The organism is Thioalkalivibrio sp. ALJ16, assembly GCF_000377345.1.
Lineage (GTDB): Bacteria > Pseudomonadota > Gammaproteobacteria > Ectothiorhodospirales > Ectothiorhodospiraceae > Thioalkalivibrio.
Genome location: NZ_KB898051.1, coordinates 1 through 56,209, shown reverse-complemented (window position 1 = coordinate 56,209; position 56,209 = coordinate 1). Strand labels below are relative to the sequence as shown.

General features: G+C 68.0%; 55 protein-coding genes (1 of these 55 cut by a window edge). 33 read left to right on the top strand and 22 right to left on the bottom strand.

Translation table 11 applies throughout. The annotated features are described in order from the left end of the window. The 4 genes from D000_RS0111360 to D000_RS0111345 form a co-directional block, all read left to right on the top strand. A protein-coding gene (locus D000_RS0111360) for an inositol monophosphatase family protein (protein WP_018873647.1) crosses the window boundary here: on the top strand, positions 1-794 show its 3' portion. 37 nt of this gene lie to the left of the window's left edge; the window shows 794 of its 831 coding nt (coding positions 38-831); its start codon lies off the left edge, out of view; the stop codon is at positions 792-794. After that, positions 794-2,194, top strand: a complete 1,401-nt coding sequence (locus tag D000_RS0111355) for an adenylate/guanylate cyclase domain-containing protein (RefSeq protein ID WP_018873646.1) — start codon at positions 794-796, stop codon at positions 2,192-2,194. The genes D000_RS0111360 and D000_RS0111355 overlap by 1 nt, the downstream gene beginning before the upstream one ends. Next, complete coding sequence (locus D000_RS0111350; RefSeq protein ID WP_018873645.1) at positions 2,191-3,336, top strand: hypothetical protein; 1,146 nt, start codon at positions 2,191-2,193, stop codon at positions 3,334-3,336. The genes D000_RS0111355 and D000_RS0111350 overlap by 4 nt, the downstream gene beginning before the upstream one ends. Positions 3,337-3,439: 103 nt before the next feature. Continuing rightward, positions 3,440-4,654 (top strand): TraB/GumN family protein, encoded by a 1,215-nt coding sequence (locus D000_RS0111345; protein WP_018873644.1) that lies wholly within the window; start codon positions 3,440-3,442, stop codon positions 4,652-4,654. Positions 4,655-4,861: 207 nt separating this feature from the next. Here D000_RS0111345 and D000_RS0111340 read toward each other — a convergent pair whose 3' ends face one another. Genes D000_RS0111340 through D000_RS0111325 form a run of 4 tightly spaced genes read right to left on the bottom strand, consistent with a single transcriptional unit; the run spans position 4,862 to position 7,931 of the window. Continuing rightward, positions 4,862-5,860: a zinc-binding dehydrogenase gene (locus tag D000_RS0111340; RefSeq protein ID WP_018873643.1), complete on the bottom strand. Its 999-nt coding sequence runs from the start codon at positions 5,858-5,860 to the stop codon at positions 4,862-4,864. A gap of 55 nt (positions 5,861-5,915) precedes the next feature. After that, complete coding sequence (locus tag D000_RS0111335; protein WP_051074977.1) at positions 5,916-6,413, bottom strand: Slp family lipoprotein; 498 nt, start codon at positions 6,411-6,413, stop codon at positions 5,916-5,918. Beyond that, positions 6,413-6,991 (bottom strand): Slp family lipoprotein, encoded by a 579-nt coding sequence (locus tag D000_RS0111330; RefSeq protein ID WP_051074979.1) that lies wholly within the window; start codon positions 6,989-6,991, stop codon positions 6,413-6,415. Before D000_RS0111330 ends, D000_RS0111335 begins: the two co-directional genes overlap by 1 nt. Positions 6,992-7,040: 49 nt before the next feature. Beyond that, the gene (locus D000_RS0111325; protein ID WP_018873640.1) at positions 7,041-7,931 is read right to left on the bottom strand and encodes an HDOD domain-containing protein; all 891 of its coding nucleotides are present in this window, start codon (positions 7,929-7,931) and stop codon (positions 7,041-7,043) included. A 195-nt stretch (positions 7,932-8,126) separates the two neighbouring features. Here D000_RS0111325 and D000_RS0111320 point away from each other — a divergent pair, with 195 nt between their 5' ends. Beyond that, positions 8,127-8,921 carry a dienelactone hydrolase family protein gene (locus D000_RS0111320; protein ID WP_018873639.1) on the top strand — a complete coding sequence of 265 codons (795 nt, stop codon included), beginning with the start codon at positions 8,127-8,129 and terminating at the stop codon, positions 8,919-8,921. A gap of 69 nt (positions 8,922-8,990) precedes the next feature. On the opposite strand, the gene D000_RS0111315 is transcribed toward D000_RS0111320, so the two are convergent. The 5 genes from D000_RS0111315 to metH all read right to left on the bottom strand — a co-directional run bounded on the left by D000_RS0111315 (position 8,991) and on the right by metH (position 16,809). Further along, complete coding sequence (locus D000_RS0111315) at positions 8,991-10,370, bottom strand: response regulator (RefSeq protein WP_018873638.1); 1,380 nt, start codon at positions 10,368-10,370, stop codon at positions 8,991-8,993. 175 nt (positions 10,371-10,545) lie between these two features. Continuing rightward, positions 10,546-12,099 carry a bifunctional GNAT family N-acetyltransferase/carbon-nitrogen hydrolase family protein gene (locus D000_RS0111310; protein ID WP_018873637.1) on the bottom strand — a complete coding sequence of 518 codons (1,554 nt, stop codon included), beginning with the start codon at positions 12,097-12,099 and terminating at the stop codon, positions 10,546-10,548. 57 nt (positions 12,100-12,156) lie between these two features. Then, on the bottom strand, positions 12,157-12,480 hold the full coding sequence (locus D000_RS0111305) for a hypothetical protein (protein WP_018873636.1): 324 nt from the start codon (positions 12,478-12,480) through the stop codon (positions 12,157-12,159). After that, positions 12,477-12,869 carry a PH domain-containing protein gene (locus D000_RS0111300; RefSeq protein ID WP_018873635.1) on the bottom strand — a complete coding sequence of 131 codons (393 nt, stop codon included), beginning with the start codon at positions 12,867-12,869 and terminating at the stop codon, positions 12,477-12,479. The genes D000_RS0111305 and D000_RS0111300 overlap by 4 nt, the downstream gene beginning before the upstream one ends. Positions 12,870-13,017: 148 nt before the next feature. Further along, on the bottom strand, positions 13,018-16,809 hold the full coding sequence (metH, locus tag D000_RS0111295) for a methionine synthase (RefSeq protein WP_018873634.1): 3,792 nt from the start codon (positions 16,807-16,809) through the stop codon (positions 13,018-13,020). Positions 16,810-16,960: 151 nt separating this feature from the next. On the opposite strand from metH, the gene D000_RS0111290 reads away from it, so the two are divergent. Further along, positions 16,961-17,701, top strand: a complete 741-nt coding sequence (locus D000_RS0111290; protein WP_018873633.1) for an arginyltransferase — start codon at positions 16,961-16,963, stop codon at positions 17,699-17,701. A 27-nt stretch (positions 17,702-17,728) separates the two neighbouring features. Here the strand turns inward: D000_RS0111290 and D000_RS0111285 are convergent, their stop codons facing one another. Together D000_RS0111285 and D000_RS0111280 are read right to left on the bottom strand one after the other, a co-directional pair. Continuing rightward, positions 17,729-18,577, bottom strand: coding sequence for a methyltransferase domain-containing protein (locus tag D000_RS0111285; protein ID WP_018873632.1), 849 nt, complete (start codon positions 18,575-18,577; stop codon positions 17,729-17,731). Then, complete coding sequence (locus D000_RS0111280) at positions 18,574-19,392, bottom strand: class I SAM-dependent methyltransferase (RefSeq protein ID WP_018873631.1); 819 nt, start codon at positions 19,390-19,392, stop codon at positions 18,574-18,576. Before D000_RS0111280 ends, D000_RS0111285 begins: the two co-directional genes overlap by 4 nt. A gap of 477 nt (positions 19,393-19,869) precedes the next feature. Here D000_RS0111280 and purH point away from each other — a divergent pair, with 477 nt between their 5' ends. From purH to D000_RS0111265, 3 genes are read left to right on the top strand one after another with little or no spacing between them, the layout of a single operon-like run. Next, on the top strand, positions 19,870-21,435 hold the full coding sequence (purH, locus tag D000_RS0111275; protein WP_018873630.1) for a bifunctional phosphoribosylaminoimidazolecarboxamide formyltransferase/IMP cyclohydrolase: 1,566 nt from the start codon (positions 19,870-19,872) through the stop codon (positions 21,433-21,435). A gap of 13 nt (positions 21,436-21,448) precedes the next feature. After that, positions 21,449-22,738, top strand: a complete 1,290-nt coding sequence (gene purD / locus D000_RS0111270) for a phosphoribosylamine--glycine ligase (RefSeq protein ID WP_018873629.1) — start codon at positions 21,449-21,451, stop codon at positions 22,736-22,738. Positions 22,739-22,780: 42 nt separating this feature from the next. Beyond that, entirely contained in the window at positions 22,781-25,267 is a 2,487-nt protein-coding gene (locus D000_RS0111265) for a glycogen/starch/alpha-glucan phosphorylase (RefSeq protein ID WP_018873628.1), read from the top strand. Between the two features lie 19 nt (positions 25,268-25,286). On the opposite strand, the gene cysQ is transcribed toward D000_RS0111265, so the two are convergent. From cysQ to D000_RS0111250, 3 genes are all read right to left on the bottom strand, one after another. Beyond that, positions 25,287-26,120 (bottom strand): 3'(2'),5'-bisphosphate nucleotidase CysQ, encoded by an 834-nt coding sequence (gene cysQ, locus D000_RS0111260; protein WP_018873627.1) that lies wholly within the window; start codon positions 26,118-26,120, stop codon positions 25,287-25,289. A gap of 45 nt (positions 26,121-26,165) precedes the next feature. Further along, positions 26,166-26,711: an ADP compounds hydrolase NudE gene (nudE, locus tag D000_RS0111255; protein WP_026279947.1), complete on the bottom strand. Its 546-nt coding sequence runs from the start codon at positions 26,709-26,711 to the stop codon at positions 26,166-26,168. Between the two features lie 105 nt (positions 26,712-26,816). Next, the gene (locus D000_RS0111250; RefSeq protein ID WP_018873625.1) at positions 26,817-27,524 is read right to left on the bottom strand and encodes a hypothetical protein; all 708 of its coding nucleotides are present in this window, start codon (positions 27,522-27,524) and stop codon (positions 26,817-26,819) included. Positions 27,525-27,565: 41 nt separating this feature from the next. Between D000_RS0111250 and D000_RS0111245 the strand changes: the two genes are divergently transcribed. Further along, a complete protein-coding gene (locus D000_RS0111245; protein WP_018873624.1) occupies positions 27,566-28,297 on the top strand; it encodes an HAD family hydrolase in 732 nt (243 codons plus the stop codon). Here the strand turns inward: D000_RS0111245 and D000_RS0111240 are convergent. After that, positions 28,290-28,523 carry a hypothetical protein gene (locus tag D000_RS0111240; protein WP_018873623.1) on the bottom strand — a complete coding sequence of 78 codons (234 nt, stop codon included), beginning with the start codon at positions 28,521-28,523 and terminating at the stop codon, positions 28,290-28,292. The two genes, D000_RS0111245 and D000_RS0111240, sit on opposite strands and share 8 nt — an antisense overlap. Further along, positions 28,520-29,161 (bottom strand): 7-cyano-7-deazaguanine synthase, encoded by a 642-nt coding sequence (locus D000_RS0111235; RefSeq protein ID WP_018873622.1) that lies wholly within the window; start codon positions 29,159-29,161, stop codon positions 28,520-28,522. The genes D000_RS0111240 and D000_RS0111235 overlap by 4 nt, the downstream gene beginning before the upstream one ends. 53 nt (positions 29,162-29,214) lie before the next feature. Here D000_RS0111235 and D000_RS0111230 point away from each other — a divergent pair, with 53 nt between their 5' ends. Then, on the top strand, positions 29,215-29,688 hold the full coding sequence (locus tag D000_RS0111230; RefSeq protein WP_018873621.1) for a TerB family tellurite resistance protein: 474 nt from the start codon (positions 29,215-29,217) through the stop codon (positions 29,686-29,688). 15 nt (positions 29,689-29,703) lie between these two features. Then, positions 29,704-30,366 carry a sulfite exporter TauE/SafE family protein gene (locus D000_RS0111225; protein WP_026279945.1) on the top strand — a complete coding sequence of 221 codons (663 nt, stop codon included), beginning with the start codon at positions 29,704-29,706 and terminating at the stop codon, positions 30,364-30,366. A 49-nt stretch (positions 30,367-30,415) separates the two neighbouring features. On the opposite strand, the gene D000_RS0111220 is transcribed toward D000_RS0111225, so the two are convergent. The 4 genes from D000_RS0111220 to ppsA form a co-directional block, all read right to left on the bottom strand. After that, a complete protein-coding gene (locus D000_RS0111220) occupies positions 30,416-30,868 on the bottom strand; it encodes a DUF4426 domain-containing protein (protein ID WP_026279944.1) in 453 nt (150 codons plus the stop codon). A gap of 136 nt (positions 30,869-31,004) precedes the next feature. Continuing rightward, positions 31,005-31,568: a YggT family protein gene (locus tag D000_RS0111215; RefSeq protein WP_018873618.1), complete on the bottom strand. Its 564-nt coding sequence runs from the start codon at positions 31,566-31,568 to the stop codon at positions 31,005-31,007. A 189-nt stretch (positions 31,569-31,757) separates the two neighbouring features. Then, positions 31,758-32,579 carry a pyruvate, water dikinase regulatory protein gene (locus D000_RS0111210; protein WP_026279943.1) on the bottom strand — a complete coding sequence of 274 codons (822 nt, stop codon included), beginning with the start codon at positions 32,577-32,579 and terminating at the stop codon, positions 31,758-31,760. Next, positions 32,572-34,944, bottom strand: coding sequence for a phosphoenolpyruvate synthase (ppsA, locus tag D000_RS0111205; RefSeq protein WP_026279942.1), 2,373 nt, complete (start codon positions 34,942-34,944; stop codon positions 32,572-32,574). Before ppsA ends, D000_RS0111210 begins: the two co-directional genes overlap by 8 nt. A 160-nt stretch (positions 34,945-35,104) precedes the next feature. Here ppsA and D000_RS0111200 point away from each other — a divergent pair, with 160 nt between their 5' ends. From D000_RS0111200 to D000_RS0111145, 12 genes are all read left to right on the top strand, one after another. Next, complete coding sequence (locus D000_RS0111200) at positions 35,105-35,599, top strand: ATP-dependent zinc protease (RefSeq protein WP_026279941.1); 495 nt, start codon at positions 35,105-35,107, stop codon at positions 35,597-35,599. Then, positions 35,596-37,131, top strand: a complete 1,536-nt coding sequence (locus D000_RS0111195) for an inactive transglutaminase family protein (RefSeq protein WP_018873614.1) — start codon at positions 35,596-35,598, stop codon at positions 37,129-37,131. The genes D000_RS0111200 and D000_RS0111195 overlap by 4 nt, the downstream gene beginning before the upstream one ends. Beyond that, positions 37,131-38,156 carry an alpha-L-glutamate ligase-like protein gene (locus D000_RS0111190; RefSeq protein ID WP_018873613.1) on the top strand — a complete coding sequence of 342 codons (1,026 nt, stop codon included), beginning with the start codon at positions 37,131-37,133 and terminating at the stop codon, positions 38,154-38,156. The genes D000_RS0111195 and D000_RS0111190 overlap by 1 nt, the downstream gene beginning before the upstream one ends. A 117-nt stretch (positions 38,157-38,273) precedes the next feature. Further along, positions 38,274-38,753 carry a Fur family transcriptional regulator gene (locus D000_RS0111185; protein WP_018873612.1) on the top strand — a complete coding sequence of 160 codons (480 nt, stop codon included), beginning with the start codon at positions 38,274-38,276 and terminating at the stop codon, positions 38,751-38,753. A 37-nt stretch (positions 38,754-38,790) separates the two neighbouring features. Next, positions 38,791-39,297: a DNA-deoxyinosine glycosylase gene (locus D000_RS0111180; RefSeq protein WP_018873611.1), complete on the top strand. Its 507-nt coding sequence runs from the start codon at positions 38,791-38,793 to the stop codon at positions 39,295-39,297. A gap of 143 nt (positions 39,298-39,440) precedes the next feature. Further along, a complete protein-coding gene (locus D000_RS0111175; protein WP_018873610.1) occupies positions 39,441-40,748 on the top strand; it encodes a TonB-dependent receptor in 1,308 nt (435 codons plus the stop codon). Between the two features lie 104 nt (positions 40,749-40,852). After that, the gene (locus D000_RS0111170; RefSeq protein ID WP_018873609.1) at positions 40,853-41,779 is read left to right on the top strand and encodes a metal ABC transporter substrate-binding protein; all 927 of its coding nucleotides are present in this window, start codon (positions 40,853-40,855) and stop codon (positions 41,777-41,779) included. 20 nt (positions 41,780-41,799) lie between these two features. Further along, on the top strand, positions 41,800-42,393 hold the full coding sequence (locus D000_RS0111165) for an ABC transporter ATP-binding protein (RefSeq protein WP_018873608.1): 594 nt from the start codon (positions 41,800-41,802) through the stop codon (positions 42,391-42,393). Further along, a complete protein-coding gene (locus D000_RS0111160) occupies positions 42,383-43,159 on the top strand; it encodes a metal ABC transporter permease (protein WP_018873607.1) in 777 nt (258 codons plus the stop codon). The genes D000_RS0111165 and D000_RS0111160 overlap by 11 nt, the downstream gene beginning before the upstream one ends. Before the next feature lie 59 nt (positions 43,160-43,218). Continuing rightward, positions 43,219-44,187, top strand: coding sequence for a YafY family protein (locus tag D000_RS0111155; RefSeq protein WP_018873606.1), 969 nt, complete (start codon positions 43,219-43,221; stop codon positions 44,185-44,187). Then, positions 44,187-44,708, top strand: a complete 522-nt coding sequence (locus tag D000_RS0111150; RefSeq protein ID WP_018873605.1) for an MOSC domain-containing protein — start codon at positions 44,187-44,189, stop codon at positions 44,706-44,708. The genes D000_RS0111155 and D000_RS0111150 overlap by 1 nt, the downstream gene beginning before the upstream one ends. Before the next feature lie 70 nt (positions 44,709-44,778). Beyond that, a complete protein-coding gene (locus tag D000_RS0111145; RefSeq protein WP_018873604.1) occupies positions 44,779-45,198 on the top strand; it encodes an HIRAN domain-containing protein in 420 nt (139 codons plus the stop codon). Between the two features lie 78 nt (positions 45,199-45,276). Here the strand turns inward: D000_RS0111145 and D000_RS0111140 are convergent, their stop codons facing one another. Beyond that, on the bottom strand, positions 45,277-45,567 hold the full coding sequence (locus D000_RS0111140) for a hypothetical protein (RefSeq protein ID WP_018873603.1): 291 nt from the start codon (positions 45,565-45,567) through the stop codon (positions 45,277-45,279). Positions 45,568-45,729: 162 nt separating this feature from the next. Then, positions 45,730-47,097 carry an NAD-dependent succinate-semialdehyde dehydrogenase gene (locus tag D000_RS0111135; RefSeq protein ID WP_018873602.1) on the bottom strand — a complete coding sequence of 456 codons (1,368 nt, stop codon included), beginning with the start codon at positions 47,095-47,097 and terminating at the stop codon, positions 45,730-45,732. A 104-nt stretch (positions 47,098-47,201) separates the two neighbouring features. On the opposite strand from D000_RS0111135, the gene D000_RS0111130 reads away from it, so the two are divergent. The 9 genes from D000_RS0111130 (at position 47,202) to D000_RS0111090 (ending at position 55,936) form a co-directional block, all read left to right on the top strand. Further along, positions 47,202-48,173, top strand: coding sequence for a complex I NDUFA9 subunit family protein (locus D000_RS0111130; protein WP_018873601.1), 972 nt, complete (start codon positions 47,202-47,204; stop codon positions 48,171-48,173). Between the two features lie 25 nt (positions 48,174-48,198). Next, the gene (locus tag D000_RS0111125; protein ID WP_018873600.1) at positions 48,199-49,431 is read left to right on the top strand and encodes a multifunctional CCA addition/repair protein; all 1,233 of its coding nucleotides are present in this window, start codon (positions 48,199-48,201) and stop codon (positions 49,429-49,431) included. A 215-nt stretch (positions 49,432-49,646) separates the two neighbouring features. Then, positions 49,647-50,303, top strand: coding sequence for a protein-L-isoaspartate O-methyltransferase (locus tag D000_RS0111120; RefSeq protein ID WP_018873599.1), 657 nt, complete (start codon positions 49,647-49,649; stop codon positions 50,301-50,303). Positions 50,304-50,429: 126 nt separating this feature from the next. Beyond that, on the top strand, positions 50,430-51,755 hold the full coding sequence (locus D000_RS0111115) for a TolC family outer membrane protein (RefSeq protein WP_018873598.1): 1,326 nt from the start codon (positions 50,430-50,432) through the stop codon (positions 51,753-51,755). Next, complete coding sequence (locus tag D000_RS0111110; RefSeq protein WP_018873597.1) at positions 51,755-52,327, top strand: isochorismatase family protein; 573 nt, start codon at positions 51,755-51,757, stop codon at positions 52,325-52,327. The genes D000_RS0111115 and D000_RS0111110 overlap by 1 nt, the downstream gene beginning before the upstream one ends. Before the next feature lie 24 nt (positions 52,328-52,351). Then, positions 52,352-52,498 (top strand): hypothetical protein, encoded by a 147-nt coding sequence (locus D000_RS14310; RefSeq protein ID WP_018873596.1) that lies wholly within the window; start codon positions 52,352-52,354, stop codon positions 52,496-52,498. Positions 52,499-52,508: 10 nt separating this feature from the next. Beyond that, complete coding sequence (locus D000_RS0111100; RefSeq protein ID WP_018873595.1) at positions 52,509-53,360, top strand: hypothetical protein; 852 nt, start codon at positions 52,509-52,511, stop codon at positions 53,358-53,360. Next, positions 53,360-54,430 carry a homoserine O-succinyltransferase gene (locus D000_RS0111095; protein ID WP_018873594.1) on the top strand — a complete coding sequence of 357 codons (1,071 nt, stop codon included), beginning with the start codon at positions 53,360-53,362 and terminating at the stop codon, positions 54,428-54,430. Before D000_RS0111100 ends, D000_RS0111095 begins: the two co-directional genes overlap by 1 nt. A 165-nt stretch (positions 54,431-54,595) precedes the next feature. Continuing rightward, on the top strand, positions 54,596-55,936 hold the full coding sequence (locus D000_RS0111090; protein WP_018873593.1) for an MFS transporter: 1,341 nt from the start codon (positions 54,596-54,598) through the stop codon (positions 55,934-55,936). Positions 55,937-56,209 lie beyond the last annotated feature (273 nt).

The window sequence follows — 56,209 nt, the reverse complement described above, 5'->3', positions numbered from 1 at the left end:
AGGGCCTGCGCGAGATCGGCCGGCAGGAACTGCTGCCCCGCTTCGAGGCCAACATCGCCGTGGACTACAAGGCCGATGGCAGCGTGATCACCCAGGCCGACCACGCGGTGGATGCGCGGGTGCGCCAACTGCTGCCCGAGCACGGCCAGCACGAACCGATCCTGAGCGAGGAACAGGCCCGGGGCGAGCAGGCGCGGGTCCTGGAGACGGCCCCGGCGTTCTGGCTGGTGGACCCGCTGGACGGGACCTCCAACTTCGCCGGCGGCATGCCGTTCTTTGCCATCTCCATCGCGCGCATCGAGGGCGACCAGGTCACGCACGGGGCCACCTACGACCCCGTACGTGACGAGCTCTTCACCGCCACCACGGCGAGCGCACTGGAGCTCAACGGGGCCCCGGCCGCCGCGCGCCGCCGCCCGCCAGTCACGGAACTGGGGCACGCGATCGCACTGGTGGACTACAAGCGCCTGCGCGCGCCGCTGGCACAACAGCTGGCCAGCGCCGCCCCGTTCCGGTCGCAGCGTAACCTCGGGGCCTGCGCGCTGGAGTGGGCCTGGCTGGCCGCCGGCCGCGCCGATCTCTACCTGCACGGCGGCCAGGCCCCGTGGGACAGTGCCGCCGGCGGCCTGCTGCTGGCGCAGGCCGGGGGCGCAATGTGCAGCCTCGACGGCGGGCCGGTGTTCGCGCGCTCCCTGGCCAAGCGCTCCGCCGTCGCGGCCCGTTCCGCAGCCCTACTCGCGGACTGGCGGCAGTGGCTGGCACCGTGGCTCGAACCCGCAGGGACGGCCCGGTGATGCGCCGCCGCCAGCCCGGCCGCGGCACCCGCCTGAACCGGGCCGGTGCCGATTTCACGCCCCGCTATCTCCCGATCGCGTGGAAGATCGTCGCCGCGATCGCCGGGCTGACCCTGGCCGGCATCGTCACCCTGTCCGCCGTGGTCCTGAACCAGGTCAGCAACGTGCTGGACAACCAGATCCGCGCCCAGGCCGAGAGCACCATCGCGCCGGTGGCGCGTACATCGGCCGAACTGATGCTGGCCGAGGACTACCTGACCCTGGAGACCCTGCTGAACTCGCTGGTGGAGGAGGGCCGGGTCGAATCCATCGCCGCCTATGCGATCGACCGCGGGCAGGTCGCCAGCGCCGGGACACCCCCGGAGCAGTCCCTCACGGACGGCGTGTGGCCGCTGGCCCCCACCGTCGAGCCCTACCTGCGCAACGTGCGCTTCCAGGATGTGCAGGTGGGCTACATCGAGGCGTACATCGACACCTCGCCCATGCAGGAACTGATCCGCAACACCCTCAATGCCGGGATTGCCACCGCCATCGGGGTCTTCCTGCTGAGTCTGGTGCTCGCCATCGACATCAGCAAGCGCCTGGTGCGCCCGTTGGAACGCCTGGCGGAGAGCATGCGCGCCCGCATCCAGCCGACCGATGACCAGGGCAACCCGCTGCCGATGGTGCGCCAGGACGAGATCGCCCAGCTCACCGATGCCTTCAACGACATGGCCCGCGACCTGCTGCGCAAGGACCAGGTCGAGGCCGCCCTGCGCCGCTACGTATCGGATGCCATCGCCCAGGACATCCTGGAAAACCTGGACCGGGTGGAACTGGGGGGGCGCGCGGTGGAGGGCTCGGTGCTGTTCGCCGACATCCAGGGCTACACCGCCCTGTCGGAGCGCTGCACCCCGGAGGCGCTGGGGCGGATGCTCAACGAATTCTTCGGCCCGATGTCGGAGTGCATCGCCCGTCACGGCGGCATGGTGGACAAGTACATGGGCGACTGTACCATGGCGGTTTTCGGGCTCGGGACCGAGCCGGGCGCGCACCGCTTGTCTGCCGTGCAGACGGGCCTCGCCTTGCTCGAGACCGTGGCCGCGATCAACGCCGAACGCGAGCGCCGCGGCGAGCCGCGGGTGGAGTTCCGCATCGGCCTCAACGCCGGCGAGATGCTGGCCGGCAACATGGGGGCCGAGGACCGCATGCAATTCACCGTGGTCGGTGACACCGTCAACCTCGCCGCCCGCCTGGTCACCGTCGCGCCACCGGGGGGACTGGTCACCACCCGCGCATTCATGGAGCACGAACAGGTGAAAGGGCACTTCCGCACCGAGGACTGGGGCACCCACGAGCTCCACGGCGTCAGCGAGGCCGTACCGGCGATCCGCGTACTGACGGCCTCGGATCGCGTATGAGTACCCGGTTGGTCCGGCGGCTGCGCCGCGCGCGCCGCGGCCCGGGCCCCCTGCTCGCGGCACTGATGCTGGCCGTGCTGCTTCAGGGCTGTGCGTTCCTCGATCCGCTGGTCACGCCGGAGCTGCGCATCGAACGCGCAGTTGCCGACGGTGACTACCGGCGCGCACTCGACCTGATCGACCAGCACGATCCCGAACCCCGAGCGGAGTGGGACGAACGCCGCGAGGCCATCGCGGCACAGGCGGATGCGGCCGCCGAGGACGCCATGCGCCAGGCCCGCGCGGCATCGGCCGAGGGCGCGGTGGCACAGGCCCTGGAGATCCTCGAACAGGCCGAACGGCAGCTTCCGGCCGACCGCGAGCGGCGCCAGTTCATCGAGCAGCTCGAACGCCAGCGGCTGGTCGGCCTGCGCACCCTGGAGCAGCGCCACGACATCCTCGAGGCCCAGGCGCTGGTCCAGCAACTGCGGCTGCTGGAGGTCATGCGCCCACTGGTGCGCCGCAGCGAACAGCTCCCGGATGACCCCGACCGACTCGCCGCCCGCAGCGAGCCCCTGGCCCGCTCCATGGACCACTATGCCGAGCGCGCCGAGGGCGAGGAACGCCTGCAGCTGCTGCGGCTGGCCCAGGGCCTGAACGCCAGCCCGGAGCGCGCAGAGCGCATCGCGGCGCTGGAACGCGAACTGCGTGCAACCGAATCCTCCGTGATCGAAGACGAGGTCCCGCGGTCCACGGTGAACGCCCGGCTGCGCCAGGCCCTGGAGGCCGACGACCTGATGGCGGCGGCGCGCTGGTGCCGCAGCGAGATCATCCCCGATGCCGACGCCTCCGGGCCCGACCAGGCGGCCCTGCGCGCACACCGCGTGCTGTGCGAGGAATGGCGCGAGCGGCGCGACACCCGCGTCGAGCACCTGCTCGAGGAAGGCCGCCATCACTACTCGGCCGGGCGCATCGAGGAGGCCCAGGAACACTGGGCGGAGGGGCTCGAGCTGGCCCCCGACCATGCCGGGCTGATTGCCGCCCACGAGCGCGCCCTGCGCGTGATCGAGCGCCTGGAAAGCCTGCGTGTGCCGGAGCCACTGCCGGAGGAGCAGGAGGGTCCGCCGCCGGATGTCCCACAGGCCGGACCGGACGCCCCGTGACCGGCCCCGGCCGGAGCCCGGCACCCGGGAGTACCCGGCGCTGCGGGGCCCGCCCATTCGCCGTAGAATGGCGCCGCCGCTCCGGAGCAAGAGCCCACCGCAGATGAATCCAGCCGTACAGGAACTGATTGCCGACGAACCCCACCGCGTCCTGCAACTGGGCGACACGGAGGTCGTGGTGCTGGGCACCGCCCACGTGTCCCGTGCCAGTGCCGAGAAGGTGCGCGCCCTGGTGGACACCGGCGCCTTCGATACCGTGGCCATCGAGCTGTGCGAAAGCCGCCAGCGCGCGATGCTCGACCCGGACGCGATCGGCCGCATGGACCTGTTCAGCGTGATGCGCCAGGGGCAGGCCCCGATGATCGCCGCGAGCCTCGCGCTGGGTGCCTATCAGCAGCGCCTGGCCGACCAGTACGGGATCGAGCCGGGCGCGGAGATGCGCGCGGCGATGGACGTCGCGCTGGATCGCGGCCTGCCGCTGGCACTGATCGACCGCGACCTCGGCCTGACGCTGCGCCGGACCTATCGCGCCGTGCCCTGGTGGCAACGCATGGGGCTGATCGGCGGGCTGTTCGGCTCGGTCCTGTCGCGCGAGAAGATCGACGAATCGGAGATCGAACGGCTGAAGGAAGGCGACATGCTGGAGTCCACCTTCAGCGAGTTCGCCGAACAGTCGGAGGACCTCTACCGCACGCTGATCCACGAGCGCGACCAGTACATGGCCGCCCACCTGCGGCGTCTGGCCGAGTCCGGCCAGCACCGCCGCATCCTCGCCGTGGTCGGCGCCGGACACCTGTCCGGGATCGCGACCCAGGCCGAGGACGAGCTGACCCCGCCCGATGCCATCCTCGACTCCCTCGACCAGCCGCCACCGAAGGCGCGCTGGCCGAAGATCCTGCCGTGGGTCATCGTCGGCGTGATCCTGACCGGCTTCGTGATCGGCTTCCTGCGCAATCCGGACATCGGCCTGCAGATGGTGATGGACTGGGTCATGATCAATGGCGGCCTGGCCGCCATTGGCGCGATCATCGCGCTGGCGCACCCGCTGACCGTGGTCACGGCGGCGCTGGCCGCGCCGCTGACCTCTCTGAACCCGACCATCGGCGTGGGCTTCGTCGCGGCCGCGGCCGAGCTGTTCCTGCGCAAGCCGCGCGTGGACGACTTTGCCCGCCTGCGCCAGGACACCACGACCCCGCGGGGCTGGTGGCGCAACCGGGTCTCGCGCGTACTGCTGGTCTTCATCCTGACAACGCTCGGCTCCGCAGCCGGCACCTATATCGGTGGTGCCCGCGTCTTCAGCCATCTCTTCGGCGCCTAACAAGTCCCTTGGTGTCACCACGGGAAAAAGCGCATCACAGGAAGACGGGAAGTTTGGAAGGGGGCTAATTGGGGAGCTTTCGTAGCACCCCAACGAACAACCGAGCCTCCAACGTGGGATCAGCCCCAAGCAACCATGAAACCTTCCGATCTTCCAGTCTTCCTGTAAACCGCCCTTGACCTTGTTCGTGGCGGCGTGACTACAGGCTTACTCGGGGATGCGCAGGACGAGCTTGCCGCTGCGGCCGCCGGCCTCGATGCGGCGGTGGGCCTCGGCGGCCTCCGCCAGTGGCAGGCTGTCCTCGACGTTAACCTGCAGGCGGCCACTGGCCAGGCGCGCAAGACCTTCGGCCACCAGCGTGGCCTGATGTCTCAGGCGCCGGCGGTCGCCTTCCAGCATCGGGGTCAGCATCAGCTCCAGGCTGATGCTCGGGTTGCGCAGGCGTGCCGGGTTCCAGTCGGTATCCGCCGGGGGCGCGAGCAGGGTCACCAGGTCCCCGCCATAGGCCACCTGGGTCAGCCCCTCGCGAAAGACATCGCCACCGACGGTGTCGAGCACGATGTCGAAACCACGACCGTCGGTGTAGGCCCGGATCGACGCCTCGGCATCGGGCCGGGTCAGGTCGACCACGTCGCCGCCAAGCCCGGTCACCAGGCGCCGCGCCTCCTCGCGCCGGACCAGCCCCAGGACCCGGGCCCCGGCCGCGCGCGCGATCTGCACGGCCATCTGCCCCACCCCGCCGGCGGCGGCGTGCACCAGCACGCTCTGGCCGCGCTGCAGCTCGGCCCGCTCGAACAGGGACTCCCAGGCGGTCAGCCAGGTCAGCGGGAGGGCCGCCGCCTGCAGGTCAGTCACCGCGGCCGGCACCGGAACCACGGCGGCTTCGGGCACGACCACCTGTTCCGCATAGGTGCCGGGGTCGGCCCCGACCCCGCCAAAACAGAACGCCACCCGCTGCCCGGGACGCGCATGATGCACGTCACTGCCACAGGCCTCGATCACGCCCACGCCATCGCAACCGGGCGTGTTGCGCGGCGCGCCGGGGACGATCATCCCGCCTGTGCGCACCTTGGTGTCCACCGGGTTGACGCCCGCGGCCAGCATTCGGATGCGGACCTGGTCGGCAGCCACCAGAGGCGGCTCGGGTACTTCCTCCAGGCGCAGGACATCGGGATCACCGGGTTGGTCAAACACGACTGCTCGCATGGCAACTCCAGGGTTTCGGGAAACGTGCGTGCGAGCCGGGGAACGACGCCCCGCCTCAGAGACCGATGCCGATACCGATCCCAAAGCGCACACCACCGGAGGAACGCGGCGGCTCCGGCAGCGGCCACAGGTGCACGGAGCGGGCCTCCAGCACCGGGAAGCTGTAGTCGGACTGGCCAATCTGGCCCTCCTCGACGCCGCTGACCGTACCCACCGCGGTGATCCGGCGACCGCTACTGTAGTCGACCGGATCGGCAAACCCCTCTACGCGCAGGCGGAAGCGGCCGGTGGTGGACTGCCGGGTCTGGGGCTCCTGCCGGCTGAGGGGGTAGCCGACGACCTCGATCACGGTCGCATCGGCGCGATTGTCGACCCGTGCGATCACCCCGCCCCACACCTGCTCGTCGGCCGGCAGCCGGTCCGCCGTCACCGCCCGCGGCTCGACCTGACCGGCCGAATCGGCCGGGGCCTCGAGCGGACCCGTTGCACAGGCCGCGAGCACGAACGGGAGCAGGACCCCCAGCAACGGAATCAGGACACGGGATCGTTTCATCAGTACCACGGATAGGGGTAGTAACGTCCGTACGGGCCAAACCGCGGACCCCACGGGCTGTAGAACGGATCGTAAAACGGGTCATAGAACGGGTCGCGCAGGTGGCGCTCCGCCGGCGGCGGTCGCCGCGGCCAGAGGTGCACGGCATCGGCCTGCAGCGTCACGAAGGTGTAGGCGTAGTCCCCGATGCTGCCGTCCTCTGTGCCCTGGATCGTGCCGCGTACCGTGACCTCGCGCCCTTCCTTGTAGATCTGCGGATCCAGGAAGCCGGGACTGATCACCCGGAACCGTCCCGGCGAGCGATCCGACTCCCGCGGCCGGCCTTCGCGGTCGAGCTCGCGCGCGACCACCTCCAGCCGAGTGCCCCCGGAGGTGTTCTCGATATCCGCGATCACCCCGCCCCAGACCACGGTTTCGCCACGGGCCGCCTCGGGGTCCGCCAGCACCTGCTCGCGATCCGGCGCCGCGTCGGGCAGCGGTGCCAGGTCGGCCGGGACACCGGCGCAACCCGCCAGCAGCCATAGCAGGCCGACGGCGAGCAGCCCGCGCAGGGCAATGGTGAACAGGCGTGGCTTCATGAAGGCTACGACCACCGGAACCCGCCGCGGTTCGACGCTCGCCTCATGCCTACGGCGCCCGGTCATGCGCGGGGTCGCAGAAGTCCTGCACCGCCAGCACTTCGTGCTGCGCCTCCTCGACCGCCGACAGCAGGACCTCGGGCGCCATGTGCAGGGCATCCCAGACGGCCGGGTCCACCGGCGGGGCATCGGCCCAGTCGCGCGAGTCGATTTCGGCCAGGTGGGCCCCGGTATTGGCGAGGTGAACCAGCATGACCGCGGTGCGGTTGCGCTCGGGGGCCACCATGGGCTGATGGTGACCCGTCAGGCAGTCGACCAGCAGTTCCGGCAGCCCCCAGTGCTCGGCGAGCGCACCCCCCAGTTGTGCGTGATCGAACCCCAGCTGGGCTCGCTCCGCGCCCTGCGGACTCAGGCCGTCGCCGGTATCCAGGCTGGAGAGAAAGGCCCGGTGCGCGGACTCCGGCGACTGCGAAAACAGCAGCAGCTTGCCGAGGTCGTGCAGCAGACCAGCCAGAAAGATGCCGCTGGCCTGACGCGGCAGCACCCGCATGGCCAGCTGGCGTGCGATCACGGCGCAGTAGGCGGAATGCCGCCAGAACACCTCCAGCGGCAGGCGCTCCTGGTCGGGGATGGAGGCCGTGGCGCGGGTAATCGCACTGGCCACGACCAGGCGCTGCAGGGCATCCCGGCCGAGCATGGTGATCGCCCGGTCCACCGAATCCACGGTGCGGGCCGGGGCATACGCGGGGCTGTTCGCGATCCGCAGGACGAGGGCGACCAGCCCCGGGTCCCGACCCAGGCTCGCGGCGATCTGGGTGGCCGTGGCTTTATCGTCCTCCAGCAGGCGCGCAACCTCGAACACGACCTGAGGCATGGCCAGGAGCTTGTCGGCCGACTGGACCCGGGCCTCGAGTGAATCTGCGGCGGGGTTTTCGGACATTGATCGATCCTCTTGCCCGAGGCGGGCCAGGCTGGCGCCACCTCACTTGTCCTGCGTCGGGCTGGCCCGTGGCTCGCCCGTTCGCGCATTCCTACTGTAGCCGCTGGCCACGATGATGTAACCCGGCGCACCCGAGAACCCGGCTGCGGCGGGTATGTCAAACTCGCGTTGTCACAACCACCCAGGAGGTGTTCGATGTCTGCAAGACCCGCTTTTGCCCCGCTCGCCGTGCTGCTGGCGAGCCTGCTTCCCGGGCTGGCCCTGGCCGGCATTCAGACCGAAGAGGTCACCTACGAACACGACGGCGCAGAACTGACTGGCTATCTCGCCTACCCCGAGGCCGGCGGGCCCCACCCCGCGGTGCTCGTGATCCACGAGTGGTGGGGGCACAACGACTATGCCCGCGACCGTGCCGAGCAGCTCGCCCGCGAGGGCTACGCGGCGTTTGCGCTGGACATGTATGGCAGCGGGAAACTGGCGGGCCACCCGTCCACCGCGGGCGACTTTGCTGGCGAGATCCGTGCCAATCGTGACCTGATGCTGGGCCGCTTTCAGGCCGCCTACGACTGGCTGAGGGCACATGATGCCAGTGTCGACGCGGCACCGTCTGCGGTCGGGTACTGCTTTGGCGGGACCGTGGCCCTGGAGGCGGCCCGCGCCGGGATGGACCTCACCGTCGCGGCCAGCTTCCACGGCGCACTGGGCACCGACCACCCGGCCGAGGCCGACCAGGTCACCGCAGAGCTGCTGTCATTCACCGGCACCGCGGACCCCATGATCCCGCCGGAACAGATCGCCGGGTTCCAGGAAGAGATGCAGGCCGCGGGGGTTCGCTACACCGTGGTGGAGTTCTCCGACGTCCTGCACAGCTTCACCAATCCCGGTGCCGACGCCATCGCCGAGGAGTTCAACATGCCGGTAGGCTATGACGCCCGCGCCGACCACGACTCCTGGCAGCACCTGCTGAGTGTGCTGCGCGACCGCCACTAGGAACAGGGACCAATGCCGGGGCCGCGGGCGCCACAACCGGCCCCCGCGGCCCCGCGCGCTAGTGTTGCGTCAGAATCCGCGCAGGTAGATCGCGACCGCCAGGGCCGCGATCACTGCCAGCACGCCGACAAACACCAGCCGGAACCAGCGCCGCCGCCGCAGCGGCAGCATCGTCCCGCCCGGGGTGCCAACCGCGCCGGCCTGCAGGCGGTCTTCCGGCTGGGCACTGACCGATCCGCCGCTGTCCGGGGCGGGTTCAGGCTCCGCGGCAGCCGTCGTGCTGTGCCCGGTCAGGGCATGTTCCAGGTCGCGGATGCGCCCGCGCAGGTCCTGGTTGCGCTGCTGCGCCTCTTCCAGTTCGCGTTCACGCGTGACCAGGCGCTGACTGATCTCGGCGGCCGAGTCCTGGCTCTCGGTACAACGGCGCTCGGCCTCCGCCTGGGCCTTTTCGGCGGCGGCCGCACGTTCGTTCTGCTGATTGCGCTCGCGGCGCAGGCGGTCGGCCTCGGCCCGCGCCTCTTTCAGCTCCTGCTGCACCGCCTCGCGCTGGCGTTCCATGTCCACGAGGTCGTGGTCCAGGCGCACGTTCTCGCCCTCGAGTTCGCGCAGGCGGGTGCGCAGCTGGTCGAGCTCCGCGTCGGGGGACGCGTCCGTCTCGGCCGCTGCAGCCGCCGCCTCCAGCTCGTCGACGCGGGCGCGCAGCATGACCACCTCGGCCTCGCGGTCGGCGGCCTGCTCGCCGGCGGTCGCCAGCTCCGCGGCTCGGGCCTGCGCCGCGGCCAGTTCGGTTTCGGCCGCCTGCAGCCGCTCCTGCAGCTGCTCGATCTCGCGCTCGCGCTCCTCGGTGCGCTGGAACGCGGCCGTGGACTCATCACGGGCCTCGCCCAAGGCCGTACGCAGGCGCTCCAGTTCCTTCTGTGCCTCGCGTTCGTTGGAAGACTGCTGGCGCAGCATCAGTTCCCGGCGCAGACGCTCCACTTCGTCGCGCAGCGCCTGGGATTCGGCGGAATCGGCGCCGCTGGCCACGATGGCCGGCTCCGGTTCGGGCGGGGGCGGCAGCAGCTCGGCGACGACCTCGCGCACACGGGTGGGGACAAACGGTTTCATCAGGACCGCACTGGCCCCCAGCGAACGCCATTCGTCGGTCGCGGCCTCGTCGCTCTCCTGGCCGGTCACGATGACCACCGGGAGATCGGTCGGCACATCGTCCAGCCCGTCGCGCACACGCAGCAGGAGATCCTGCCCGTCGATGCCGGGCATGGAGAGGTCCGTCAGGATCAAGCCGATGTCGGGGTATTGCTGCAACAGCTCCAGGGCCTGCTCGCCGTCGGAGGCCTCGTAGACGGTGTTCTGGCCCTGCAGGATGCGCTGCAGCGCAACCCGGATGACCTTGGAGTCATCCACCACGAGGATCGCGCTGCGTTGCGGGTCCGATATCTGATTGCTCATGCTTCCCCCTGGCGGACACCCACCCGCCTGGGCAACGGGTTGGCCATCGACCGCACGAACCATCGCGCGGATTTCATCCTTGTTCCTGCAAGACTACGGGGCCTTGCCCACGGATGCCAGAGGGGCGCGGGTCAACCGGATGGGGTTCACGCTTTTGTGACCTGCGACCGCGGGACTACACCGGCTTGGATTTCCACTTGACCGAATACAGGTCGCGGCGGCGATCACGCAGGTTGCGCACGGAACCGTGGCTGCGCAGTTCCTTCAGGTTGTCGAGGTCGAGATCGACGATCAGGGTCATCTCGGTGTTCGGGGTCGCCTCGGCCGCCACCGCATCGTGCGGGAAGGCGAAGTCAGACGGGGTGAACACCGCAGCCTGAGAATACTGCATGTCCATGTTCTCGACCTTGGGCAGGTTACCCACCGAGCCGGACATCACCACGTAGCACTCGTTCTCGATGGCCCGCGCCTGGGCACAGCGCCGCACCCGCAGGTAGGCGTTCTTGGTATCGGTCCAGTAGGGGACGAACAGGATCTGCAGTCCATGGTCCGCCATCACCCGGGGCAGTTCGGGGAACTCCACGTCGTAGCAGATCAGGATCCCGATCTTGCCGAAGTCGGTATCGAAGACATGCACCTCATCGCCGCCCTGCAGACCCCAGTAGGAGACCTCGTCCGGCGTCACATGGATCTTGTACTGGCGATCCCAGGTGCCGTCGCGGCGGCACAGGTAGGAGACATTGCGCAGCACGTCGTCGGTATATTCGGGCATTGAGCCCGCCACGATGTTGATGTTGTAGGCCAGCGCCAGGCGCACCATCTCCTCGCGCACCGCATCGGTGTACTCGGCGAGACGGCGCACGGCCTCGGCCGGGTAGTCCTGGTTGAACGCCCCCATCAGCGGGCCGTTGAAGAACTCCGGAAACAGCACGCAATCGGAGCGGTAGCCGGAAACGGCGTCCACGAAGTACTCGACCTGCTGGAACAGGGCGTCCAGGTCCACGGTCGGGCGCATCTGCCACTGAACCACGCCGATGCGTACGTCCGAGCGGCTGCCACCAATCAGCTTTTCCTTCTCCTCGTAGTAGATGTTGAGCCACTCGATCAGGGTGGCGTAGGCCCCGGACTTCTCGTCGTCCGGCAGGTAGTTGGTGATGATCTTGCGGACGTGGAAGTCGTTGGCGAGCTGGAAGGTCAGGATCGGATCGGTGATCTCGTGATTCTTCACCCGACGCACGTACTGCTGCGGGGTCAGCTCGTCGCGGTACTGTTCGTAGCCGGGGATGCGCCCGCCGGCGACGATCGCCCGCAGGTTCAGCTTCTCGCACAGCTCCTTGCGGGCGTCGTACAGGCGCCGCCCCAGACGCAGGCCGCGGTAGTCCGGGTGCACGAAGACGTCCACGCCGTACAGGGTGTCGCCATCCGGGTCGTGCGTGGTCAGGAAGCCGTTGCCGGTGATCTGCCAGTAGTTGTGCTGGTCGCCAAAGCGCTTGTACTCGACGATCAGGCTGATGGCCGCGGCCACTACCTTGCCGTTGTCCTCGATGCAGATCTGGCCCTCGGGGAAGCGCATCACCTGCGAGCGGAACTGCGCCTCGCTCCAGGCGCCGTCCAGGTCGTGATAGACCCGCTCCATAATCTCGCGGATATCCTCGTAGTCCTCAATCCGTGTCGGGCGCAGGGTCAGATGGTGCTGGGGATTCGCGTCGTTGTCCGCGTCGGTCGTCACGGTCAGGGCTCCGGGGGTTGAGAGGGAAACGCAGGATGCACGGTGCGCTGGCCTGGATCAAAAGACCCAGGCCAGCAGCAGCCAGAAAAAGACGAAGAACAGGAAGAATCCAGGGATCATGAACTGCAGCTCCCCGAGCAGACCCTCGCCGGCGGCCAGCGCGAACACGATGGACACCAGCACCGACACGATGAGCGCGACCAGGGCCGCGTTCTTCAGCCCCATGCCATCGTCGAAGGTGACCGCCACCCAGTCGGACAGCCCCGGCAGGGAGACTGCGGCGGCCAGCACCAGGAGCGCGACCAGCAGGGCCACTAGCGCCGAGGTGCCGAGCAGGACCCGCAGCGCCAGGCGGCTGTCGCGGTGGTCCGCGTCACTCATGCCACGGCCTCGCGACGCGCGCGTACATACTCGCGCACGCGGTTCGGATCGGGGATGCCGGCAACCCTGAATTCCGGGTTGTCGCCGGTGGTGTACACCGCAATACGGCCGACCCGGAAGATGCGATCGAAGAAGCTCTGGTCCACCTTCACCGTGCGGATCTGGGCGATATCCAGATCCACATGCGATTTCGACAGCAGGCCGCGTTCCAGATGCACCTGGTCGGCATCGATACGCAGACGCATCGAGCGCGTCTGCAGGTACCACCAGAGCAGGATGAGGATGCCCAGGCCGAAGGCCGGGATCAGCAGCAGGCTCAGGAGGAAGCCAAACGGGTGATTGCGGAACATCGCCGGTCGGGCATCGATCGCGGGTTCACGGGCGGACATGCACGAGCTCCGGTTGCGGGCGGACCTGAACAGTTTGGCGCGGCCACCCAGACAAAGCGAGCCCCGCACCTGGGATTCCCTGATGCGGGGCTCGCAGTTCGCCGGGCCCACGCGCTCGCACGGGTCGGCCCGGAGACGGGACCGGGGGTTACGCGGTCCGGGCCTCGCGCTCGGCGCGGGCTTCCGCCTTGGCCTCGTCGCTGTCGTCGTAGCCGATGTTCGGCGCGAGCCAGCGCTCAGCCTCCTCGAACGACATGCCCTTGCGCTTCGCGTAGTCCTCGACCTGGTCGCGGTTGACCTTGCCGAGACCGAAGTAGCGCGACTCGGGATGCGCGAAGTACCAACCGGACACGGCCGAGACCGGCAGCATCGCGTAGCTCTCGGTGAGCGTCATGTCCGCGTGCTCTTCGGGCTGCAGAAGCTCCCAGAGCGTGCCCTTCTCGGTGTGCTCGGGGCAGGCCGGGTAGCCCGGGGCCGGACGAATGCCCTGGTACTTCTCATCGATCAGGTCCTCGTTCGGCAGCGCCTCGTCCGGGACATAGCCCCAGTAGTGCTTGCGTACGTACTGGTGCATGCACTCGGCAAAGGCCTCGGCCAGACGGTCCGCCAGGCTCTTCACGAGGATCGCGTGGTAGTCGTCGTTGGCCTTCTCGTATTCCTCGGCCTTGGCGTCGACGTCGCCCCCGGCGCTGACCGCAAACGCACCCAGGTAGTCCGGACCGCCGGCCTCCTTCGGCATCAGGAAGTCGGCCAGCGAGTGGCTCGGCTGCCCGCGGCGCTTCTCGGTCTGCTGACGCAGGTGGTGCAGCTTCTTCAGCACCTTGGAGCGGCTCTCGTCGGTGTAGACCTCGATGTCGTCATCATTGACGGTGTTCGCCGGGAAGAAGCCGACCACGCCGCGGCAGGTAACCCACTTCTCCTCGATCATGCGATCGAGCATCTCCTGGGCATCCTTGAACAGCTTGCGCGCCTCTTCGCCCACGACCTCGTCCTCGAGGATGCGCGGGTAGGCCGCGTGCAGCTGCCAGGAGTGGAAGAACGGCGTCCAGTCGATGAAGTTCCGGACCTCGTTCAGGTCGAAGTCATCGAAGCGCAGCAGCACGGAGCCGTCGCCATGCGGGTGCAGCACGGTCGGCTCGCCCGGCAGCTTGTCGGTCTCCAGCGCCTTCGGCCGGGTCGGGGTATAGCTCGACCAGTCGATCTGCGGCTTGTTGGACCGCGCCTTCTCCAGGGTGACCCACTGGGTCTTCTTCTTGCGTCCGGCGTTCTGCACGCGCAGCTTTTCGTACTCCTCGCGGATCTCGGCGGCGTACTTCTCGCGCAGTTCGGGGCTGATCAGGCTCTGGGCCACGCCCACCGCACGCGAGGCGTCCTTCACCCAGACCACCGGGCCGGAGTAGTTCGGCTCGATCTTGACGGCGGTGTGGGCGCGCGAGGTGGTCGCGCCCCCGATCATCAGCGGCGTGGTCATGCCTTCGCGCTCGAGATCGGCGGCGAAGTTGGCCATCTCCTCCAGCGACGGGGTGATCAGGCCGGACAGCCCGATGACGTCGACGTCATGCTCCTTGGCGGCCTTCAAGATGTCCGCGCCCGGCACCATCACCCCGATGTCGATCACCTCGAAGTTGTTGCACTGCAGCACGACGCCGACGATGTTCTTGCCGATGTCGTGGACGTCGCCCTTCACCGTGGCCATCAGGATCTTGCCGTTGTTCTCGGTGCCGGTCTTCTCGGCCTCGATGTACGGGATCAGGTGGGCCACGGCCTTCTTCATCACGCGGGCGGACTTGACCACCTGCGGCAGGAACATCTTGCCCTCGCCGAACAGGTCGCCGACCACGTTCATGCCGTCCATCAGCGGACCCTCGATCACCTGGATCGGGCGGTCGTACTGCTGACGCGCCTCTTCGGTGTCCTCGACCACATAGGTGTCGATGCCCTTGACCAGCGAGTGCTCGAGGCGCTTGGTGACGTCCCATTCGCGCCACTCGAGGTTTTCTTCCTTCTTGCCGCCGCCCTGGCCCTTGTACTCCTCGGACAGGTCAAGCAGCCGCTCCGTCGCGTCATCGCGACGGTTCAGGACCACGTCCTCGACCGCTTCCTTCAGCTTCTCGTCGATGTCGTCGTAGACCGCCAGCTGGCCGGCGTTCACGATCCCCATGTCCATGCCCGCCTTGATGGCGTGGTACAGGAACACCGCGTGGATCGCCTCGCGCACCGGCTCGTTACCGCGGAAGGAGAACGACACGTTGGACACGCCGCCGGAGACCAGCGCGTGCGGCAGGTCGTTCTTGATGCGGCGGGTGGCCTCGATGAAGTCCACGCCGTAGTTGTTGTGTTCCTCGATACCGGTCGCGACCGCGAAGATGTTCGGGTCGAAGATGATGTCCTCGGCCGGGAAGCCGACCTTCTCGGTCAGCAGCTTGTAGGCACGGGTGCAGATCTCGACACGGCGGTCCTCGTTGTCGGCCTGGCCGTCCTCGTCGAAGGCCATGACCACGATCGCGGCGCCGTAGCGGCGACACAGTTCGGCCTGCTTGATGAAGTTCTCCTCGCCCTCCTTCATGGAGATCGAGTTGACCACCGGCTTGCCCTGCACGCACTTCAGGCCGGCCTCGATGATCTCGAACTTGGAGGAGTCGATCATCACCGGCACACGGGCGATGTCCGGCTCGCCGGCCAGCAGGTTGAGGAAGCGGACCATCGCGTCCTGCGACTCCAGCATGCCCTCGTCCATGTTGACGTCGATGATCTGGGCGCCGCCCTCGACCTGGTTGAGCGCGACTTCCAGCGCGACGTCGTATTCCTCGTTCTGGATCAGACGCAGGAACTTGCGCGAGCCGGTCACGTTGGTGCGCTCGCCGACGTTCACGAACAGCGAGTCGCCGGTGATGTTGCACGGCTCGAGGCCCGACAGGCGGCAGGCCGGGGCAATCTCCGGCACCTTGCGCGGGGCGTGCTTCTCGACCGCCTCGCGCATCGCGCGGATGTGCTCCGGCAGCGTGCCGCAGCAGCCGCCGATGATGTTCAGCATGCCCTGCTCGGCCCAGGGGCCGACGTCCTCGGCCATCTGCTCCGGGGATTCGTCGTAGTCACCGAACTCGTTCGGCAGACCGGCGTTCGGGTGCGCAGAGACGTGGGTGTCGGCGATGCGCGACAGCTCTTCCACGTACTGGCGCATCTCTTTCGCGCCCAGCGCGCAGTTCAGGCCGATGGAGACCGGGTTCGCGTGACGCACCGAGTTCCAGAAGGCCTCGGTGGTCTGGCCGGACAGGGTACGGCCGGAGGCGTCGGTGATGGTGCCGGAGATCATGATCGGGAGTTCCTTCCCGAGCTCGTCTTCCAGCGTCTTCACCGCAAAGATCGCCGCCTTGGCGTTCAGGGTATCGAAGACCGTCTCGATCAGCAGGATATCCACCCCGCCCTCGACCAGGGCCTCGGCGGCCTCCTTGTAGGACTCGACCAGGGTGTCGAAATCGACATTACGCGCACCCGGGTCGTTCACGTCCGGCGAGATCGACGCGGTGCGGTTGGTCGGGCCAAGGATGCCGGCGACGTAACGCGGCTTGTCCGGGGTCTTCTCGGTCCAGGCGTCGGCGGCCTTGCGCGCGAGCTTCGCGGATTCGCGGTTCAACTCGGGGACCAGGTCCTCCATGTGGTAGTCCGCCATCGCGATGCGGGTACCGTTGAAAGTGTTGGCCTCGATGATGTCGGCACCGGCCTCGAGATAGTCGTTGTGGATCTGCTCGATGATGTCCGGGCGGGTCAGCGACAGCAGGTCGTTGTTGCCCTTCAGGTCGGACTCCCAGTCCTTGAAGCGCTCGCCGCGATAGTCGGCCTCCTCAAGCTTGTACAGCTGGATGGTGGTCCCCATACCGCCGTCCAGGATCAGGATGCGCTCTTTCAGCGCCTTCTCGATGTCGTTTCGCGTTGCCGTCATGTGCGGTACACCATTGTGTTGAATGGATTCATGGTCATCGCCAGGCATCCGGGCCCGGCGGGGAACCCGCCTCCAGGGCGCGTTCCGGATTGTGCTGTACGGGCGCGGACACCCGGTTTGCGGAGCGCGCGAGCCGTGTCACGATAGCGGCATGCAGGAACACCCGCTCCGCTGGTTCATCACCGCCCCGCAGGCCTGTCCTTATCTGGACGACCGCGAGATGCAGAGCCTGCTGGTCGATCCCGCGGTCAGCCTCGGCGGGCACCGCTACGGCCAGCTCCTGGGCGAGGGCTTTCGCCGCAGCGGGCAGTATGTCTACCGACATCATTGCCCGAACTGCACCGCCTGCGTACCCGTCCGCATCCCGGTTCGGGTCTTTCGGCCGAACCGCAGCCAGCGCCGCTGCCTGACACTCAATCACGACGTCACGGTCACGTTGACCCGACCACCGGACCAGGCCGGGCCCGGTCCGGCCGCGGATCTCGACGAGCACATGCCGCTGTTCTCGCGCTACCTGTCCAGTCGCCACGCAGGCGGCGGCATGGAACAGATGGGGCGCGAGGATTACGCGGGGATGCTTTCCCACCGCAACGGCCCGGTCGACCTGATCGAGTTCCGTCACACCGACCGGCTCATAGCGGTGGCGATCACCGACCGCACGCCGCAGGGGCTGTCGGCGATGTACAGCTTCTTCGACCCGGACCAGCCCCGCCGCGGCCTGGGCACCCTCGCGGTCCTGACCCAGATCGCGCATGCGCGCCGTCTGGGCCTGCCCTATGTCTACCTCGGCTACTGGATCGACCAGGCGCCGAAGATGGAGTACAAGACCCGGTTCCAGCCCCTCGAGGGGCGCGTGGACGGGGCCTGGGAACGGCTGGCGGCCAGCCGGTAACCGCCGCCAGCCGCTTCCCCGACCGGCCTATTCAGCCGGCTTGCGGAAGCGGAAGATGCCCCAGGTCAGATATCCGGAGTTGCCGCCGTCGACCCAGTGCTGCAGACCCTGCTTCATGCGGTCGATGTAGTCCTGGGAGATGTAGCCACGCAGCTCTTCTTCGCGCGACTCCAGCTCCTGCTTCACGCGGCCGTAATGCGTCGCGATCTGGTTGGAGTGCTCCTCGAAGGAAACCTCGTAGAGCCCCGCTTCCTTGGCCGCCTCGCGATACAGCGAGGGGCTGGCCAGCGAGTCGAGGTGGATGCGGGCCAGGATCGGATCGAGCACGCCATCCGGGCAGTTGTCGGTCTGCATCGGATCGGTAAAGATCAGCCAGCCACCCGGCTTCAGCACGCGCGCGGCCTCCTTGATCACTTCCTTCTTCTTGTCGTTCTGGCTGTGCAGGAACGAGTCCTCGGACCAGACGACATCGTAGGAGGCATCCGGCTCGTCGACTTTCTCGAAGGAGCCGTCGACCACGGTGATCTTGTGATCGAGATGACGCGCCTTGTTGATCTCGCGATCCCGCTCGTTCTCCCTCTCGGAGAGGTTGAGCGCGGTCACGTCACAGCCGTAGTTCTCGACCAGGTAGCGGGCCACGCCGCCGTACCCGGCGCCCATGTCGAGCACGCGCCATTCCGGCTGCGGCTCGCCGAGCAGGTCGGACATGTGCGCGACGGTGCGCCGGCTGGCGTCACCGATCGGCTCGCCCTGGTACTCGTACATGCCGATGTGCAGGTCTTCGCCACCCCACACCAGCTTGTAGAAGGTATCGGCGTCTTCGCTGTTGTAGTAGTCGCGCGCCGTCTCGACGACGTCGGAATACTGGTTGCTCATCGGTTCTCGTCCTCGATGTAACGCTTGTCGGCGACGTGAATAAAGAAGTCCGGATCCGTCTCGCGATAGGTCTCCTGGAAGTCACCGTAGGTCTCGATCTTCTGGAAGCCGACCTCGCGCATCAGGCGACGCACATAGGCCTTGCGCAGCGGGAACATGTTCAGAAAGTACTCGGAGCCATCCGGGAAGCGGTACTGGAAGCGGGCCAGACCCTCATCCACATGCGCCGGCTGCACCTGAACGTCGTCGCCGCAGTAGTAGTACGTATGCTTGGACGAGTAGCCGTGGTCCATAATGGTGTCGTAGTTGCGCTGGTCGAGGATCAGCACACCATCGTGGTTCAGGGCGGAGTAGAACTCGGCCAGGGCCTTGCGGCGGTCGTGTTCGTTGAACAGGTGGGTAAAGGAGTTACCCAGGCAGACCACCGCGTCGTAGCGGCCGTAGATGTCGCGGTTCAGCATGCGCCAGTCGGCCTGCACGGTGCGCAGGATGTGACCCCGCTTGCGACCGTTCTCGAACGCCTTGGCCAACATCTCCGGGCTGCCGTCGGCCGTGACCACGTCGAAGCCCGCCTCGCGCAGCTGCACGGAATGGAAGCCGGTACCGGCCGCCACATCCAGCACTCGCTTGGCACCGCGCTTCTTCAGTTCTTCGATGAAGAAGGTGCCTTCGCTCTTGGCGCGGTTGTCCCAGTCGATCAGGTCATCCCACTTGTCGACGAAACCGGTGGTGTACTCGTTGCGATAGTTCTCGGTATCGCGACGCTCGGTCGGCTTCTCGCCGAAATCCTGATCGTTCTTGATGTTCGCGGACATGCTGATTCCTCTTGGCTTTTTGCTGCTGTCGTAAGCGTGAACGGACGGCCCGGGGCCGATCCGTCGGCACAACACCGCGCAAACGCAGAGAACCGCGACCCCCGCATATCCCGGCGGTCTCGCCATTCGCCCGATCCGCCCAGGCCAGGCCTGGTGTTCGGGAAGCAATGCAACGGGCGCGTTGTAATAGCGCCCGGCACCGGCATGGCCGGTTCATCCTGTACATCCGGAGGGTCATTCGTTACCCGGATGCCGAGCCGTGGTCTGGCGGGCCCATCCCGCCTGGCTCGGGGATCGTTTACGGCGCCTCGCGCTGCGTCTGAACGCGGGCGTTGTGTCCGAAATCGTTTCTATACCCTGAAGGTTTTGCGCAAAAATTACAAGCTGAGGCCAGGTGCGCCGGCCCGGGCTCGGGCCGGGCCACCGGCCACGAACGTTCGATATAATGATCGTTTTGACGCGATTTCGAGGCCCCGCATGACCCCCAGCCGACCCCTTCAGCGCGCCCTTTTGTCGGTCTCCGAGAAGACCGGTGTCGTGGAGCTTGCCCGCGCCCTGCACGAACACGGCGTGGAACTCCTTTCCACCGGCGGGACCGCCCGCCTGCTGGCCGAAAACAACCTTCCGGTTATCGAGGTTTCCGCGCACACGGGCTTCCCCGAGATCATGGATGGAAGGGTCAAAACCCTGCATCCGCGCATCCATGGGGGGCTTCTGGGGCGGCGCGACATCGACGCCGACGTGATGGCCGAGCAGGACATCCCGCCGATCGACCTGCTGGTGGTGAACCTCTACCCGTTCGAGGCCACGGTCGCGCGCCCGGGCTGCAGCCTGGAGGAGGCCATCGAGAACATCGACATCGGCGGACCGGCTATGCTGCGCGCCGCGGCCAAGAACTACCGGGACGTGGCCGTGGCCACCAGCCCGGACCAGTACAGCGAGCTGCTGGCCGCGATCGGCGAGGCCGGCGAGGTGCCGCAGTCCCTGCGCTTTCGTCTGGCGGTCGCGGCGTTCGACCACGTGGCGCGCTACGACGCCGCCATCAGCAATTACCTGTCGGCGCTCACCGAGGATGGCGAGGCCGAGCCGTTCCCCGGCCAGCTGAACGCGACCTTCCAGCGTGTCGAGTCCCTGCGCTACGGCGAGAACCCGCACCAGCGCGCGGCGTTCTATCGCGACCCGCAACCGGCACCGGGGAGTCTGGCCAGCTATCGCCAGCACCAGGGCAAGGCCCTGTCCTACAACAACCTGGCGGATGCCGACGCCGCCTGGGAATGCGTGCGCCAGTTCGAGCAGAACGCCTGCGTGATCGTGAAACACGCCAATCCCTGTGGCGTGGCTGCGGCCCCAACCCAGCTGATGGCCTACGAACGCGCCTTTCAGACCGACCCCACCTCGGCCTTCGGCGGCATCATCGCCTTCAACCGGCCGCTGGACGGCGACACCGCACACGCGATCGTCAGCCGCCAGTTCGTGGAGGTCGTGATCGCCCCGGAGATCACGGCGGGGGCGCTGCGCGCCCTGGCCGCCAAGAAGAACGTGCGCGTACTGGAGATCCCGCCCGCGGGAAGCGCGCCGGGCCTCGACTACAAGCGCATCGGCGGGGGGCTGCTGGTGCAGGATGCCGACCGCGGCTCGCTGGCCGATGTCGAGCTGAAGACGGTCACCGCACGCGCGCCTTCGGAACAGGAACTCAAGGACCTCCGCTTCGCCTGGCAGGTGGCGAAGTACGTGAAATCAAACGCGATCGTCTATGCGCGTGACGAACAGACCATCGGGGTGGGTGCGGGCCAGATGAGCCGCGTGTACTCCGCGCGCATCGCCGGCATCAAGGCGGCCGACGAGGGCCTGCAGGTGGCCGGCTCGGTCATGGCCTCGGATGCCTTCTTCCCGTTCCGGGACGGCATCGATGCGGCCGCCGAGGCCGGCATCACCGCCGTGATCCAGCCCGGCGGCTCGATGCGCGACGACGAGGTGATCACCGCCGCCGACGAACACGGAATCGCCATGCTGTTCACCGGCATGCGCCACTTCCGCCATTGATTCGGGACCCATCATGAACGTACTCGTTATCGGCAACGGCGGACGCGAACACGCCCTGGCCTGGAAGCTCGCCCAGTCCCCGCGTGTCCAGCGCGTGCTGGTCGCCCCCGGCAATGCCGGCACCGCGCGTACCGCGAAGTGCGAAAACGTCGAGATCGGCGTCACCGACATCGACGGCCTGCTGGCCCTGGCCCAACGCGAGGACGTCGCGTTCACCGTGGTCGGCCCGGAGGCGCCGCTGGTCGCCGGCGTGGTAGACGCCTTCCGCACCGCCGGACGGCGCTGCTTCGGCCCGACGGCGAAGGCCGCACAGCTCGAGGGCTCCAAGAGCTTCGCGAAGGACTTCATGCAGCGCCACGGCATCCCCACCGCCGCCTACGGCAGCTTCGAGGACGAGGCCGCCGCGCTGGATTTCATCAAGGCCCACGGGGCCCCGATCGTGGTCAAGGCCGACGGCCTGGCCGCGGGCAAGGGCGTGATCCTGGCTCAGACCGAAGACGAGGCCTGCGCCGCGGTGCGCGACATGCTGGCCGGCAATGCCTTTGGCGAGGCCGGGCATCGCGTGGTGATCGAGGAGTTCCTGCGCGGCGAGGAGGCGAGCTTCATCTGCATGGTAGACGGCGAGCATGTCTTGCCGCTGGCCTCCTCGCAGGACCACAAGGCCCGCGATGACGGCGACCAGGGCCCGAACACCGGCGGCATGGGCGCCTACTCGCCGGCCCCGGTGGTCACGGATGCGCTGCATGCGCGCATCCTGCGCGAGGTCATCGAGCCGACCGTGCGCGGCATGGCCGCCGACGGCGAACGCTACACCGGCTTCCTGTATGCCGGCGTGATGATCGACGCCGAGGGCAACCCGAAGGTGCTGGAGTTCAACTGTCGCTTCGGCGATCCGGAGACCCAGCCGATCCTGAGCCGCCTGGAGTCGGACCTGACCGAGCTGGTCGAGGCCGCGCTGGACGACCGCCTGGACCAGATCGAGGCCCGCTGGGATGCGCGCGTGGCCCTGGGCGTGGTACTGGCCGCCGGCGGCTACCCGGGCGCCTATCGCAAGGGCGACGTGATCACCGGCCTCGAGACGGTGGAGCGTGACCCCCAGGCGCATGTCTTCCATGCCGGTACCGCGACCCGCGAAGACGGCGCGGTGGTGACCGCGGGCGGCCGCGTGCTGTGTGTTGTGGGCCTCGGCCGCGACGTGAAATCGGCGCAAAAAAAGGCCTACGAGGCCGTGCAACAGATTCACTTCGACGATATATACTGCAGGTCAGATATCGGCTATCGCGCCGTCGCCCGCGAGGGGTAAACCCTCGGCGGCGGCCCCTACCATACCCCTGGAGACCGCCTGATGGCCGCCCCCGAAGTCACGCAACTGCCCAACCTCCCCAACGACGTGGAGGGCCTGCGGCAATCCATCCGTGATGCCATGGTCCGCGTGGTCGGCGAGGATCCGAAACAGGCCACCCAGCGCGACTGGCTGGAGGCCCTCTCGTTCGCGATCCGCGAACGCATGGTGGAGCGGCGACTGCTGACCCGCCGCCAGTTCGCCGAGGAAGACGTCAAGCGCGTCTATTACCTGTCGATGGAGTACCTGATCGGGCGCATGCTCGAGGCAAACCTGCGCAACATGGGCATCCTCGACGAGGCCCGCCAGGCGCTCGCCGATCTCGGTCAGGATCTCGATACCATCCTCGATCTCGAGGACGACGCGGCACTGGGTAACGGCGGCCTCGGCCGCCTTGCCGCCTGCATCCTGGAATCCCTGGCGACCCAGGGCTACCCCGGGTACGGCTACGGCATCCGCTACGAGTTCGGCATGTTCCGCCAGCAGTTCGAGCCCTACCACCAGGTGGAACACCCGGACAACTGGCTGCGCTATGGCAACCCCTGGGAGTTCCCGCGCTCGGACCGCAAGTACCCGATCCATTTCTACGGCTACGTGGTCGAGCACCATCATCCCGGTGGCGAGGCCCGCTACACCTGGGAAGACGGCGAGGAAGTCATGGCCATGGCCTACGACTATCCGACCGCGGGCTATGGGCGGCGCAATGTGAACAACCTGCGCCTGTGGGCCGCCAAAGCGACCCGTGACTTTGACCTGCGCTACTTCAACGAGGGCGACTACATCCGGGCGGTGGCGGACAAGGCCGAGTCCGAGACCATCTCCATGGTGCTGTACCCCAACGACGCCACGGCGATCGGCAAGGAGCTGCGCCTGAAGCAGGAGTACTTCTTCGTCTCCGCGTCGCTGCAGGACATCATGGAGCGGCACCTGGCCCTGGGCTACGACCTCGACGCCCTGCCCGACAAGGTCGCGATCCAGTTGAACGACACCCACCCGGCGATCGCGGTCGCCGAGCTGATGCGCCTGCTGATCGACCACCACGAGGTGAGCTGGGAACGCGCCTGGGACCTGACCCGGCGCACCTTCGCCTATACCAACCACACCCTGATGCCCGAGGCCCTGGAAACCTGGCCTGTGGAGCTGATGGAGCAGGTGCTGCCACGCCACATGGGGATCATCTACCAGATCAACCATGCCTTTCTCGAGGAGGTGCGCCACCGTTACCCCGGCGACAACGACCGCCTGGCTCGGCTGTCGATCATCGACGAGGCCAACGGCCGCCGCGTGCGCATGGCACACCTGGCCGTGGTCGGCTCTCACCACATCAATGGCGTGGCGGCACTGCATACCCAGCTGCTGCAGGAAACCCTGTTCGAGGATTTCTACACCCTGTGGCCGGAACGTTTCATCAATGTCACCAACGGTGTGACCCCGCGCCTGTGGATGATTCAGTCCAACCCGGCCCTCACCGCCCTGCTGGGCCAGCACATCGGCGATGACTGGCAGTACAACCTGGACGGCCTGCGCGCCCTCGAGCCCTACGCCCACGATGCCGGGGTGCAGCAGGCCTTTATGGACGTGAAGCGCGCCAACAAGCAGCGCCTGGCCGACCTGGTGCGCGAACGCACCGGCGTGGAACTGAACCCGGACGTCCTGTTCGACGTGCAGATCAAGCGCATCCACGAATACAAGCGCCAGCTGCTGAAGCTCCTGCACGTGGTGGATCTCTATCGCCGCATCCGCGCCGGCGAGGACGTCCCGCCGCGCGTGGTGCTGTTCGGCGGCAAGGCCGCGCCGGGCTATGCCCGCGCCAAGGCGATCATCCAGGTGATCAACGAAGTGGCCGACATCGTCAACCACGACCCGGCCATTGGGGATCGCCTGAAGTGCGTGTTCTTCCCGAACTACGAGGTCAGCTCCGCCAGCATCATCATCCCCGCCGCCGATATCTCCGAGCAGATCTCCACCGCCGGCTTCGAGGCCTCCGGCACCGGCAACATGAAACTGGCCCTGAACGGGGCGCTGACCGTTGGCACCCTGGATGGCGCCAACATCGAGATCCGCGACGCCGTGGGCGAGGACGCGATCTTCATCTTCGGCATGACCACCGACGAGGTCGTCGAGCACCGCCGCCACGGCCCGAGCCCCGAGGCCATCCTGGCTGGGCAGCCGGGGCTGAACGCGGCGGTCGAGATGATCGAGTCCGGATTCTTCACCTGCAACGACCCGGGGACGCATGCCGATCTCGGTCGCTACCTGCGCCAGGAGGATCCGTTCTTCGTCATCGCCGACTACGCGGCCTACGCCGAGGCCTGCGAACGCGCAGACACCCTGTACGCCGACCGCAGCGCCTGGGCCGAGGCCGCGATCCTGAACGTCGCGCGCATGGGCTACTTCTCGATCGACCGCACAGTGCGTGACTACGCCGGCAATATCTGGGATATCACGCCGGAGCCGGTCGCGCCGTCGCGCACCAACGGCGCCGCCTGAGCGCGCGCCTGCCGGGGCCTCAGGCCTGCGGCAGGCCCAGCCGGCGCAGCCAGCCGGCGGGGTTGCCGGCGCACACCAGAAATTCGGGGTTGAGCAGGCTCTCGCGCGCGTTGTAGCGCAGCTCCTGGCCGTGCAGGTCGGTTACCCGGCCGCCGGCAGCGCGCACCACCGCATGCGCGGCGGCGGTATCCCATTCGCTGGTCGGACCGAGACGGGGGTAGATATCAGCCGCCCCCTCGGCTACCAGACACAGCTTCAGCGAACTCCCCATGCTCACCAGCTCGTGCGGCCCCAGCCGTTCCAGCGCAACCTTCAGACGCTCGGCCCCGAACGAACGGCTACCCGCCACCAGCGGGTGCTCCGTTCCGATCCGCTCCCGGGCGACCGCGATCTCCCGCGCGGGCTGACCGGCATCCCGGCGCAGCGCCACGCCGTCACGGTGGCCCGCGTACAGGCGCCCGAGCACCGGACACCAGACCACCCCCAGGACCGGTTCGTGATCGTGAATCAGTGCCACGTTGACGGTGAATTCGCCGCTGCGCTTGACGAACTCGCGGGTACCGTCGAGGGGATCAATCAGCCAGTAGGTGCGCCACTGGCGGCGGCGTTCGAAGGGCACCCCCTGGCCCTCCTCGGACAGAACCGGCCAGTCTGGATCGATGTCCGCCAGTCCCTGACTGAGGATGCGGTGAGCGGCGAGATCGGCCTCGGTCAAAGGCGAGTGATCGGCCTTCTCGGTCACCGTAAAGCGTGTCTCGTAGAGCTCGAGAATGGCGTGGCCAGCCTGGTCGGCCAGGGTGGATACCTCGTGCATCAGGGCGGTGAGGGCCGCGTCCTTCGGCGGAGCATGCATGGGGAACTCCCGTTTTCCCGGACCGTCAGCTTGGCAGGGTTGAGCTCAGACGTCGAGGTAGTCGCGCACCATGTACAGGGCCGCAATGGAGCGCGCCTCGGTGAGATCGTCGCGGGCCACCAGCTCGGTCAGGCGATCCAGCGACCACGGCACTACTTCGATCGCCTCGGGCTCGTCGCCCTCCGCAGCCTCCGGGTAGAGGTCCTCGGCCAGCACCAGGTGGGTCTGATGCGCCATGTAACCCGGTGCCACGGTCAGCGCGCCGAGATGGGTCAGGCGGTGACCGCCATGCCCGACCTCTTCCATGATCTCGCGGTTGGCGGCGGCCAGGATGTCCTCGCCCGCCTCGATACGTCCTTTCGGCAGGCCCAGCTCGTAGCGATGGGTACCCGCGGCATATTCGCGGATCAGCAGCACGGTCCGGTCCGCCTGCACCGGCGCGATGATTACCGCTCCGTGCCCGCGACTGACCAGGCGCTCGAAGCAGGTGCGCGTCCCGTTGCTGAACTCGAGGTCCAGTTCCTCCACCTCGAACAGACGGCTGCTGGCCACCGTTCGCCGCCCCTGGACATCCGGCTTGTTACGACTCATGTCTGCACCCCCCGGGGACACACCGATCGATACAACCGCGCGACGCACCGGGTCGCGGAAAGTCTGGAGTGGCCGTCTCGAGTGTGAACATGGATCAGCGCTTCCCTACTGGCTGTTGCGCAGGCGAATCCGGGTACGCAGCTCGCCCTCGAACAGGGTATCGAACATCAGGCCGTGATCGGAGGTGGCGACTCGAAAGCCTTCCTGCTCCGCCGGCTCGGTATCCTCCAGCCGCAGGTCGAGATCGCCCCAGCTCACCGCCATGGTGACCCGCATCGGAAAGTACCCGTCGAGAAAGCGGCGCACGAACGGTCCGTTGTCCAGCCGATAGACACCATTGCCCTCGGACTCGACCAGCTTCATGCGGGCGGTCACGCAGACCTCGGCGTCGCGCTCCACCCCGCGCAGATCCACGCGGTCGCCGTCCACCACCAGCGCGGAGTCGATGTTGCGGGTGGATTCGATCTGGAGATCATCGATGGTCTGCTCGTTGTACACGATGACCATGCGCCGGATCGCGGCCACGTCATTGTGGCACTGGCGCAGGTCGGCCCAGCCGTCCTCCAGCGAGGAGGCCGTCAGCCGGATCTGGTTCTGGTGGTGATGCGGGGTACGCTCTGGCTCCTGCAGCAGGAAGGTCAGCTCCGGGCTGGTTGTCTGGGCATCCTCGGGGGAGACGGTCGCCGCCTCGCCCCACAGGCGGTCATCTTCCAGCGGGTCGTAGTCGGGATCGCCCGGCTCTGGGCCCTGTGCCGCCAGCGGCAAGACCCAGAGCGCCAGCAGCAGGGGAAGAAACCGTGGTTGCGTTACCATGGGCGCCATCGTATTCACCCTCTCTCGTGTTGCGCTCTGCTGTGGACCTGCAAAACCCCGAAAAAAATCCGCGCGGCCGCCCGGGCACGCCCGCGGTCGACTGGGCCGGGATCGACACCGTGCTGTTCGACATGGACGGCACGCTGCTGGACCTGCACTTCGACAACCGCTTCTGGCGCGAGCTGATCCCGGAAGAATACATCCGTTGCCAGCCGGACGACCCGGAATGCGCCCGGCGCCGGCTCGAAGACGAGATGCAGCGGGTACGCGGCAAGCTGGAATGGTATTGCGTGGATCACTGGACCCGCTTTACCGGCCTCGACATCCTCGGCCTCAAGCGCGAGCTGGCTCACCACATCGCCATCAAGCCCCACGCCCGCGACCTGCTGGACCTGCTACAGCGTTCCGGGCGCCGCCGCGTGCTGGTGACCAACGCGCATCCGAAGGTCTACGCCTTCAAGCACCGACTCACCCGCATTGGCGATCACCTGGACACCATCGTCTCTGCACACGATCTGGATTGCGCCAAGGAGGAAGGGGCATTCTGGGAGCGGCTGCAACGCGTCGCCCCGTACGACCCGGCGCGCACCCTGCTGGTCGACGACAACCTGCTGGCCCTGGCCAGTGCGGCCGCGGCCGGGCTGGGCGCGCTGCGCGGCATGCGCTACCCGGACGAACGCGGCGCAGCAATGACGTCGGAGCGCTTTGTACTGCTGGAGTCGCTGGCCGATCTGCTCCCCGGCCTGCCTGCCGCGGACGTGACCGCTACTTGACCGGTGTCGGCAGGTTACGGATGCGATCCAGACGGATCTGCACCGACCGCCCCTCGCACTCGCCATCCAGCCAGGCGTAGCCATCGGCCTCGCGCAGCGCCTGCGGGACCACCTTGCCCCACCAGGCCTGGTTCGAGTCCGGCTCGGCCCAGTTCAGCTGCAGGGTCTCGCCGGTGAGGATGGCAATCTCCAGACGTTCGGTCACATGCTTGGGGATAGCGGTCATCGGGGGGCTTCGCGGTAGTCGGTTGGATCGGGAATGCCGGCGGCGGCGAAGGCCGCCTGACGCGCCTGGCACTGCGGACAGCGTCCGCACTGGCGGGATTGTGCCAGAAGGCAGCTCCAGGTGCGGCTCCAGTCGATCCCCAGCGGGTCGGCCGCCGCGATCACCGCGGCCTTGGACTGCTCGATCAGCGGCGCCTCGATCCGCAGGCCCGGCACCAGGGTCGCGGCGAGATCCGCGATCTGGCGCACGAAGCCCGGCTGCGATCCGGGGCCGTGCCCGCGGTCCTCGCGGTTCAGCGCCAGCAGGATGCGCCTGGCGCCATGATGCTGCGCGAGATTGACCGCAAGCGCCAGCACCAGCAGATTACGCTGGGGCAGGGGCACGTGCCCGACCCAGTCGTTGCGCCGGGTGAAGGCCGCGCGCAGGGAGCGCAGATCAATGGCCAGCGGCGCGCTGTCGTAGACCGTGGCCAGGTACTCCACTGCGGCCCACTCGCGCGCGGCGTTGCGCTGTCCGTAGTCGACCCAGACCGCGCGCGTGCGGTGTTCGGCCGCGTGCCGCTGGGCCAGCAGGGCGCTGCTCTCGATACCACCGGAGAGCAGAAGCAGATCGGGGGTTTCGGACTGGCCGGATTCCATTCGGGCACCATACGCCAGACTCGGCCACGCGCAACACCACGGAGACCCGCCACTTGATCGAACAACTACGCAACCACTGGCAGCGCCTGCTGGGCGGCGAACGCAGCGACACCCCCGCCGCAGCCCCCGGGGACCGCCTGCAGCGCGCGGCCGCCGCCCTGATCATGGAAGTCTGCCGCGCCGATTTTCAGCTTCGCCCCGAAGAACTGGAATCGGTGCGCGCGAGCCTGATCGACCTGTTTCACCTGGATGCCGAGACCGCCGACGCCATGCTCGAGATCGCGCGCGAGGAGAGTGACGCCCTGATCTCCATCCATCCGATGGTGCGCGAGGTCAACGCGGCCTTCGATGCCGAGCAGAAGGCCGCGATCATGCGTGCGCTGTGGCGAGCCGCCTGGGCCAACGCAGACCTGCACAAGCGCCAGGAGGCGGTGATCCGGCACCTGGCGGACCTGCTCTACGTCCCGCATGCGACCTTTATCCGCACCAAGCACGAGATACTCGGCGATGCCGCCAATCCGGACTGAGCGGGAGGCATGCTGATGGGTGATCCGGGGACCCTGCTGGCCGCGCTGGCAGTGGGCATTCTTGGCGGCGTGCACTGCCTGGGGATGTGTGGCGGTATCGTCGGGGCCATTTCCATGGGTCACGGCCGGCGCGGGCCGGGGCTGGATCTGCTGCTGGCCTACAACCTCGGGCGCATGGCGAGCTATGTGATCGCCGGCGCCCTGGCCGGGTGGCTGGGGGCCAGCCTGCTGGGTGGACTGCCGGCCGGCCAGGCCCTGCTGCAGGCCATTGCGGCCCTGTTCCTGATCCTGCTGGGGCTTTATCTCGGGGGCTGGTGGCCGCTGCTCGCGCGGCTGGAGCAGGCCGGCGGGGTGGTCTGGCGGCGGATCGAGCCCCTGGGGCGGCGCTTCCTGCCGGTGCGCCACGCAGGCCACGCCCTGCTGGTGGGCGGCCTCTGGGGCTGGCTGCCCTGCGGCCTGGTATACAGCGTGCTGGCCTGGTCGCTGAGCGCAGGCGGGGCGCTGGAGGGGGCCGCGCTAATGGGCGCGTTTGCCCTTGGCACGCTGCCGAATCTGCTGCTGATGGGGGTGTTTGCCGCGCGCCTTGCGGCCTTTGTGCGCCAGCCCTGGGTACGCCGGGTGGCCGGGGGCGGCATCGCGCTGTACGGCGCGTGGATGCTGTTGCGCCTGGTGCTGTAGCACCCCGCCCGCAACGGGCGGGGTAGCGGCGTGGCCGGATGGCCCCTGCTCAGTCGACGTAGAAATCGCGCACGAAACGCACCGGCAGCTCGCGCTCACTGTCGGCGGGGGTGATGTCGATCGCGAAGTCGAGGGTCTCGCCGCTGCGCACGGTGACCTCGGACAGGTAATAGATGGCATCGCCATCGCGCACCTCGCGGAAACGCAGGCTGCGCATCTGGTCGTTCATGTTGGTCGCGCTGCCGGATACCTCGGCAGCCACCGCTTCCAGGCCGTTGTCACCGCGCTCCATCACGCTGATGTTGACCATGGCGCGGTTGGAACTGCGGCGCACGTCATAGGCCCGTGCCACCTCCGGGGACAGGAAGGTCGTGTTGATCACGTTGTAGTGGACGACGTAGTTGTCGAACTCCGCCTCGTTGGCGGATGCGATCGAGCTTCCGAGAGCAACCGCCGCCAAAGCGACGAGAAAGCCGGTGATGACCCGATGCACTCTTGCCATGGCTGACTCCTCTTCCGTGTTGGGGATCAGGGCCGGCGGCCCCATTGCCGCACGCGCCCTCAGCTTCGAGTCTAGCCGCTTTTGCGCCGGAAGAAACACGGGGCCCGGCCGCGCCCCGTGGCGGCGCCGGTGAGGTTCAGAAAGAGCGGACGATAATCAGCAAGATATAGAGCCCGACCAGGGCAATCATCGGCGAAAAATCGATCGCGCCGGTGTTGGGCAGGGCCCGGCGCAGCGGGCCCAGGATAGGGCGATTGACCGCACCGGCAAGCCGCATGACGGGGTTGTTCGCGGCGCCGCCACCCCCGGCCTGGATCCAGCTCATCACCACCTCCACGATCAGCGCGATGATGAACACCCAGATCACCGTGGTCAGCAACTCGCGGATCGCCACCACGAGGATGACACCGAAGCCGACATCGACGCCGACGATCAGCACACGCAGCCAGAGTTCGATGCACTTGAGCACAATCATCAGCACGATCGCGGCAAGATCGACTCGGCCGAGCGACGGAAGCACGGGCCGCAGCAGCCGCAGCGGCGGATCGGTGAGCATGACAATGGTCTGCGAGATCGGGTTGTAGTAGTCGGCCCGCACCAGACCGAAGATCGTGCGCAGGATCAGCAGGATGATGTAGATCCCGAAGACGACACTAACGAGAAAGATGGCGATCTCTTGTCCGGTTCCGGCGGCGGGCATGCGAGCTCCTCGGGAGACACTGAATACGGTGGCAGTCGGCACCGGACCCCGCGGGACACGCGCCCCGTTCGATCCGGTCAGTCAGGGCTTCCATTCTCGGGCAAGCCTGGCGGGATTCCAAGGAAAACACGGATTCATGTCGAGCTCGGGCACGCCCATGAAGCCGTGTTTCCCGGACCTGGCGGCGCCTCAGCGCCGGGCATCCATGCAGTCGCGCACGCGGGTCGCGATCTCTTCGATCGACAGCTCGGTCACGTCCAGATGCGGGATCTGCCAGCTGTCGAAGAATTCCTGGATGGCCGCGCACTCGGCGCGGCACTGGGCCAGGCTGGCATAACGGCTGTCGGGACGGCGACCCTCGCGGATCTGCGCGAGGCGCTGCGGGGTGATGGTCAGGCCCACCAGGCGCCCGCCCAGACCACGCAGGCCCTCGGGCATGTGCGGGATGTCGCCCTGGTTCAGGTCCTCCGGGACCAGCGGGTAATTGGCCGCGAACAGGCCGTAATTCATCGCCAGATAGAGGCTGGTCGGGGTCTTGCCGGAGCGCGATGCCCCGAGCAGCACCACGTCGGCCACCGACAGGTCCTGAACGGCCAGCCCGTCATCATGGGCCAGGCTGTAGTTCAGGGCCTCGATGCGGCGGTCGTAGAGGCTGACATCGCCCATGCCGTGCGCACGGCCGGACACCGACTGCGCCGACAGGCCCAGCATCCCCTCCAGGCGCTCGACCTGCTCGCCAAACACGTCGATCACCGGCACCGGACAGTGCCGCAGATCCGCCCGCAGGTCGGCATTGGCCAGCGTGGCCACCAGCAGCGCCGGCTGCGGGCCGGCCTCCGCGCGCGCGAAGACCCCGGACAGACGCCCGGGCGTCTGCACGAACGGCAGCCGGTGCCAGGCCGGGTCCACGTCCGGGAACTGGGTAAAGAGTGAACGCGCCAGGGTCTCCGCGGTAATCCCGGTTCCGTCCGAGACCAGGTACACCTGCGGACACCGGTTCGGGTCAGTCATCGTCTTGCCCGGCGGACCGGGCCAGACGCTCCCAGGTCGACAGCAGGGAATCGGGGTTGAGCGACAGCGAATCGATGCCCTCGTGCACCAGCCACGCCGCCAGCTCCGGGTAGTCCGACGGCGCCTGACCACAGATCCCGACATACTTGTCGGCGCGACGGGCCGCCCGGATCGCCATACTCAGCAGGGCCTTCACCGCATCGTTGCGTTCGTCGAAGGAGTCCGCCACCAGCCCGGAGTCGCGATCCACCCCCAGGGTCAGCTGGGTGAGGTCGTTGGAGCCGATCGAGAAGCCGTCGAAGTGTTCGAGGAAGCGCGCCGCCAGCAGGGCATTCGACGGGATCTCGCACATCATCACAATTTTCAGGCCGTTCTCGCCCCGGCGCAGACCCTCCTCGCCGAGCACGCGGATCACGTCCTCGGCCTCGGTCAGCGTGCGCACGAACGGGACCATGATCTGCACGTTCTCGAGCCCCATCGCGTCGCGCACCCGGCGCAGGGCCTCGCACTCCATCGCGAACGCGGGGCGGAAGCTGTCGGAGCGGTAGCGCGAGGCACCGCGGAACCCGAGCATCGGGTTCTCCTCCTCCGGCTCGTAGCCCGCGCCCCCGATCAGGTGCGCATACTCGTTGGACTTGAAGTCCGACAGGCGCACGATCACCGGCTCCGGCGCGAAGGCCGCCGCCAGCGTGGCGATGCCCTCGGCGAGCTTGCGCACGAAGAACTCGCGCGGGCCGTCATCGAACCCGCGCAGGCGTTCGGCAATGCGCTCCTGTACCTCGGCATCCAGGCGGCCCGGGTCCTCGGCGTAGTCCAGCAGCGCCAGCGGGTGCACGCCGATGGTCCCGTTGATGATGAATTCCAGCCGTGCCAGCCCGATCCCGGCATGCGGCAATTGCGCGAAGGCATAGGCACGACCCGGGTTGGCCACGTTCAGCATCAGTTTGACCGGCAGCTCCGGCAGTTCGCCGATGTCGGTCTTCTTTACCGTGTACTCGAGCGTGCCCGGATACACATGGCCGTCATCGCCCTCGGCACAGGAGACGGTCGCCTGCATGCCGTCGGAGAGCACCTCGGTCGCATTGCCGCAGCCCACCACCGCCGCGATGCCCATCTCGCGCGCGATGATCGCAGCGTGACAGGTGCGCCCGCCGCGGTTGGTCACGATCGCCGCGGCGCGCTTCATCACCGGCTCCCAGTCGGGGTCGGTCATGTCGGCCACCAGGATGTCGCCGGCCTCCATGGTGTGCATGGCATCCGGCGAGTCCAGCACCCGCACGACCCCGGCGCCGATCTTTGCGCCGATCGCGCGGCCGGTCACCAGCGGCTCGGCATCATGCGGCGCCAGCTCGTAACGCTCGCCGCCCCCCAGCTCGACCCGGCTCTCCACCGTCTCCGGGCGCGCCTGCACGATGAACAGTTCGCCGGTCTCGCCGTCCTGGGCCCACTCGATGTCCATCGGACGGCCATAGTGCTGTTCGATCGCGACCGCGTAGCGGCCGAGCTGTTCGGCATCGGCATCCGACAGGCAGAACCGGTGGCGCAGGTCTTTCGGGGTGTCTTCGGTGCGGGTGCCGGCCGCATCCAGCACCATGCGGACCGCCTTGGTGCCCAGGGTGCGGCCGATGATCGCGCGCTTGCCGGCCGCCAGCGCCGGCTTGTACACCTGATACTCGTCCGGATTGACCGCCCCCTGCACCACCGTCTCGCCCAGCCCCCAGGCCCCGGTGATGAACACCGCATCGCGAAAACCACTCTCGGTGTCCAGGGTGAAGATCACCCCGCTGGCCCCGATATCGGAGCGCACCATGCGCTGCACCCCGGCCGACAGCGCCACCTCGTCATGGGCGAAGCCGTTGTGAACGCGGTAGGCGATCGCGCGATCGTTGTAGAGGCTCGCAAAGCACTCGCGCAGGCGCTGCAGCAGCGCGTCAATGCCGCGCACGTTCAGGAAGGTCTCCTGCTGGCCCGCAAACGAGGCCTCGGGCAGATCCTCCGCAGTCGCGGAGGAACGCACGGCGACCGGGACATCCGCGCCCAGCTGGGCGTAGTGCTCGCGCACGGACTGTTCCAGCTCCGGCGGCAGCTCGGCCTGTTCGATCCACTCCCGAACCTCGCGCCCCGCGGCCCGCAGGGCCTCGATATCGTCAATATCCAGATCCGCCAGCCGCGCCTTGATGCGCGCATCCAGCCCGCCCTTCGACAACAGGGCGCGGTAGGCGTCTGCCGTGGTGGCAAAGCCCCCGGGCACCTGCACACCCGCCTGCCCGAGCTGGCCGAGCAGCTCGCCCAGCGAGGCGTTCTTGCCGCCCACCCGGGCGACATCGTTCATGGTCAGGTCGGCGAGATCGACTACCCAGCGCATCATAAATCCTCTTCTTGAATGTTATCCCGGGCTTTGTGACCCCTTTAACACGGGGCCGCGCCCTGGTCCGCTAAACTTCAACGGATTTGTCTACTAGGGAGATTGTGTGACCACCTCTGCCACCCGCCGTTTCAGCCTACTCTATTCAGTCTTGCCGACCATGCTGCTGGGCATGGCGCTGCTGATGCAAGCAGCCGCGGCCCACGAATCGGGGGCCTCCATGGCCATCCTCGGCACGGTCGAGAACGTCCGCATCGTCCAGGAGGACGTGGTGCTGGAGGCGCGCATGGATACCGGCGCCACCTCCTCCTCGCTAAACGCCCTGAACAAGGAGCGTTTCGAGAAAGATGGCGAGGACTGGATCCGCTTCGAAATCATCGACCCCGACGACGAAGACAAGCGCGTCACCCTGGAGCGCCCGATCGAACGCATCGTGAGCATCCGGCGCCACAGCGGTGACTCACAGGAGCGCCCAGTGGTGCGCATGGAATTCTGCATCGGCGACCAGCTCCTGACCGCGGACACCAGCCTGATCGACCGCACCGCCCTGACCTACCAGGCCCTGATCGGGCGCAGCCACATGGCGGGCCACATCCTGGTGGATTCCGGCGCCGAGCACCTGCGCGCGCCCGACTGCGCGGCGGATGCGCAGTGAAGCGTTTCCACCTGCCGATCCTGATCGTACTGCTAAGCACGATCGGGCTCGGGGTCTTCGCCTACAAGGCGCTCGCCCTGAACCTGCCGGTTGCGCCGGGCGCGTCGGCCGAGACCTGGCTGGTCGAGGCCCGGGTGCGCTACCAGCCCACCGGCGGAGCCACCAATGTCCAGCTGCGCATCCCCGAACGCCTGCCCAACTTTGCACTGCTGGACGAGGGCTTCGTCTCGCGCGGCTACGGCCTGAACACGCTATCCGCCGGCGATGACCGGATCGCGCAGTGGACCACCCGCCAGCCCCGCGGCGAGCAGGTGCTGTACTACCGCGCCACGCTGTACCGCATGGGCGATGACGGCTCCGAGGCCGAATACCCGGGGCCGGTTTCGGTGCCCGACTGGATGGAACCGCAGCGCTCTGCGGCCGAGGCCCTGATCGAGGACGTCCGCGCCCGCTCCTCGGATATCCAGACCTTTGCCTCGGTCCTGGTGAACGACCTGACGGAGGCCTCCGCGGCCTCCAATGCCGCAGTATTTGTCGCCGACAATGGCGACCAGCGCACCCGTACCGAGACCCTGATCGACCTGCTGGCCACCGCGCGCATCCCGGCGCGCATGGTAACCACCCTGCCGCTGCGCGACGGCCGCCGCGACCTTGATCCCGAGGTCTGGCTGGAGGTCCACAACACCCGCCGCTGGGTGCCGATCCACCCGATCAGCGGCGACATCGAATACCCGCAGGACGTGGTCGTATGGGCCCATGGGACCGACCCCCTGCTGGAGGTCAGCAATGGCCGCGAGGCCGAAATCCGCTTCGCCGTGTCGCGCAGTGTGCAGGATGCGCTGGCCACCGCGGAACGCTTTGGCGAGACGGTCAACGCCCGCATCCTCGACTTCTCCACGCTGGCCCTGCCGCTGGGCACGCAGAACACCTACCGCGTGCTGCTGATGGTGCCGCTGGGGGCGATGATCATCGTATTCCTGCGCAACGTGATCGGCATCCAGACCTTCGGGACCTTCATGCCGGTGCTGATCGCACTGTCCTTCCGCGAGACCCAGCTGCTGGCGGGCATCATCCTGTTCACACTGATCGTCTCGCTGGGTCTCGCCGTGCGTTTCTATCTGGAACACCTCCGCCTGCTGCTGGTGCCGCGACTGGCGGCCGTCGTCAGCGTGGTGATCATGCTGATGCTGGCTATCAGCATCCTGTCGCACCACCTCGGTTTCGAACGGGCCCTGGCCCTGTCGCTGTTCCCGATGGTGATCCTGGCCATGACCATCGAGCGCATGTCGGTGGTCTGGGAGGAGCATGGCCCATCGGATGCGATCACCCAGGGCATCGGCAGTCTCGTGGTCGCGGCCGCCGCCTACGGGCTGATGGCAAATCGCCAGCTGGAACACCTGCTGTTCGTATTCCCCGAACTGCTGCTGGTACTGCTGGCCATGACCCTGCTGCTGGGACGCTACACCGGCTACCGCCTGACCGAGCTGTTCCGCTTCGGCCGCATCCAGGAAGCCATGCGGAGGGACGGCTGATGCCCGGCTGGCTGCCCCGGTTCGTACGTCCGCGACTGCTGAAGGAACAGGGCATCGTGGGTATGAATGCACGCAACGCCCGTTACATCGCGGCCTGGAACGCACGCCGCTTCTACCCGCGCGTGGACGACAAGCTGCAGACCAAGCAGCTGGCGCTGGATGCCGGCCTGTCGGTGCCCGAGCTCTACGGAGTGGTGCGCACCCACCGCCAGATCCGCGAGGTCCGCCGCGAGCTGGGCCGGCACGAGGAGGGCTTTGTGATCAAGCCCGCCCACGGGGCCGCCGGTGACGGCATCCTGGTCATCGACGGCTGGCGCGGCGACCGGCCGCGCCGAGCGAACGGGCGCACGCTGGAACTCTCGGAACTGGACGACCACATCTCCAACATCCTGTCCGGCATGTACAGCCTGGGCGGCCGTCCGGATGTCGCGATGATCGAACAGCGGGTGCGCTTTTCGTCGGTGTTCGATGCCGTGGCGCATCAGGGCGTTCCGGATATCCGCACCGTGGTCTACCGCGGCTACCCGGTCATGGCGATGATGCGCCTGCCCACCCAGGACTCCGACGGCAAGGCCAACCTGCATCAGGGTGCGGTTGGTACCGGGATCGATCTTGGTTCGGGCTGCACCATTGGCGGGGTACGCTACAACCGGCCCTGCCACGAACACCCGGACAGCGAACACAGCATCGTCGGCCTGCAGATACCGGGCTGGGAGCAGCTGATGGAGCTGGCCGCCGGTTGCTTTGAACTGAGCCAGCTGGGCTACCTGGGGGTGGATGTGGTCATCGATGCCGAGCGCGGCCCGCTGATCCTCGAGTTGAATGCGCGCCCGGGGCTCGCCATCCAGATTGCCAACGGCGAGGGCCTGGATCACCGCATCACCGCCGTGGATGCGCACATGGTCGCGCGCGCGACCGAAACAGCCGCCGACCGTGCCCGCTGGTCCGGCGAGGTCTTCGCCCGCCCCATCACGAGGGATGGCACCCCGGCTGCGAACCACCATCCCGACGCCGCCCCCGCCTGACGGAAACCCGCACGCGGCCATGCGTCCGGGTGCCCGGGCTGACAACATCGCGACCGGCGCCCGCGCCGAGAAGGCCCCCGGCACCGGCACGAACGTGGTTTGGGCTATCCTACGCGCATGACTGCCGCCGCCGAGACCCAGACGCCGGACATCGAACAGGCCCTCGCCGACGCCGAGCGCGTGTGCGCCCGCCATGGGGCGCGCCTGACCGAACAGCGCCGACGCATCCTGGAACAGATCCTGCGCACCGACGGCGTGATCAAGGCCTACGACCTGATCCACGCCCTGTCCTCCGACGATCACAGCATCAAGCCGCCCACGGTCTACCGCACGCTGTCCTTCCTGCTGGAGCAGGGCCTGATCCACCGCATCGAGAGCCTGAACGGCTTCGTTGCCTGCTCGCATCCGGGCGAACGCCACGAATCCGCGCTGATGATCTGCGACGGCTGCGGCCAGATCACCGAATTCCACACCCCGGAATCGGCCAGCCGCGCACTCGACAGCGCCGCTGAGCAACAGGACTTCGCCATCGACTCGCGCATGGTGGAACTGCACGGCCAGTGTGGCGACTGCCGCCGGGCACAAGACCGGGCCTGAGGGAAACACGGAAGACACGGCAACCGACACGCACCTGATGGCCGCCACCCCCCTGGAGTCCTTTCCGCCGCTGCTGCGGGGCGATACCCGGCTGGTCGTGCTGGGCAGTTTTCCGGGCGTCGCCTCGCTGGAGGCGCAGGCCTACTATGCCCATCCACGCAATCAGTTCTGGCCGATTGTCGGCCAGATCCTGGACACCCCCCTCGCCGAGATGGACTACCCCGAACGGATCGAGCGCCTGCTCGATCATGGTGTCGGACTCTGGGATGTCTACGGCCGCTGCACACGCAAGGGGAGCCTGGACAGCGCCATCCGCGATGCAGTCCCCAACGACCTCGCGCGCCTGACCCGCGAGGCCCCGAGTCTGCGCGTGATCATCCACAACGGTGCCGAGAGCGCACGCCGCATCCACGAGAGCCGCGCCCTGGGCGTGGAGGCGCTACGCCTGCCCTCCACCAGTCCGGCCAATGCACGCCTGAGCCTGTCCGCAAAGCAGGAGGCCTGGCGCGAGGCCTTCGCCCGCGCGGGCCTGCCGCGCGCCTGACGGCAACCACGCGTAGCGCTGCGCTTGAATCAAGAATAGTTATGATATAACGTCTCTTTCATAGAACGTTACGATATAACAAATCATCTTGATTGATCGGCAGCGCCGCCAGCGGCACAGTGCCGCCCAGAAAGGAGCCCAGAATGCCCCGTTTCGCACTCACCCGACCCGCACTCGCCGGCCTGACGGCGTTAACCCTCGCCACGCCCGGTGCCGCGGCGGCACAGTGGACGGCCCCTCCCAATGACGCGTCCTGGGGCCTGGATGTATCGCTGATCCTTGAGGGCGTTTACTACAACGAGATGTCCAGGGGAAACCGTGATCCGGCGGGCTTCGACGACGGCCATGATCATGGTCACGATCACGACCATGGACATGGCCATGACCATGGCTTCGACAACGGCTTCAACCTGGGCCACAGCGAGCTGGTTTTCGAGGCCAGCCTCGGCGACCTGTTCGACGGCGTACTGACCATCGGCTTTGACGAAGACCACGTCGAGGTCGAGGAGGCCTACCTGGTGACCCGGGCCCTCCCCGGCGGCTTTCAGGTCAAGGCCGGCAAGTTCCTGTCCGACATCGGCTACATCAACAGCCGCCACGGCCACGACTGGGACTTCGTTGATCGCCCGCTGGTGAACGAATACCTGTTCGGCGACCATGGGCTGCAGGAAACCGGGGTCCAGGCCACCTGGGTTGCCCCGACCGAGACCTACACCCAGCTAGGGGTCGAACTGCTGCAGGGCGAGACCGGTGGCATCGCAAACTACGAGGGCGGCCAGTCCGCGCTGAATGGTCAGGATCGCATTCTGCGCGACCGCTCCGGGCCACGCCTGATCACCGCTTTCGCCAAGTTCGGACCGGATCTGGGCCCGGATCATGCCGCGCAGTTCGGCGTATCTGGCGGCTACGCACGCAGCTTCCAGCAGACAGACGAACATTCCACTCGCTTTGAGGACTGGGACGGCAGCGCCTGGTTTGCCGGGCTGGATGCGGTCTACAAGTACAGCTCTGGCCGCGCCTACGGTCACGGTGACTGGCGACTGCAGGGCGAATACTTCTACCGCGAGATCGATGTCGACCGCCGCGACGTCAATTTTGAGGCGGACGGCAATGGCCCGATCGGGTTCGTCCGCAATGAGCAGTCCTTCAAGAACCAGCAGGATGGGATCTATGTTCAGGGCGTCTACGGCTTCGCCCCACGCTGGGAGGCCGGCCTGCGTACAGAGGCCCTGGGCCTGACCAACGATGTCGGTCGCGGCAGCGGCAGCTCCTTCGGCGCCTCCTACCGGCATACGGCCCAGGTAACCTTCCGTCCGGTAGAGCCGGTATTTCTGCGCGCCCAGCTGTCGCAGAGCGACTTCATCGACGAAGACGACCGCCGCGATCGCGGGCTCGAGTTCATGCTGCAGCTGAACGTGGCCCTCGGCGCACACGGCGCCCATCGCTTCTGACGCTGACTCGCGCGGGCCCGGCCGGGCCCGCGCGCTTCCCGTGTCGGCTGATCAGACCGGCATCGGTACCCTGCTAGCACACATCATTCCCCAAGGAGTCCCGCATGTTCTTTCGCAAGACTCGCACCCGCAGCACACGGTGGCTGATTGCCATCGGCGCCCTTGCCCTGAACGCGCTGATCCTGGCACCCGCCCAGGCCGCGGCCGGCCTTAACGTCGTCGCCACGACCTCCACCCTGGGCGCGCTCGCCCGCGAGATCGGCGGCGATCAGGCCGAGGTCCGCGTCCTCGCGCCACCGGACCGCGACGCACACTATCTCGACGCCCGCCCCAGCTTTATGGCCGCCCTGCGCCGCGCCGACATGCTGCTGGAGATCGGCGCCGGGCTCGAGGAAGGCTGGCTACCGGCCGCGCAGCGCGGCGCCAGCAACCGCGCCATCAACTCCGGACAACCGGGGCACTTCCGCGCTGCGGACATGATCGAACTGCGCCGCTCCATCACCATGGACGGGCCGAACATGGGGCATGTCCACGAGGAAGGGAATCCGCACTTCAACACCGACCCGCGACGCCTGGCCGAGATCGCCATCGCCCTCGGTGAACGCATGGGCCAGTTGCATTCGGACCATGCCGACACCTTCATGGAACGCGCCGAACGCACGGCCAATCGCCTGCGCGAACACGCCGAGGCCCTGGCCGACCGGGTCGAGCCGGGCCAGCACATCGTGGTCTACCATGAAGATCTCGACTATCTGGAAGAGTGGCTGCCGGTCGAGATTGTCGGCTATCTGGAACCGGCCCCGGGCATCCCGCCCACCGCGCGTCACCTGCGCAGCCTGGTTAGTGATCTGGAAGGCACCGAGGGCACCGTCCTGTACGCCGAATTCCAGCCACCGCGCGGCGCCGAGTTCCTTGAACGCAACCTCGGCTGGCCGACGCATGCCGTACCGCTGGACCCGCCCGCCGACTCCGGTCTGGAGGGCTACCTGGAACTGATGACCACCTGGGCCGAGAGCCTGCCGCAACGCTGAACCGATCCCGGCCACCCGCCATGCCCGCAATCCTCGACGCACGCTCCGTCTGCCTTGGCTTCGACCGTCCGGTTCTGGGCCCGCTTTCCCTGGCCATCCCTCAGGGGACGCGCTGGGCCCTGACCGGCCCCAACGGGTCCGGCAAGTCCCTGCTGCTCAAGGCGGTCACCGGACAGGCGCGGGTGCATCGCGGACAACTCGCACTCGCCCCGCGCACACGCACCAGCCTGCTGGCCCAGGATCACGCCCGCCCACGGCTCTGGCCCCTGTCGGGCGCGGACTGGTTGCACGCGATGGGCGCGCGCCCACCCCAGCACCAGGGCATCCAGCGCCTGCTGCGCCAGCGCCTGGATCAAATGAGCGGCGGGCAGTGGCAGCTGCTGCGCCTGGCCGCCGCATTGTCCAGCGCAGACACCGATCCACCGGAGCAGCGTCTGATCCTGCTGGATGAACCGGCCAATCACCTGGACGCCGCGGTGCGCGCCGACGCGATCGAACTGATTGCCGCGCTCCCGCCCGGGGCCACGCTGCTGATGACCAGTCACGATGACGAGTTCCTGCAGGCATTGCAGCTCGAGCGCCATGCCCTCGCGGAGTATCTCGATGCCGGGTGACCTGCTGCTGATTCCGTTCGGCGCCGGCCTGCTGGTCACCATGGTGATGGCGCTCGCCGGGGCCGGGCTGTTCCTGCGCGGTTCCGTCTGGCAGGCACTCGCCCTGGGGCAGTGGGCCGCTGCGGGCGGTGTGCTGGCCTCGGTGCTGCACTGGCCGGTACTGCCCGTAGCCCTGCTGCTGGGAGGCGCGGTCATGGCGCTGCTGCAACGCAGCCGGGACCGGGAGCGCCTGCCACTGGCCGTTTTTCTCGCCGGCCTGGCGGCGATCACCCTGCTGGCCGCCAATTTTTCCCGAGCCAGCCTGGCCGCGGCCGCCTGGGCCGAGGGTCAACTCTACTTCGCCGGCCCGGCCGAGCTCTGGGCCGCGGCGGGGTTCGGGCTCATCAGCTTGCTGCTCGCGTCACGGCTGCTCCGTGTGTGGCGGCATGCGCAGCTCGCACCGGATGTCGCGGCCACACCGGGCCCGAGCGTCCGGATCCGCCTGACGGAGGTCGCCTGGCTGGTGGCCGCAATCGTGCTGGGCAGCATGGTGCTTGGTCTGCCCGCCGCACTGGCGACGCTGCTGCTGCCGGCATGGGGTGCCGCCCACCTCGCCCGCAGCCTTCGCGGCCACCTGCTGTGGTCCCAGGGCCTGGCCGTGGCGGGCTTCCTGATCGCCTGGGGCATCAGCCTGCCGCTGGACCAGCCCTTCGCGCCGGTGCTGGTACTGGTCGCGATTGCCCTGGCCGGGCTCGCCCGTCTGAGCACGCGCTACCGTCCGGGCTGAGGAGACACGAAACCGGGTTTCCCTTGCAGCGGGGCGGGGCGCCCGCTAGCGTCGCAGACATGAATCGCGCCGAACGCATCTTCCACCTGCATCGCCTGCTGCAGTCGCGGCAGCCGCCTTCGCTCGCTCGGCTGATGGAGGAACTCGAGGTCTCGCGCGCCACCATCAAGCGCGACATCGAATACATGCGCGACTTCATGCGGGCGCCGATTGCGTACGACCCGCAGTCCAACGGCTACCAATATGCGCAGGATGCCCCGGCGTTCGAATTGCCGGGGCTGTGGTTCAACGAATCCGAACTCCTGGCCCTGCTGACCATGGAGCAGCTCCTGGAGGACGTTCAGCCCGGCCTGCTGGCACCGACCATCGGACCGCTGAAGACCCGTATCCGCGCACTGCTGGAGAGCGGCGGTCAGCGCATGGACACCCTGCGTCGACGTATCCAGATCCAGCCGCTGGCGCAGCGCGGCAGCCACAGCAACACCTTTCAGGCCATCGCCGAGGCCACCCTGGGCGAGCACCCCGTCCGCATCGAGTACCACGGCCGGGCGCGCAACACCGCCACCCACCGCATCGTGCATCCGCAGCGACTGCTGTACTACCGCGACAACTGGTACCTGGTCGCCTGGTGCGAACAGGCCGGCGCCCTGCGCACCTTCGCGCTGGAGCGCATCCGCTCCAGCGCGGCGATCGCGGGCACCTGCCACGCGCTGGACGACGCCACACTGGACACCCACATTGGCGCAGCCTTCGGCATTTTCACCGGCCCGGCCGAGCAATGGGCCGATCTGCGCTTCACCCCGGAACACGCGCGCTGGGTGGCCGACGAGCGCTGGCACCCGGACCAGGTCGGCCACTTCGAGGGCGAGTACTACCGCCTGCGGGTGCCCTATGCCGATCCCACCGAGCTGGTCCAGGAGATCCTGCGCCACGGGCCGGGCGTCGAGGTCCTGGCCCCGGAGGCCCTGCGCCAGCGGGTGGCTGCCACCCTGCGTGCGGCGGCCGCGCAGTACCCGGCCCCGGCGTGATGCTGCGGCGCTGGCTGCAAACCCTGCGCCGGGGCAACACCAGCGGCCGGCTGGAGGCGATCTGGAGTGCTTCGCATGCCGGCGCCCCGATGTGCGCGCATGCCAGCATGAACGTGACCGCGCAGGGCCTGTCCGGCGACCGTTACGCCACGGGGCGGGGCCACTGGCACACAGTGGAGTCCTGCCCGGTCACGCTGATCACCGCAGGCGAACTGGAACGTGCCGCACGGCGCGGCCGACGCCTGCGCGCGCCGGCCACACCCGCGCCCGGCGACCACCGCCGCAACCTGGTCGTCAGCGGCCTCGGCCGCAGCCCGCGCACGGGTACCCTGCGCATCGGCAGCGTGCGCTTTGCCATCACCCGGCCCCGGCCACCCTGCGGCTGGCTCAACCAGGTGGTGGGCTACAACCTCGCCGGCGCCCTGCGCCAGGACAGCGGCATCTGCCTGCAGCCGCTGGACTCCGGAGTCCTCCACTGCGGCGATCGCGTGCATTGGGAACCGGACGCGGACATACGCTGATCGGGGGTGGCTCATTCTGTGAGCCACCCCCGGTGCTAAAACAGTCGCAACCCCCAACAGGAGCGCGACCATGCGACCGAACAACCGCACCGGACAGGCCCGCCGCATCCCCGTACTGCGCGGCTATTACGCGCGCCGCGGCACCTTCAATGCGACCGCCACCACCGAGGAACTGCTGCAGACCATCCCCCTGGCCGGCTACCGCCACCACGAGGCCCCGCGACTGTGGGGCACACTCAAGCGCGGACAGGCCCTGACCCTGCGCCGCGAGCGCCTGAACCCGCATGACGAAAAGGCGGTTGCCATCGACTGGGTCGGCCACCAGCTCGGCTACCTCCCGCGCGCGCAGAACCGGCTCGCCGCCGACCTGCTGGACCGCGACGAGACCCTGGTCGCCCGCATCATCACCAAGCGCGACCACGGCGATCACCACAACCGCCTGGAACTCGGCCTGTACCGCGCCCGCCCTCGTGGCACAGCGCGGCCGTAACCGGCGCCCTGCCCGCATCGCCACAAAAAAGGGCGGCCCTCGAAGAGGACCGCCCTGACAGCCCGTACAGGACCGCTATCAGGCCGAAGCACGCGCCTGCGCGCTGGACCGGCCCACCAGCTTCCAGCCCGCGAACAGCGCGCCGCCGCCCACGATCAGCGCCAGCAGCGAACCCACATAGCCGGCCTTGGCATCGCCCATCATCGCGCCCGCTTCGGCGCCCGCGATCTGGCCCATCGCACTGGCGGCCTGCGCCACCTCGGCGTTGTGCGAATACACGGCCAGCATCGAGTACAGGGCCCAGAGCACCACGATGGCACCCGTGGCAAGCAGGACAATCCCGGCAATCTTGGCTTGTTCAGCAGTCATTACATCGCTCCTTCCATGGTTAAGTGTTGCGGAGACAGGGGGTCTCCGGCGTGCTTCCTGCACATAAGGCCCGAAGGGTCGCAAGCGCTCCTGATCTGGAGCGCGATACGGTTTCGGTCAGGCCATGCTAGCGCGAGCGACTGAACCGGGCATGAACCGTCGCTACCGTACCCAGATGGTCTTGGCGTTCTGGAATTCGCGGATGCCGAGTTCGGAGAGTTCGCGGCCGTAGCCGGAGTCCTTGACCCCCCCGAAGGGCAGGCGCGGATCGCTCTTGACGATACCGTTCACGAAGGCGCAGCCGCACTCCAGACGCCGGGCCAGGGCCTCGCCGCGGGCCGGGTCCGCGGTCCAGACACTGCCGCCCAGACCGAAGCGCGACCGGTTGGCAAGCTCGATGGCATGATCCGCGTCGCGCGCCCGGGTGACCGCGGCGACCGGGCCGAAGGTCTCCTCGTCGAAGGCGGGCATTCCCGGTTCAACGGCATCCAGCAGGGTGGGCGGGTAGAAGTAGCCGGCCCCGGCACGCGGCTCGCCGCCGGTGACCAGGCGCGCACCGGCGGCCACGCTGCGGGTGACCTGATCGTGCAGTTCGCCGCGCAGGTCGTCGCGCGCCAGCGGGCCGATGTTCGTGCCCTCGTGCATCGGGTCGCCGATGACCAGGGCCTCGATGGCCACACGGAAGCGCTCGACAAAGGCATCCGCCACCGCCGCCTCGACGATAAAGCGCTTGGCGGCGATGCAGGTCTCGCCGTTGTTCTGAAAACGGCCGCGCACGGCCTGTTCCACCGTGTCATCCAGGTCGGCGTCCGCCAGCACGACAAAGGCGTCCGAGCCCCCGAGTTCCAGCACCGAGCTCTTGAGCGCCTTGCCCGCGGCAGCGCCCACCGCACGTCCGGCCCCCTCGGAGCCGGTCAGGCTTACACCCTGGATGCGCGCATCGGCGATGATGTCGGCCACCGCCTCGGAGCCCACCGGCAGGTTCTGGAACACGCCCGCGGGGAAACCGGCCTCGACAAACACCCGCTCTAGGTGCTCGGCACAGCCAGGGACATTCGAGGCGTGCTTGAGCAGCACCGTGTTGCCGGCCAGGGTCGCCGGCACCGCCTGGCGGAAGGCCTGCCAGTAGGGGAAATTCCACGGCATCACCAGCAGCACCGTCCCCAGCGGCTGCCAGGCGATGAAGGAACGGCTGGCATCCGAGGCGATCATCGTGTCCTGCAGGTAATCCGGACCGTGCTCGGCGTAGAACTCACAGGCGGCGGCGCACTTGTCGATCTCGGCACGCGCCTCTACCACGCGCTTGCCCATCTCCTGCGTGGCCGTGCGCGCCAGATCCTCGCGCCGGGCCCGCAGGACGGCGGCGAGATCCCGCAGCCGCGCGCAACGCTCGGCCACCGCGCAGGCGGCCCAGTCGGGTGCTGCGCTCGCGGCCCGGTCCAGCGCCGCCTCCAGCTGCTGTGCGGTCATGCGCGGATAGCGTGCCAGGGTCTCGCCGGTGGCGGGATTGATTGCGTTCAATTCGGTCATATCGTTGCCTCGGCTTGGGACCCCGGAAACAGGCCTTGTTTGAACAATGCAGGTCAGCCGAGTATAAGACCACCCGCATTCGCTTTCGGAAGGACCTTGCCACCATGTCGATCGAATCGATCCGCAATGTCTGCCTGCTCGGCGGCACGGGCTTTGTCGGCCACCACATCATCCGCCGGCTGATAGACCGCGGTCTCAAGGTGCGCGTGCTCTCGCGCCGCCCGCACCGCCACCGTGACCTGCTGGTCAATCCCGAGGTGCACCTGGTCGAGGGCAGCGCCCACGATCCGGCCACACTGGAACGCGTATTCGAAGGCCAGGATGCGGTCATCAATCTGGTCGGCATCCTCAACGAGCGCGGGCACAGTGGCGCCGGATTCCGCGCCGCCCATACCGAGCTGACCGAAAAGGCCCTCGCCGCCGCCGAGGCCCGGGGCGTGCGCCGCTTCCTGCAAATGAGTGCCCTGAAGGCGGACATGGACGACGCCCCCAGCCACTACCTGCGCAGCAAGGGTGCGGCGGAACAGGCGGTGTTCGCCAGCCAGTCGCTTGCGGTCACGGTATTCCGGCCCTCGGTGATCTTCGGGCCGGAGGACTCCTTCCTGAACCGCTTCGCGGACCTGCTGCGCTTCGCGCCGGTGATGCCGCTGGCGCGGGCCGAGGCCCGCTTCGCCCCGGTATTCGTGGGCGATGTCGCCGAGCACTTCGTCGAGGCCCTGGAAGATGCCGACAGCGTCGGCCAGGGCTTTGAACTGTGCGGGCCGAGGATCTACACCCTTGGCGAACTGGTGCGCTATGTCGGCCGCGTATCCGGCCACCGGCGACCGGTGATCGGCCTGCCGGACTGGGCCGGCAAGCTGCAGGCCAGCGTGCTCGAGTTCGTGCCGGGCAAACCGCTCTCGCGCGACAACTTCGCCTCGCTGACCATCGACAGCGTCTGCGACGGCGAGCAGCGCCTGCCCTGCCCCACGCGCCTGGAGTCGATCGCCCCGTCCTATCTGGGCGGCGGAGGGGCCGGCCGCGAGGCGCGCATGCAGCGCCTGCGCACCCTCAACCGCGGGGCCAGCCGCGGCTGAGCCGGGACGCGAACCGGCAGCCGCCATGCAGACCTATCTCGTCGGCGGGGCCGTTCGCGACCGCCTTCTGGGCCGACCGGTCGCGGAACGCGACTACGTCGTGGTCGGCAGTACCCCCGAGGCTATGGAGGCCGCCGGCTTCCGCCCGGTCGGGCGCGACTTTCCCGTCTTCCTGCACCCGCGCACTCACGAGGAGTACGCCCTGGCGCGTACCGAGCGCAAGACCGCGCGGGGCTATCACGGCTTCCAGTTCAATGCCGCGCCCGAGGTCACCCTGGAGGAGGATCTGGAGCGCCGCGACCTCACCATCAACGCGATGGCGGAGAGCGCCGACGGCACCCTGATCGACCCCTACGGCGGTCAGGCCGACCTCGCCGCACGCCAGTTGCGGCATGTCTCCCCGGCCTTTGCAGAAGACCCGGTGCGGCTGCTGCGGGTGGCGCGCTTCGCGGCCCAGCTCGCCCCCTGGGGCTTTCGGGTCGCGCCGGACACCCAGGAGTTGATGCACGAGCTGGTCCGTTCGGGCGAGGTGGATGCGCTGGTGCCGGAACGCGTATGGGCGGAGTGCGAGAAGGCGCTGCGCAGCCCCGCGCCGCGCCGTTTCCTGGAGGAACTGCGCGCCGCCGGAGCGCTCGCCATCCTGTTCCCCGAGATCGAACGCCTGTTCGGCGTGCCACAGCCGCCGCGCTATCACCCCGAGGTCGATACCGGCGTCCACACCCTGATGGTGCTGGATCAGGCGACCGCGCTGTCCGAGGCCCCCGAGGTCCGCTTCGCCGCGCTGGTGCATGACCTTGGCAAGGGCACGACCGACCCCGCGATCCTGCCCAGCCATCACGGCCACGAGGAGCGCGGCGTGGAGCTGATCCGCGCCCTCGCCGAGCGCCTGCGCATACCCAATCGCTACCGCGACCTGGCGGTGCGTGTGGCGCGCTATCACGGCCTGGTCCATCGCGTGTTCGAACTACGCCCGAAGACGGTGATGAAGCTGGTCGACGGCCTCGACGTCCTGCGCCGCCCGGAGAACGTGGAGCCCTTCCTGCTCGCGGTAGAGGCGGACTTTCGCGGGCGCACCGGCTGGGAAGACAAGCCGTACCCGCAGGCCGATGCCGTACGCCGCGCGGTGGCCGCCGCGCAGGCCGTGCAACCGCAGGCCCTGATGGCCGAAGGCTACAAGGGCAAGGCCCTGGGCGAGGCATTGCAGCGCGAACGCATCCGGGCGATTGCCAAGGTCCTCGACGAGCACCCCGACGCGTAGGAGCCTGCTTGCAGGCGAAGCCCCTGCCCGCGTCCGACTTTGGCAGGGGCATTCGCCTGCAAGCAGGCTCCCACGGGGCTCGACGAGCGCAGGAGTGCACCACCTGGGCGCTGCCTGCCCGACATCCAGGCGCTCAGGGGACCGGGCTCCTACTTGCCTGTTTCGGCCCGCGAACGTACTCTTTCGCGGCTCTTTAGCGTACAGAGGAAACCGCGATGGATTTCGCCAAGGCCCGGATCAACATGGTCGAACAGCAGGTCCGCCCCTGGGACGTGCTGGACACGCGCGTGCTGGACGTGATGGAGACGCTGCCACGCGAGCGCTTCATGCCCGAGCCCTACCAGGCCCTGGCATACGCCGATTCCGAGATCCCGCTGGGGCATGGCGAGAACACCCTGGCCCCGGTCGTGGTCGGCCGCCTGCTGCAGGCGGTGTCGCCGCAGCCCACCGAGACCGTGCTGGAGATCGGCACCGGTTCCGGCTACGTCACCGCCTGCCTGGCCCACCTGTGCGCCCGGGTCGACAGCATCGAGCGCATCGACGAGCTGCGCCTGACCGCGCGCAACTGCCTGACCGACCTCGGGATCGACAACGCCCAACTGCGCACCGACACGGTCACCCCGGACTGGGCCCCACCGCGCCCGCGCTACGATGCCATCGTCGTCACCGGCGGCATGACCGAGTACGACGACTTCCTGGAAGCCTACCTGACCCTCGGCGGCCGCCTGTTCGTGATCACCGGTGACGGGCCGATCATGGAGGCCCAGCTGATGACCCGCACCACCGAAGACAACGTCCACCGCGAGGGACTGTTTGAGACCCGCGTGAAGCCGCTGGTCGGCTTCGAACCCCGGCCCGCCTTCGAATTCTGAGGCGGGGCTTCCTGCCCCGCTCCCACCCCGCAGCGCGGCTCGCGAGCCGCCCATGCGCGAGCGTGCATATTTGCCAGTGTTTCCCTAGGATAAGGCTTTCCTTTTATCCCCCCCGGAGTCAGGTTGATGAAACGTCTGCCGTCGCTTTTGGCCGCCGCCGGGCTGGCCTTCCTGGTCGTCGCCCCCGCCGCTGCCTCCAGCCTGATGGAGGTGTACGACCGCGCAGCCGCGGAAGACGCCGAACTGCGCACCGCCGAGGCAGAATACCGCAGCGTGCTGGAGAACCGGCCGCTGGCGCGCTCCGCCCTGCTGCCGCAGATCTCCGGGCAGGCCGAGGCTGGCGCGTTCTACCGCGACGACCGCAATCAGCCCGGCAGCCTCGACGGTCGTCAGACGAGCTTCGGGCTCAACCTGTCGCAAAGCATCTACGACCGCCGCAACTACATCGAGCTGGCCCAGGTCGATCTCCAGATCGCACGCGCCGCGGCCGAGCTGGATGCTGCCCGCCAGGACCTGATTCTGCGCGTGGCCCAGGCCTATTTCGATGTGCTGATCGCACAGGAAACCCTGGCCTTTCGCGAGGCCGAGCTGGAGGCGATCGAGCGCCAGCTGGAACAGACCGAGCGCCGCTTCGACGTCGGCCTGGTAGCCCGCACCGACGTGACCGAGGCCCAAGCCCAGCGCGACATTGCCGAGGCCGAACGCATCGCCGCCGAAAATCAGCTGGATCTGACCCGGGAACAGCTCGCGGTCATCACGAACACCTACTGGGATCAGCTGAATACGCTCGGGGCGGATGCCAAACTCGCACCGCCGGAACCCGCCGATCCGCAGGCCTGGGTCGACATCGCCCTGGCCAACAATCTGGAACTGGTCGCTCAGCGGCTGGGCACCGAGACCGCGCGCGAGCAGATCCAGCGCCAGCGCGCCGAAGGCCTGCCGCGCGTCAACCTGAACGCCGGGGTCAACGAGAACCGCTACCACGGCCTGGATGCCGGGGCTGCCGGCGGCATGTTCTTCGAGGGCACCGAGGCCCAGGTCGGACTGCAGCTGGAGATCCCGCTGTACACCGGTGGCCGCGTCAGTGCCCTGACGCGCCAGGCGCGCGAGGATTTCCAGGCCGCGCAGGAAGGCCAGTCACTGGTGGAGCGCAGGACCACCCAGGACACCCGTAGCGCCTACCTGTCGGTGATCTCCAACAGCTCGCGCGTGCGGGCCCTGGAACAGGCTCTGGTCTCCACGCAGTCCGCGTTCGAGGCGGCCGAGGCTGGCTTCGAGGTGGGCACCCGGACCCAGGTAGACGTCCTGCTTGCGCTGCGTGAGGTCTTTCGCGCCGAGCGTGACTACGCCGAGGCCCGCTACGGCTTCCTCGGCGAATCGCTGCGCCTGCAGCGCGCTGCAGGCCGCCTGAGCGTCGCTGACCTCGAGGCCATCGACGACCTGCTGGAGTAATGGCAGCCGCCACGCACAACCTCCGGGCCCGCTGTGACCGCCGCCATTCGCGTCTGGTCCTGATTGACCTGCAGGAGCGCCTGCTGGCCGCTATGCCGGAGGACGCCCGCCTCGAGGTCGAGCGCCATTCCGCGCGCCTGATCGAAGCGGCACGCAAACTGGGCGTACCCATCGAGGTCTCGCGCCAGTATCCCGAAGGTCTCGGCGATCTCACCGAGACCCTGCAGCAGGCCCTGGGCGGCGACGGCCGCGTAAGCGACAAGACCGCCTTTTCCTGCTGTGCCGAACCGGAGCTGCGGGCACATCTGACCGCGGGCGAGCAGATCATTCTGACCGGCTCGGAGACCCACATCTGCGTGACCCAGACGGCGCTGGAGCTGCTCGAGGCCGGCGTGAGCGTGTTCGTAGTCGAGGACGCGGTCTGCTCGCGCGATGCTACGCGCAAGCGCAACGGGCTGGAGCGCCTGCGCGCCGCCGGCGCCATCATCACCAACCATGAATCGGTACTGTTCGAGTGGCTGCGCGACGCGGCCGACCCGCAGTTCCGCGAACTGAGCCGGCTGATCCGCTAGCCAACGACAAGGAGATCCGCACGGATGCGCATGCTTGGAAACCTACTGCTGGGTGCGTGGCTGATCCTGTTCGGCCTGCGCGGCCTGCTGGGGCTGCAGTTTCAGTACGACCACTATGTGATCAGCGGCCTGGCGGTAATCGCCGGTATCCTGTTCATCCTGCGACGTTAATCGAGCCGCCATGCGCCTTTCGCCCGAAGAATACCGCCAACTGGACCACCGCCGGATCACCCTGCTGGGGATGTCCGGTGTCGGCAAGACGCGCCTGTCCAATATGCTGCGGCGCGAGGAGTGGTTCCACTATTCGGGTGACTACCGGATCGGCACGCGCTATCTGAGCGAGCCGATCCTGGACAATATCAAGGCGCAGGCGATGGCCGTGCCGTTTCTGCGCGACCTGCTGCGCTCGGATTCGATCCAGATCATCAACAACATCACGGTGGACAACCTGCACCCGGTGGCGAGCTTCCTCGGCAAGCTCGGCAACCCGGAACAGGGCGGCCTGCCACTGACCGAGTTCAAGCGCCGCCAGAGCCTGCACCACAAGGCCGAGGTGCAGGCGATGCTCGACGTGCCGGACTTCATCCACAAGGCGCAGACGCTGTTCGGCTATCCGCACTTCGTCAACGACGCCGGCGGCTCGGTCTGCGAGCTGGACAGCCCCGGCGTGCTGGAAACGCTCGCGGAGCACACGCTGATCCTCTACATCAAGGCAACCGACGAGGACGAGCGCCAACTGATCGAGCGTGCTGAGAGCGACCCCAAGCCGCTGTACTACCGCGAGGCCTTTCTCGACCAGCAGCTCGCCGAATACATGCGCGACGAGGGGCTGGACTATGTCGCCCAGATCGACCCGGACGCCTTTGTGCGCTGGGTGTTCTCGCGCCTGTTCCGGGCGCGCCTGCCGCGCTACGAGGCGATCGCCGAGGCCCATGGCTACACCATCAGCACCACCGAGCTGGCCCGTGTGCGCAATGCCGGGGAATTCGATGACCTGGTCTGCATGGCCCTGGAACGGGAGGCCCGTCTCTAATGCCGCTCGTTGCGCACTCCGACCTGCCCACCTTCGCCCGCCTGAAGAGCGAGGGCGAGACCGTACTGCCCAGCGACTTCGCCCAGCAGCAGGAGATCCGCGCGCTGCACATCGGGCTGTTGAACATGATGCCGGACGCCGCCCTGGCGGCCACCGAGCGCCAGTTCTTCCGCCTGATCGGCGAGAGCAACCAGATCGCGCAGTTCTACATCCACCCCTTCACCCTGCCGCAGCTCAAGCGCGGGCCGAAGGGGCGCGATCACATCCAGCAGTACTACGAGGACTTCGAGGACCTGAAGCAGGAAGGCCTCGACGCGCTGATCATCACCGGCGCCAACGTGACTCAACCCGATCTGGCGCTGGAACCCTTCTGGGAGCCCCTGGCCGAGGTGGTCGACTGGGCCTGGGACAACGTGACCTCCACGCTGTGCTCCTGCCTGGCCACCCACGCCGTGCTCCAGGCGCGCTACGGCGAGCATCGCGTGCACATGGGCGAGAAGCTGTGGGGCGTATTCCCGCACCGTGTGGTGGACCGCGGCCACCCGCTGGTCACCGGCGTGAACACGCGGTTCGATGTGCCGCACTCACGCTACAACGACGTCTCGCGCCAGCAGTTCGAGCGCCACGGCCTGCGCGTACTGGTCGAGAGCGAGGACGCCGGTATTCACCTGGGCGCGTCGCCGGACGGCTTTCGCATGGTCTTCTTTCAGGGGCACCCGGAGTACGACTCGATCAGCCTGCTCAAGGAATACAAGCGCGAGGTGGTGCGCTACATCCAGGGCGAACGCGACGCCTATCCCCCGCTGCCGGAGAACTACCTGCTGCCACAGGCGGCGGCGATCCTCGACGAGCACCGCGAGCACGTCGAGGCCGCGCTGGAACACTGCACGGAAATCCCGGCCCTGCCCGAGGCGCTGCTGCTCGATCGCCTGGACAATACCTGGCACGACACCGCGCTGGCCGTGATGAACAACTGGCTGGGCAACGTCTACCAGCTCACCAACCTGGACCGGCGCCGCCCCTTCCGCGACAGCGTCGACCCGACCGACCCGCTCGCCGGCCGGCGCTGACGCGCCACGTGCGGCGGCGGTTACTGCCGCCGCCGCGTCGGTGTCATTACGCAGCGTGCGGCAACGCCGCTACCGCCCGCACCGAAGCCCACCGCCCCGCGCGCAGCTGAAATGCGCCGCCGCGCGGGGCCGGGACCGGCACCCTATGCGCACTGGAATAAACCGATGACCGAAAACGCCCCGGACAAGCTGCCGCGACCGATCCTCTCGCTGTACGAAACCATCGCCGGTGACGAAGACGCGCGGATCTGCAAGGACATCCCCGAGGAGGCCTGCCGCGCGCAACCGGTCAACTTCTTTGTTCATCTGGTCGCGAACACCCTGAGCAAGATCGGCGACGAGCTGGCCTCTGCCCGACTGGTACTCGCCTGGCTGCTCGGGGCACTCGGGGCCCCGGCCGCGTTCGCCGGCTTCCTGGTGCCAATCCGCGAGTCCGGCTCGCTGCTGCCGCAGCTGTTTGTGGCCGCCTCGATCCGCCGACGCGCCATCCGCAAGGGCTTCTGGATTCTGGGCAGCGTGCTGTCCGGGCTGGCCGTAGCAGGGATGGCCATCGTCGCCGTGACGCTGGAGGGGGCCGCCGCCGGCTGGGCCATCCTCGGCCTGCTGACCCTGTTCGCCCTGGCGCGCGGCATCAATTCGGTCGCCTCCAAGGATGTGCTGGGCAAGACCATCGCCAAGCACCAGCGCGGCACCGTGATGGGCTACGCCGCCTCCGCCGCGGGTTTCTTCACCCTCGGGCTCGGCGTCTATCTGACGCTGGCCAGCCTCGAGGAGGCCGGGGTTGGCGTATTCGTCGCCCTGCTGCTGGCCTCGGCCGGGGCCTGGTGGGTCGCAGCCGCCACCTTCTCGCGCCTGCACGAGGCCCCCGGTTCCACCGAGGGCGGCGGGAACGCCGTGGTCGAGGCCCTGCGCTCCATCCGTCTGCTATGGACAGACCGCCCGTTCGCGCATTTCGTCTTCACCCGCGCCCTGCTGATGAGTACCGCCCTGGCGCTCCCCTTCTACGTGCTGCTGGCGGAGGACGCCACCGCGGGCGACCTCGGCACCCTCGGCCTGCTGATCCTGGCCAGCGGCCTAGCCTCGGCGGTCTCCGCGCCGATCTGGGGCCGTCTGTCCGATCGTTCCGCGCGCTGGGTCCTGATCCTGTCCGGTCTGCTGGCGGCCGGGCTCGGTATCGTGGTCGCGCTGGGGGTCTGGTTCGCACCGGTGGATACCGACCATGCGCTGGTGCCCGGTGGCTGGGTCTTCGCCGCGCTGTTCTTTCTGCTCGGTGTCAGCCATGCCGGCGTTCGGCTGGGGCGCAAGACCTACCTAGTGGACATGGCGACGCAGGAGACGCGCGCGGCCTTCACCGCCGTCAGTAATACGGTGATCGGCGCGCTGCTGCTGGTCGGCGGTCTGTTCGGGCTGCTGGCGCAGCTCGCCGGCACCGAGTTCGCGATCTTCGTCCTCGCGCTGATGAGCCTGGCCGGCGCCGCCAGCGCCTGGCTCATGGGCGAGGCCTGACACCCGCCCTCGCCCCCAGCTGCCTGCCCTGGGTGGTTGGTCCCGGTTCAGCCCTTTTGCTTAAGTGCCTCCGGCCTGCCGCCTGCCTTGTAGTGGCTGGTCCTGGTTCTGCATCCGGTGTTTACGGTGGCTTCGGTCCACATACTGCCCGGCGCTGACTCGCCAGCGCGCCCCGAGTGACTTCTTTGCTCGTGCAAAGAAGTCACCAAGAAACACGCCCGACTGCCGCGACCCCGGCCCGCTGTGCGGGCCGGGGTTTCCCTCGCTCCGAGG

Coding starts and splice junctions, on each gene's coding strand:
- D000_RS0111140 (WP_018873603.1), bottom strand. CDS start 45,567: ATGACTGCTGAACAAGCCAAGATTGCCGGGATTGTCCTGCTTGCCACG.
- D000_RS0111170 (WP_018873609.1), top strand. CDS start 40,853: ATGTTCTTTCGCAAGACTCGCACCCGCAGCACACGGTGGCTGATTGCC.
- D000_RS0111320 (WP_018873639.1), top strand. CDS start 8,127: ATGTCTGCAAGACCCGCTTTTGCCCCGCTCGCCGTGCTGCTGGCGAGC.
- ppsA (WP_026279942.1), bottom strand. CDS start 34,944: ATGCGCTGGGTAGTCGATCTCGCCGACCTGACCATGAACGATGTCGCC.
- D000_RS0111355 (WP_018873646.1), top strand. CDS start 794: ATGCGCCGCCGCCAGCCCGGCCGCGGCACCCGCCTGAACCGGGCCGGT.
- D000_RS0111130 (WP_018873601.1), top strand. CDS start 47,202: ATGTCGATCGAATCGATCCGCAATGTCTGCCTGCTCGGCGGCACGGGC.
- D000_RS0111240 (WP_018873623.1), bottom strand. CDS start 28,523: ATGACCGCTATCCCCAAGCATGTGACCGAACGTCTGGAGATTGCCATC.
- D000_RS0111200 (WP_026279941.1), top strand. CDS start 35,105: ATGCTGCTGGGCATGGCGCTGCTGATGCAAGCAGCCGCGGCCCACGAA.
- D000_RS0111280 (WP_018873631.1), bottom strand. CDS start 19,392: ATGTCCGCGAACATCAAGAACGATCAGGATTTCGGCGAGAAGCCGACC.
- D000_RS0111315 (WP_018873638.1), bottom strand. CDS start 10,370: ATGAGCAATCAGATATCGGACCCGCAACGCAGCGCGATCCTCGTGGTG.
- D000_RS0111265 (WP_018873628.1), top strand. CDS start 22,781: ATGGCCGCCCCCGAAGTCACGCAACTGCCCAACCTCCCCAACGACGTG.
- D000_RS0111095 (WP_018873594.1), top strand. CDS start 53,360: ATGCCGCTCGTTGCGCACTCCGACCTGCCCACCTTCGCCCGCCTGAAG.
- cysQ (WP_018873627.1), bottom strand. CDS start 26,120: ATGCATGCTCCGCCGAAGGACGCGGCCCTCACCGCCCTGATGCACGAG.
- purH (WP_018873630.1), top strand. CDS start 19,870: ATGACCCCCAGCCGACCCCTTCAGCGCGCCCTTTTGTCGGTCTCCGAG.
- D000_RS0111145 (WP_018873604.1), top strand. CDS start 44,779: ATGCGACCGAACAACCGCACCGGACAGGCCCGCCGCATCCCCGTACTG.
- D000_RS0111210 (WP_026279943.1), bottom strand. CDS start 32,579: ATGACTGACCCGAACCGGTGTCCGCAGGTGTACCTGGTCTCGGACGGA.
- D000_RS0111250 (WP_018873625.1), bottom strand. CDS start 27,524: ATGGTAACGCAACCACGGTTTCTTCCCCTGCTGCTGGCGCTCTGGGTC.
- D000_RS0111330 (WP_051074979.1), bottom strand. CDS start 6,991: ATGAAGCCACGCCTGTTCACCATTGCCCTGCGCGGGCTGCTCGCCGTC.
- D000_RS0111325 (WP_018873640.1), bottom strand. CDS start 7,931: ATGTCCGAAAACCCCGCCGCAGATTCACTCGAGGCCCGGGTCCAGTCG.
- D000_RS0111160 (WP_018873607.1), top strand. CDS start 42,383: ATGCCGGGTGACCTGCTGCTGATTCCGTTCGGCGCCGGCCTGCTGGTC.
- D000_RS0111090 (WP_018873593.1), top strand. CDS start 54,596: ATGACCGAAAACGCCCCGGACAAGCTGCCGCGACCGATCCTCTCGCTG.
- D000_RS0111300 (WP_018873635.1), bottom strand. CDS start 12,869: ATGTCCGCCCGTGAACCCGCGATCGATGCCCGACCGGCGATGTTCCGC.
- nudE (WP_026279947.1), bottom strand. CDS start 26,711: ATGAGTCGTAACAAGCCGGATGTCCAGGGGCGGCGAACGGTGGCCAGC.
- D000_RS0111305 (WP_018873636.1), bottom strand. CDS start 12,480: ATGAGTGACGCGGACCACCGCGACAGCCGCCTGGCGCTGCGGGTCCTG.
- D000_RS0111110 (WP_018873597.1), top strand. CDS start 51,755: ATGGCAGCCGCCACGCACAACCTCCGGGCCCGCTGTGACCGCCGCCAT.
- D000_RS0111340 (WP_018873643.1), bottom strand. CDS start 5,860: ATGCGAGCAGTCGTGTTTGACCAACCCGGTGATCCCGATGTCCTGCGC.
- D000_RS0111120 (WP_018873599.1), top strand. CDS start 49,647: ATGGATTTCGCCAAGGCCCGGATCAACATGGTCGAACAGCAGGTCCGC.
- D000_RS0111180 (WP_018873611.1), top strand. CDS start 38,791: ATGGCCGCCACCCCCCTGGAGTCCTTTCCGCCGCTGCTGCGGGGCGAT.
- purD (WP_018873629.1), top strand. CDS start 21,449: ATGAACGTACTCGTTATCGGCAACGGCGGACGCGAACACGCCCTGGCC.
- D000_RS0111215 (WP_018873618.1), bottom strand. CDS start 31,568: ATGCCCGCCGCCGGAACCGGACAAGAGATCGCCATCTTTCTCGTTAGT.
- D000_RS0111335 (WP_051074977.1), bottom strand. CDS start 6,413: ATGAAACGATCCCGTGTCCTGATTCCGTTGCTGGGGGTCCTGCTCCCG.
- D000_RS0111225 (WP_026279945.1), top strand. CDS start 29,704: ATGGGTGATCCGGGGACCCTGCTGGCCGCGCTGGCAGTGGGCATTCTT.
- D000_RS0111165 (WP_018873608.1), top strand. CDS start 41,800: ATGCCCGCAATCCTCGACGCACGCTCCGTCTGCCTTGGCTTCGACCGT.
- D000_RS0111155 (WP_018873606.1), top strand. CDS start 43,219: ATGAATCGCGCCGAACGCATCTTCCACCTGCATCGCCTGCTGCAGTCG.
- D000_RS0111115 (WP_018873598.1), top strand. CDS start 50,430: ATGAAACGTCTGCCGTCGCTTTTGGCCGCCGCCGGGCTGGCCTTCCTG.
- D000_RS0111220 (WP_026279944.1), bottom strand. CDS start 30,868: ATGGCAAGAGTGCATCGGGTCATCACCGGCTTTCTCGTCGCTTTGGCG.
- metH (WP_018873634.1), bottom strand. CDS start 16,809: ATGACGGCAACGCGAAACGACATCGAGAAGGCGCTGAAAGAGCGCATC.
- D000_RS0111290 (WP_018873633.1), top strand. CDS start 16,961: ATGCAGGAACACCCGCTCCGCTGGTTCATCACCGCCCCGCAGGCCTGT.
- D000_RS0111175 (WP_018873610.1), top strand. CDS start 39,441: ATGCCCCGTTTCGCACTCACCCGACCCGCACTCGCCGGCCTGACGGCG.
- D000_RS0111125 (WP_018873600.1), top strand. CDS start 48,199: ATGCAGACCTATCTCGTCGGCGGGGCCGTTCGCGACCGCCTTCTGGGC.
- D000_RS0111190 (WP_018873613.1), top strand. CDS start 37,131: ATGCCCGGCTGGCTGCCCCGGTTCGTACGTCCGCGACTGCTGAAGGAA.
- D000_RS0111235 (WP_018873622.1), bottom strand. CDS start 29,161: ATGGAATCCGGCCAGTCCGAAACCCCCGATCTGCTTCTGCTCTCCGGT.
- D000_RS14310 (WP_018873596.1), top strand. CDS start 52,352: ATGCGCATGCTTGGAAACCTACTGCTGGGTGCGTGGCTGATCCTGTTC.
- D000_RS0111345 (WP_018873644.1), top strand. CDS start 3,440: ATGAATCCAGCCGTACAGGAACTGATTGCCGACGAACCCCACCGCGTC.
- D000_RS0111135 (WP_018873602.1), bottom strand. CDS start 47,097: ATGACCGAATTGAACGCAATCAATCCCGCCACCGGCGAGACCCTGGCA.
- D000_RS0111100 (WP_018873595.1), top strand. CDS start 52,509: ATGCGCCTTTCGCCCGAAGAATACCGCCAACTGGACCACCGCCGGATC.
- D000_RS0111285 (WP_018873632.1), bottom strand. CDS start 18,577: ATGAGCAACCAGTATTCCGACGTCGTCGAGACGGCGCGCGACTACTAC.
- D000_RS0111185 (WP_018873612.1), top strand. CDS start 38,274: ATGACTGCCGCCGCCGAGACCCAGACGCCGGACATCGAACAGGCCCTC.
- D000_RS0111350 (WP_018873645.1), top strand. CDS start 2,191: ATGAGTACCCGGTTGGTCCGGCGGCTGCGCCGCGCGCGCCGCGGCCCG.
- D000_RS0111150 (WP_018873605.1), top strand. CDS start 44,187: ATGCTGCGGCGCTGGCTGCAAACCCTGCGCCGGGGCAACACCAGCGGC.